Origin of the sequence: Streptomyces sp. NPDC020807 (assembly GCF_040641575.1) — a bacterium.
In the GTDB taxonomy this organism is placed as follows: Bacteria; Actinomycetota; Actinomycetes; order Streptomycetales; family Streptomycetaceae; genus Streptomyces.
This window is the reverse complement of record NZ_JBFADU010000023.1, coordinates 55,156-99,659: the sequence shown is the minus strand read 5'-3', so window position 1 is coordinate 99,659 and position 44,504 is coordinate 55,156. Positions and strand designations below refer to the sequence as shown.

Here is a 44,504-nt window from a genome sequence, read left to right as displayed (position 1 = left end):
GGGGGCACGCCCCCGGTTTCGGGAAGGGGCGGGGTGGGGTGAACGCCCGCCGCAGGCGCCCCGCCCCCCACCCCCGTCAGACGTCCGACGCGCGGAACGTCACCCGGCCGCCCACCACCGTCAGACGGACCGGAACGTCCGGGAGCTCCGTCGGCGCGGTGGTCAGCGGATCGGCACCCAGGACCGTCAGGTCCGCGCGGTAACCGACCGCGAGCCGCCCCGCCTCCCCCTCCTCGCCCGCCGCGTACGCCGCCCCCGTCGTCATCCCCCGCAGCGCCTCGAGCGCCGTCAGCGCCTGTTCCGGCCCGTGCGGCGCCTGCGCCAGGTCGCGGCTCGGGCGCCGGTGCCGCGCCCCGGCCATCACCCCGAGCGGCGGGAACGGCGCGATCGGCCAGTCCGAGCCGAGCACCACCGTCGCCCCGGAGTCCACCAGGTCCCGGCAGCGCCACGCCCGCGACGCCCGCTCCTCGCCGAGCCGGCGCGACCAGTTGTCCGTGTGGTCCGCCCGCGTGAAGTCGCAGCAGTGCGTCGGCTGCATGGACGCCACCACGCCGAGCTCCGCGAACCGCCGCAGCGTGTCGTCCGGCACCGTCTCGATGTGCTCCACCCGATGGCGTACCCCCGCCGCACCCGCCGCCTGCGCCTTCTCGACGGAGTCGAGCACGTGCCGTACCGCCGCGTCCCCGATCGCGTGCGTCGCCGTCGGCACCCCGGCCCGGTGCAGCTCCCCGATGATGTGCGTGTACGCGGCGGGATCCGGCCAGAACGCGTGCGTCGACTCCCCGTGGCAGTCCGGCCGTTCGAGCCACGCCGTCCCGTTGTCGATCGTCCCGTCCATGAACAGCTTCACGCCCGCGACCCCCCACAGCGCGCCGCCCCTGCCCTGCTGCTCGATCAGCGCCCGTACGCCGTCCTCGTCCGTGCCCGGCTGGCACCACGGAGCGACCCGCAGTCGCAGGGGCAGCTCACCGGCCGCGTCCAGCTCCTCGTACAGCGCGAGGCTCTCGCCGTTCGCGTCCATCGCGTGCCCGCCGGTGAGCCCGGCCGCCGCCATCCCGCGCAGCGCCGCCGCGAGACCCTCCCGACGCTCCTCGGGCGTCGGCTTCGGCGCGACCCGCTCGACGAGCTCGCAGGCCGCGTCCTCCAGGAGGAGGCCCGTGGGGCGTCCGTCGGCGTCGCAGACGACCTCCGCCGACGCCTGAGCGAACGTGCGCGGTCCGTCGACCCCGGCCAGTTCGAGCGCCCGGCGGCTGGCCAGCGCCGAGTGCGCGTCGAAGAGCAGCAGGAACGCCGGCACCCGGTCGAGTACGGAGTCGAACGGCGCCGTCCCCACCGGCCGGTCCCCGAACACGTTCGGGTCCAGGCCCCACGCGAACAGCCACTCCCCGCGCCGGAGCCGGCGCACCTCGCGGGCCAGCGCCTTCCGTACGTCGTCGACGTCCGCGCAGCCCGACAGGTCGAGACCGGCGCTCAGTTCGGCCCCGGAGACGGGGTGGATGTGACCGTCGACGAGGCCGGGGGTCACGACGGCGCCCTTGAGGTCGACGACCGTCGTGCCGGGACCGGCGAGCGCGCGGATCCCGGCGTCGTCACCGAGGGCGGCGATCCGGCCCTCCTCGGACACGGCCAGGGCGGTGTGCGGCAGGAACGCCCCCGTGCCGGGGTCGAGCAGGCGGGCGGAGAGCAGGACGAGTTCGGTGCGCACGAGGGCTCCAGGGGTGGTGAGCAGGCAGGAAGCAGGAGAGAGCGGGCAGAGAGGGTGGACCGGGGTGCTAGGACGGGTCGGCCGAAGGGGCGGGGGCCGGCCCCGGTGTCTCCGTCGACCCCGGTACCGCCGGCGGTTCCACCCCCGTCAGCGCCCCGTCCGCCAGCCCCAGCACCCGTTCCGCCATGGTCACCGCCATCCGTTTGACCGACTCCGGCCGGTTGCTGTGGTCCGTGTTCGCGTGGGCGCCGAGGCCGTCCAGGACCACGAGGATGTGGATGCCGGCCGCGCGCGGGTCGTCCGTGCGGAACTCGCCCCGTGCGACGCCCTCGCGGATGAGGTCCTCCAGGCGGTCGTCGTTGGTCCGTTCCTGTTCGGCGACGCGGTCGCGGAGGACGGGACGGTAGCGGCTGAGGTGCCGGGCGTTGATCCAGAGGCGGCTGATGTCGTCGTACGCGTCCCCCTCCGACAGCGCGAAGTAGCGCGCGAGGTACTGCGTCGGGGTGCCGTACGGGCGTTCCGCCGGGAGGAGGGCGTCGAGCTCGCCGGTCGCGGCGACGCCGAACGCCTCGGCGACGAGTTCCTCCGCCGAGGGGAAGTAGTGGCTGATCAGACCGGGCCTGACGGCGAGCTCGTCGGCGATCCGCCGGAGGGTCACACATTCGAGGCCCTCGGTGAGCGCGACCCGGGCCGCGGCCTCCACGATCTCGGCCCGCCGGGCCTCGGGGGATTTGCGAACTCGCTTGCGCTCAACGCTTGACGACATGTGGCGGATGCTATTGAGTGTGCGACCAATAAGCAACCAGGTGGGCACGGCGGCCGGCGACCGGACACCTGAGGGGCATCACCCGCACCCGGATCCCGCACCGGAACCCGCACCCGGAGGGCCGTATGGCTTCCACGATTCCCGACCCCCTGCCGCATTCCAGAGGACCCGAGCCCGCAGAGGGCCCGCACACCACCCCGTCGGCCTCCGACAAGGCCCCCGCCGACCGCGCCACCCGCGTCGAGGCCCACGGCATCGACCACATCCCCGACAGCGAACGCCACGGCCGTCCCCGCGAGCTCTTCTCCGTCTGGGCCGCCGCCAACGTCAACTACCTCAGCCTCGTCATCGGCGGAGCCCTCGTGCTCATGGGCCTCACCCTCTGGCAGGCCGTCGCCGTGATCGTCATCGGCAACCTGTTCTGGCTGTTCACCGGCCTGCTCGCCACCTCGGGCCCGGCCGCCGGCGCCCCCAGCGAGGTGATCACCCGGGCCCTCTACGGCGTCCTCGGCAACCGCGTGAACAACGCGATCGGCGGCTGGCTCGTCTCCGTCTGCTACTTCGCGCTCAACCTCGCCGCCGCCGCGACCGCCGCCTTCGCGCTCGTCGAGAAGACCGGCGTCACCGCCACCACCCCGGTCAAGATCGCCGTGATCGTCGTCATCGCCGCGCTCACCCTCGTCATCAGCGTCTACGGGCACGGCCTGATCATGAGGCTGTACCTGCCGATCACCCTCGCCCTCGGGGCCGTGTTCACCGTCGTCGGGTTCTTCGTCGTGAAGCACGCCGACTTCTCGTACGTCCCCGCCGAACCGCTCACCGGCATCGACCTCTGGGCCGTCCTCGTCGCGGGCACCACGATGATCGCCTCGGGCCCGCTCTCGTACACGACGAGCGCCGACTTCTCCCGCTACCTTCCCCGCACCGCCTCGAAGAGGGCCATCACCGGATGGACCGCCCTCGGCGCCTTCCTGCCCAGCGTCGTCGTCTGCTCCCTCGGCGCCGTCGCCGCGACCGCCGTCGACATGACCGACCCGCAGAGCGCCCTGCAGACCGTCCTGCCCGGCTGGTTCACCCCGTTCTTCCTGCTCGCGCTCGTCCTCGGCACGATCTCCCTCAACGCCCTGACCGCGTACAGCGCCGGTCTGGCTCTCCAGGCCGTCGGCCTGCGCATCCGCCGTACCGTCAGCGTCCTCTTCGACGGGGCCGTGGCCGTGGCCCTCACCCTCTACGGCCTCTTCGTCTCGAACTTCCTCGACACCGTCAGCAACGCGCTCCAGGTGATCGTGGTCCTGATCGGCCCGCTCATGGCCGTCTACGTCACCGACATCGTCCTGCGCCGCTGCCGCTACGACGGCCGCGCGCTCTCCGACGAGACCCCCGGCGGCCCCTTCTGGTACACCGGCGGCGTCAACCTCGCCGGCGCCCTCGCCCTCCTCACGGGCGTCGCCTCGGCCGCCCTGTGCGTCAACACCCTCTACACGGGTCCGATCGCCACCGCCCTCGGCGGCGTCGACCTCTCCCTCCCCGTCGGCATGACGGTCGCCGCGGCCCTCTACGCCCTCCTCATGCGCCGCGACCCCGTCGTCCGCGCCGCCAGGACCGAGGCGTGAGCGCCCCGCGCGCGGTCCTCCGGATCGCCGGGGACTCGCCGGGGAAGCGCGGCGAGGACCGCGGACGGCAGGCCCGCGAGGGGATCCGGCGCGCCTGGAGCGTGTACGAGGAGCTCTTCGCGACCGTGGCCGCCGCGCACGGCCGGACCCCCGACGTCCACCGCCTCACCCTCCGCACCGTCGAGGCCACCCGCGCCTGGGCGCCCGCTCTCGTCGAGGAGATGGAAGGGGTCGCCGAGGGCGCCGGGGTGCCGTTCGCCACGGTCGCCGCGCTCAACGCCCGTACCGAGATCCTCGCCGAGGCCGGCGCGCCCCGGGCGGGGGAGTGCTCCACGCTCGTCGACACCGCCGGACCGGGGCCCGCCCTCGGCGGGCAGTGCTGGGACTGGCACGAGGAACTCGCCGGTGCCTGGCACCCGCAGACCGTCACCGGCGACCTCCGGTCCTTCGCCGGCATCACGGAACACGGCATCCTCGCGAAGATCGGCGTGAACGACGCCGGCGTGGGCGTCCTCTTCAACATCCTCGGCCACGCCGACGACGCCGCCACCGGCGTCCCCGTGCACCTGGTGGCCCGTCAGGTCCTCGGCACGGCCGGGTCGTTCGCGGAGGCCGTCGGCATCCTCACGGGCGCGCCCGTCTCGGCGTCCACCGTCATCACCGTGGTCACGGCGGACCGTGCCGCCTCCGTCGAACTCGCGCCCGGCGGCTCGGCGGTCGTCGCCCCCGACGAGCGGGGGCGGCTGGTCCGCACGAACCACTTCCTGGACCCCGCCCTGGCCGCCGGCGAACTGCGCGGCCGCCGGGAGCCGGAGACGTACGACCGGCACCGCCTCCTGACGGCCCGGGTCGCCGACCGCCCGGGACCCTTCGACCGGGAGGCGCTCGCCGGCCTGCTCGCCGCCCACCGCGAGGACGGGGCCGAGGTGTGCTGTCACGCCCCGGCCGACGGGAGGCTCGGCAGCCGGTGGGCGACGCTCGCCACCGTCGCCGTCGACCCGGCGGCGCGCAGCCTCGCGGTCCACGCCGGCGGCCCGTGCTCGGCGGGGCCGACGACCTGGACGCGCCTCACGCCGGTGTCGTAGCGTCCCGTCGCGCCCGCCACCGGCACAGCCGTTCGGGAAGCGTCGTGCGCTCTTGGCGGAGCCGTCCCGGAGGTGCCGTGCGTTCCTGGCGGAGCCGTCCCGGAGGCGCCGGGCGCTCCTGGCGGTGCCGTCCCGCCGTCACGCCCCCGCCAGAAGCAGACCCGCCGCCGCTCCGACGAGACCCCGCATCACGCGCGGGTCCTCGCCCATCTCCGGGTGCCACTGCACCCCGAGGACCCAGGCCGGGGCGGCCAGTTCGACCGCCTCCACCGTGCCGTCCTCCGCGTGCGCCGAGGCGGTGAGCCCCGCGCCGAGCCGGTCCACGGCCTGGTGGTGGTAGGTCGGCACCTCGGCGGGCCCGGGGACGAGGTCGGCGTACAGACTCCCCGGCACCGGCTTCACCGCGTGCCGCCCGAAGACGCCGGCGGCGCCCCCCGTGTGCCCGTCGAGGTGCTGGACCAGCGTGCCGCCGAGGGCCACGTTCAGGAGCTGCATCCCCCGGCAGATCCCCAGCAGCGGGATGCCGGCGGCGATCGCCGCGTCGATCAGGGCCAGCTCCCAGGAGTCCCGCGCCCTGGCCGGCGGGCCGGTACGGGGGTCGGGCTCGGCCCCGTACCGTACGGGTTCCACGTCCGCGCCGCCCGCGACGACGAGCCCGTCGAGCCGAGCCACCACCTCCGCCGCGGCCGACGGCTCGTCCGGCGGCAGCATCACGGCGACCCCTCCGGCCTCCCGGACGAGCCGCGGGTACTGGGCGGGGAGCAGCGCGGCCTCCGTGTCCCACACGCCCCATCGCGCCCGGTCCAGATAGGTCGTCACGCCGATCAGCGGCTTGGACACGCGATGCCTCCCGGAGGATCGATCCAATGGATTAAAAACATACCTTTAAGGCCCTACCTTTACGTCGGGAGGTGAAGCGAGCGCAAGTGCCGGCCCGCACCCGGGTGACGCCCGGCGGCGCGCCGCGCCGGCCCTCGCCTCACGCCAGGAACCCCCGCAGCAGCGCCGCCGTCCCCGCGCAGTGCTCCCGCATCACCTCGCGCGCCGCGTCCGCGTCCCCGTCGAGCACGGCCTCCACGAGGGCGGTGTGCTGGTGCTGGGAGTGCTCCAGGTTCCGTACGAGCAGCGGGATGCAGTCCAGGAGTTCGTTCACCGTCGCGCGGACGGCGGCGTACTGCGCGGTCAGCGTGGGCGAGCCCGAGAGCTCGGCCAGCGTGAGGTGGAGCAGGGTGTCCTGGCGGCGGTAATCGGCCAGAGGCGCGTCGTGCGTCGCCGCCACCGCCGCCCGCAGCCGCTCCGTCCCGGCGGCGTCGAGCCCGTGCGCCGCGCACAGCCCGGCCGCCCCGACCTCCAGGACCTCCCGGAAGCGCAGGGTGTCCTCCACGTCGACCGAGGCGATGCGGCGCCGCAGTTCGCCCTCGTCGGCCCGCTGTGCGCGGGCCAGCACGAACGTCCCGCCGTACCGCCCGCGCCTGCTCTCCACCAGCCCCTGGTCCTGCAGGACCTTCAGCACCTCGCGCAGCGTCACCCGGCTGACGCCGAGCCGCTCGGCGAGCTCCCGCTCGGCCGGCAGCCGCTCGCCGCCCGGCACGAGCCCGAGCCGTATCACCCGGAGGATCTGCTCCAGGGCCTCCTCGAAGCCGTTGCCCGCCCGCACCGGCCGCAGCACGGGCGTCAGCCGGTCCGCCGGTTCAGCCGATTCACTCGTACTGGCCACGTTCCCGCTTTCCTCTCCCTGATCGCTTCCCAAGCAATGGTCCTCCGCAATACCTTAGGGCTTCCGGCAGGCCGAAAGAGGAGCAATCCCGTGGCAGACCGCACACCCCCGCTCACCGTCGAGGAGCTGCGCGCCCTCGTCACGAGCGGAGAGATCGACACCGTCGTCCTGGCCTTCCCCGACATGCAGGGCCGGCTCCAGGGCAAGCGGTTCGCGGCCCCCTTCTTCGTGGACGAGGTCCTCGCCCACGGCACCGAGGGCTGCAACTACCTCCTCGCCGTCGACACCGAGATGAACACGGTCGACGGGTACGAGATGTCCTCCTGGGAGCGGGGATACGGCGACTTCGCCATGCACCCCGACCTCACCACCCTCCGCCGCGTCCCCTGGAACGAGGCCACCGCCATGGTGACCGCCGACCTCGCCTGGGGCGACGGCACCCCCGTCGTCGCCGCCCCCCGCCAGATCCTCCGCCGCCAGCTGGACCGCCTCGCCGAGCTCGGCCTCACCGCCCACGTCGGCACCGAGCTCGAGTTCATCGTCTTCAAGGACAGCTACGAGCAGGCCTGGGACGCCGGATACCACGGCCTCACCCCCGCCAACCAGTACAACGTCGACTACTCCGTCCTCGGCTCCGCACGCGTCGAACCCCTCCTGCGCCGCATCCGCAACGAGATGACCGGCGCCGGACTCACCGTCGAGTCCGCGAAGGGCGAGTGCAACCCCGGCCAGCACGAGATCGCCTTCAAGTACGACGAGGCCCTCGTCACCTGCGACCAGCACGCCGTCTACAAGACCGGCGCCAAGGAGATCGCCGCCCAGGAGGGCTGCTCGCTCACCTTCATGGCGAAGTACAACGAGCGCGAGGGCAACTCCTGCCACATCCACCTCTCCCTCCAGGACGCGGACGGGCGGAACGTGATGGCGGGCGACGACCCGCACGGGATGTCCGCGACCATGCGCCACTTCCTCGCCGGACAGCTCGCCGCCCTCCGCGACTTCTCCCTCCTCTACGCGCCCAACATCAACTCGTACAAGCGGTTCCAGCCCGGCTCCTTCGCCCCCACCGCCGTCGCCTGGGGCCACGACAACCGCACCTGCGCGCTCCGGATCGTCGGCCACGGCCGCTCCACCCGCTTCGAGAACCGCCTCCCCGGCGGCGACGTCAACCCGTACCTCGCCGTCGCCGGCCTGATCGCCGCCGGTCTGCACGGCATCGAGCAGCGCCTCGAACTCCCCGAGCCCTGCACCGGGAACGCGTACACCGGCGACTACGCCCACGTCCCCACGACCCTCCGCGAGGCCGCCGAGCTCTGGGACACCAGCGAGATCGCCAAGGCCGCCTTCGGCGCGGAGGTCGTCGCCCACTACCGGAACATGGCCCGCGTCGAGCTCGCCGCCTTCGACGCCGCGGTCACCGACTGGGAACTCCGCCGCTCCTTCGAACGCCACTGACACCCACTGCGATTGGACCGTGTTGCTCCAGGTACTCAACCCGGCGACCGAGGAACTCGTCGCCACCGTCCCCGCCGCCACCCCCGCCGACGTCGACGCCGCCGTGGCGCGGGCCGCGGCCGCCCAGCGCGGCTGGGCCACCGCCGCCCCCGCCGACCGGGCCCGGATCCTCCGCCGCTTCGCCTCCGTCGTCGACGCGCACGTCGAGGAGCTCGCCCTCCTGGAGGTCCGCGAGGCCGGCCACACCCTCGGCAACGCCCGCTGGGAGGCCGGCAACGTCCGCGACCTGCTCGACTTCGCCGCCGGGGGAGTCGAGCGCCTCAACGGCCGCCAGATCCCGGTCGCCGGCGGCCTCGACGTCACGATCCTCGAACCCCTCGGCGTCGTCGGCGTCATCGCCCCCTGGAACTTCCCGCTGCCGATCGCCGCCTGGGCCACCGCACCCGCCCTCGCCGCCGGCAACGCCGTCGTGCTCAAGCCCGCCGAGACCACCCCGCTCACCGCCCTGCGCCTCGCCGAACTGGCCCTCGAAGCCGGGCTCCCCGAAGGCCTCTTCCAGGTCCTCCCCGGCACCGGGCCCGTCGCGGGCAACGCCCTCGTCGAACACCCCGGCGTCGCGAAGATCGTCTTCACCGGCTCCACCCGCGTCGGCAAGGCGATCATGGCCAAGTGCGCCGACCAGGTGAAGCGGCTCACCCTGGAACTCGGCGGCAAGAGCCCCAACATCGTCTTCGCCGACGCCGACCTCGAAGCCGCCGCCGCCGCGGCGCCGATGTCCTTCCTCGACAACAGCGGCCAGGACTGCTGCGCCCGTACGCGCATCCTCGTCCAGCGGAGCGCGTACGACCGGTTCCTGGAGCTCCTCACCCCGGCGATCGAGGAGATCGTCGTCGGCGACCCGCTCGACGAGCGCACCCAGATGGGCCCGCTCATCTCCCGCGCGCAGCTCGACCGCGTCCGCTCCCACGTCCCCGAGGACCTCCCCGCCATCCGCGGCAAGGCCCCCGAAGGCCCCGGCTTCTGGTTCCCGCCGACCGTCCTCACCGACGTCCCCGAGGACGCCCCCTGCGCCGTCGAGGAGATCTTCGGCCCCGTCGCCGTCGTCCTCCCCTTCGAGGACGAGGCCGACGCGATCCGCCTCGCCAACGCCACCGAGTACGGCCTCTCCGGCTCGATCTGGACCCGGGACGTCGGCCGCGCCCTGCGCGCCGCCCGCTCCGTCCGCGCCGGCAACCTCTCCGTCAACTCCCACTCCAGCGTCCGCTACTGGACCCCGTTCGGCGGCTTCCGCCAGTCCGGCCTCGGCCGCGAACTCGGCCCCGACGCCCTCACCGCTTTCACCGAGACCAAGAACGTCTTCATCAGCACGGAGGCCTGAACACCCATGACCAGCACCGAAGAGAACATCTGCCGCCGCCTCGTCGGCCGCACCGCCGTCATCACCGGCGCCGGCAGCGGCATCGGCCTCGCCACCGCCCGACGACTCGCCTCCGAGGGGGCGAACGTCGTCTGCGGCGACATCGACGAGCGGGCCGGAAAGGCCGCGGCGGAGGAGGTCGGCGGCACCTACGTCCGCGTCGACGTCACCGACCCCGAAGAGGTGGAGGCACTCTTCCGCACCGCCTTCGAGACGTACGGCTCCGTCGACATCGCCTTCAACAACGCGGGCATCTCGCCGCCGGACGACGACTCCATCCTGGAGACCGGTCTGGAGGCCTGGAAGCGCGTCCAGGACGTCAACCTGACCTCGGTCTACCTCTGCTGCAAGGCCGCGCTGCCCTACATGCGGGCCCAGGGCAAGGGCTCGATCATCAACACCGCCTCGTTCGTCGCGCTCATGGGCGCGGCCACGAGCCAGATCTCGTACACCGCGTCCAAGGGCGGCGTCCTCGCCATGTCCCGCGAGCTGGGCGTCCAGTTCGCCCGCGAGGGCATCCGCGTCAACGCGCTCTGCCCGGGACCGGTCAACACGCCGCTGCTCCAGGAGCTCTTCGCGAAGGACCCGGAACGGGCCGCGCGCCGCCTCGTCCACATCCCGGTCGGCCGCTTCGCCGAGGCCGAGGAGATCGCCGCCGCCGTCGCCTTCCTGGCGAGCGACGACTCCTCGTTCGTGAACGCGGCGGACTTCGTCGTGGACGGCGGGATCTCCGGCGCGTACGTGACCCCGCTGTAGGCCCGGAGGCGGACCTTCCTCCAGAGGACCTGCTCCAGAGGGCCCCCTCTAGAGGAAGGTCCGCCCCTCACCCCGGTACGTGGGCACGGTCGCCGTGACGCGGTCGCCCTCGACGAGGTGCAGGTTCTCGAACCGCTCGCACAGCTCACCGGCCTTGGCGTGCCGGAACCACACCTTGTCGCCGATCCGCAGGTCGTCGGCGGGGGAGCCGAGCAGCGGGGTCTGCACCTCGCCGGGCCCCTCCTGGGGGTCGTACCGCAGCCCCTCCGGCAGGTACGGGACGGGCAGCCGGTCGACGCCGGCGGCACCGGAGGCGGGGTACCCGCCGCCGAGGACCGTCACGACGCCCACCCCGGGACGGCGGACCACCGGCTGCGCGAACAGCGCGGCCGGACGGCCGGTGAACGACGTGTAGTTGTCGAAGAGCCGCGGCACGAAGAGGCCCGAACCGGCCGCGATCTCGGTCACGGAGGCCTCGGCGGCCGTGTGCTGCACGCTGCCGGTGCCCCCGCCGTTCACGAACTCGAGGTCCGGGGCGACCGCCCGTACGGCCCTGACCACGGCCGCGCGGCGCTCGGCCAGCTCACGGCGGGCGGCGGCCTGCATCAGCCGGATCGCGCGCGAACGCAGCGGACGGCCGGCGACCGCGTCGCCGACGCCGGCGACGTGACCCTCGTACGCCATGATCCCGACCAGCCGGAAACCCGGCCGCCGCGCCACGGAACGCGCCAGTTCGGCGAGCTGGGCGGGCTCGCGCAGCGGGGAGCGGCGCGCGCCGACCCGTATCCGCCCGCCGAGGAGCTGCAGCGAGGTGTCGAGCTCCAGACAGACCCGCACCTCCTCGGCCCCGCCGGCACGGGCGGCGTCGATCAGGTCCAGCTGCGCCACGTCGTCGACCATCACGGTCACGGCGGCGGCGAGCTTCGGGTCCCGCGCGAGCTCGGCGAAGCCGGAACGGTCGGCCGACGGATAGGCGAGGAGCACGTCCTCGAACCCGGCCCGCGCCAGCCACAGCGACTCGTCGAGCGTGAACGACATGATCCCGGCGAACCCCTCCCGCGCGAGCACGCGCTCAAGGAGGGCACGGCACCGCACGGACTTGCTCGCGACCCGGATCGGCTTGCCCCCGGCCCGGCGTACGAGATCCGCGGCGTTGTCGTCGAACGCCTGCAGATCGACGATCGCCACGGGGGCGTCGAGGTGGGCGGTGGCACGGTCGTAACGGGCCCGGTCAGCGGCGCGGGGAGTCATGGCCCGAGCTTGCCAGACAGGTATACGCGTGGGTAGCCCCCGAGCCATCTCCGCCCGGGTCCCGCGACGCGGGGAACAGCCCGTAGAGTGACGGGCATTGTCGACATGAGCGGGGGAACGGGGATGACCGCGGAACACCCACACCCCCCGTCCCGCATCACCGACGCCCTCCTCCCGCCCACCGCGCGGCCCGCCGCACCGGGCCCCACCACGCGCGCACCGCAGCCGCCCGCGACGGCACCCCGACCGCCCGCCACGACGCCGCAGCCGCCCGCGCCCCGGCCCGGGCCGGTGGCACCGCGGCCGACCCCGCCCGCCCCGGCGTCCTGGCCCGTCCCACCGACGGCGACCGCCGCCCCGACGCCCGCGCCGCCGGGACCGCAGCCCGGGGCCTCGCCCGAGAGGCCGGCGCCGGCCCGGCCGCAGCCCGTTCGCCCGGCGGTGCTGCCGCCGGCCGCCGACGCCCGGACGCCCGCGCCGCCGGGGCCGCCCCCGCACCGGCACGCCGCCGTGCCTCCGGCTCCGTCCGGGGGACCGGCGCTTCCCCCGCACGCGCGTGACGGCGGACGTTCCGCCTCCGCCTCCGGCTTCGAGTCCGCCGCCGAGCCCGGTGCCGTCGAGACCACCACCCGGCTCCGCGTGGTCCCGGGCCCCCCGGGCGCGCCCGGGACCTTCCTCCCCCGCGAGGGGTTCACGGCGGACCCGCCCGTACGCGCGCGCCGTGCCGGACTGACGTTCGCCGTCACCGCCTGCGTCGTGCTCGGCGTCGGGCTCGTCGGCGGGGCGCTCACCGGGATGTGGCTGGCGTCCGCCGAGCCCGAGAAGCCCGCCGAGCCGCGGGGGTACTCCGAGGCGAAGGACCTCTGGCACAACGCGCCGGTGGACACCCTCTTCCCCCGTACGCTCGCGGGCCCCGACGCCGGCCCCGGCGCCTCCGGCCGTACCTGGACGCGGATCGTCGTCGCCCCCGACGCCCCCTGCGCGCCCGCCGCGCTGGCCCCGGGGCTGCGTGCCGCCGTCACGCCGCTCGGCTGCGAGCGCGTCCTGCGGGCCACGTACACCGACGCCACCGCAAGCAGCGTGATCACCGTCGGGATCGTGTTCACCCGCGCCGACGCCGCCACGCAGGCCACCCTCGGAACGGGCCTGGCCGGCCGCCTCGGCGCGGACGTCCCCCCGGCCCTCCCCGGCCCCGGCACCGTCGCCGCCCGGTTCGGGGCCGACCAGCGCGCGAGCTGGTGGGTGCACGCCCCCGCCGACCTCCCCGTCGTCGTCACCGCGGTCTCCGGATTCGCCGACGGCCGGGCCGTCGACCGCCCGCAGCCCGCCGACCGGGCCATGGCCGCCGGCCGTACCGACGCCGTCGCCCAGTCCGGCCTGGGCCACGAGGCCAAGGGCATCACCGAGCGCCTGACGTCGCTGCTCCGCAAGACAGCCACCGCCACGGCGGCGGAGAAGGAGGCCGCCCGGTGACCCGCCCCGCCAGCCCGGCCCGCACCACCAGCCCCTCCGGCTCCACCGGCCCCTCCGGCTCCACCGGCCCCTCCGGCTCCGCCAGCCCCTCCGGCTCCGCCCGCCCGCGCCGCGCCCTCCGCGCGCCCGCCGCCGTCCTCCTCGCCACCGCCTTCTCCGTCCTGCCCGCCACCACCGCCCCCGCCCACGCCGACACCATCCGCGAACGCCAGTGGGGCCTCGAGGCCCTGCACACGGCGGAGGCCTGGCGCACGACGAAGGGCGAGGGCGTCACGGTCGCCGTCCTCGACACCGGCGTCGACGCCGACCACCCGGATCTCGCCGGCTCCGTCCTCCCCGGCAAGGACCTCATCGGCTTCGGCGCCGAGGCGGGCGACCGCTCCTGGGCCCGGCACGGCACCGCCATGGCGGGGATCATCGCCGGGCACGGCCACGGCCCGGGCGACGGGAGCGGCGTCCTCGGGATCGCCCCCGGCGCCCGCGTCCTCCCCGTGCGCGTCATCCTCGAAGGCACCGACAAGGCGCGCGACAAGGCCCGCAAGACCCGCGGCACCGCGCTCGCGCAGGGCATCCGCTGGGCCACCGACCACGGCGCCGACGTCATCAACCTCTCCCTCGGTGACGACTCCAAGTCCGCCCACCCGGACGAGGGCGAGGACGCCGCCGTCCAGTACGCCCTCGCGAAGGGCGTCTCCGTCGTCGCCTCCGCCGGCAACGGCGGCGAGAAGGGCGACCGCATCTCCTACCCGGCCGCCTACCCCGGCGTCATCGCCGTCACCGCCGTCGACCGCTACGGCACCCACGCCTCCTTCTCCACCCGCCGCTGGTACGCCACCGTGAGCGCCCCCGGCGTCGACATCGCCATCGCCGACCCCGACCGGCGCTACTACGAGGGCTGGGGCACCAGCGCCGCCGCCGCGTTCGTCTCCGGCGCCGTCGCCCTCGTCCGCTCCGCCCACCCCGACCTCACCCCGGCGCAGGTCAAGCGGCTCCTCGTCGACACCGCGCGCAACCGCCCGAAGGGCGGCCGCAGCGACGCCAAGGGGTACGGGACGGTCGACCCGGCCGCCGCGATCGAGGCCGGGACGGCCCTGAAGGGCGGCGACCCGAAGAACGCCACCTCCGGCTATCGGGGCCAGTACTTCGGCCCCGGCCCCACCGTGCCCGTCGAGGAGAGCCGCCCCCTCGGCCTGCTCGCCCCCGCCGCGGGCGCCCTCGGCGCGCTCCTCCTCCTGACCGCCCTCGTCCTCCACCGCACCCGGCGCGCCCGCTGACGACCCGACGGGCGGGGCACTCCTTGCCGCCCGTTAGGCTCGACGCGTGGCGCTCAAGAACATTCCGGACCCCGGTTTCTCCGACGACGACGGCACCGCCGACCCCCGGCTCACCGCGGCCCTCGCGGCCTGGGCGGAGGACAGGACCGCGCACGGCCCGGTCCTCGAAGCCCTGGCGGACGCCCGGCTGCTCGTCCCCGTCGTCGCCGTCCTCGGCGAGGTCGAGATCGACCCGGTGACCGGGCTCAAGCAGGAGAAGACCAGCGACATGGCGGTCCCCACCCTGACCGCGGGCGACCGGCGCGCCCTGCCCGCCTTCACCTCGATCGCCTCGCTCGCGCTCTGGGACCCGTCGGCCCGCCCCGTGGCCGTCCCGCTCCACCAGGCGCTCGCGGCGCTCGTCCACGAGAAGGCCGACACCCTCGTCCTCGACATGGCGGGACCCGTCCCGTACCAGGTGACCGGCTCCGCCCTGCTCGCCCTCGCCGAGGGCCGGACCGGCACCGACCCGCTCGACGACCCGGCGGTCCGGGAGGCGGTACGGGCGGCCGTCGCCGCCGAGCCCGCCGTCCTCCGCGCCCACCTGGGCCCCGGCACCGCCGACGGCACCCTCGCCCTGGTCCTGACCGAGGACGCCGCCCCGGCCGGGGCCGCCCAGCGCGTGGCCCGCGCCCTGGCCGCCGACGAAACACTGAGGGCCCGCCTGGTGCGGGGCCTCGACCTGGCACTGCTGCCGGCCTCGGCCACCCCTCCGGGCGAGCCCTTCTACGTCAAGCCGTGAATTCGGGGGGCGACTAGCCGTACACCGGTCCGGTGTACTTCTCGCCCGGGCCCTGTCCCGGCTCGTCCGGGATCAGGGACGCCTCGCGGAAGGCGAGCTGGAGGGACTTCAGGCCGTCCCGCAGGGGAGCGGCGTGGAAGGAGGAGACCTCCGTCGCGCCGGCGTCGAGGAGACCGGCGAGCGCGTGCACGAGCTTGCGGGCCTCGTCGAGGTCCTTGTGCTTGTCGCCGTCCTCCGTGAGCCCGAGCTTCACCGCGGCGGCGCTCATCAGGTTCACGGCGACCGTCACGATCACCTCGACGGCCGGGACCTCCGCGATGTCACGGGTCATGGCGTCGAAGTCGGGGTTCTCGGGGGAGTCCGCGGACTCGTTCTGGGGCGTCTCGCTCATGCCTCACACGATAAGCCGATCGGCGCGTCTCCCTGTCGCCGCCGTCCCCATTCGCGTATGGGGGGCGAATCCTGTTAACCTGTGACCAACGACCGGCCGGACATCTGTGTGCCCGGCCCACAAGTGGAGGCTCCGTACTCCCACCTGACCACCCTCGCGGGTGGCGGGTCACCGGTCAGGTGGCGACCATCGTTCCGTACGGACGATGGTGCCGCCCGATGTGCGCCCCGCGGTTGACCGCGGCGGTGCTCCGGTATTTCCGTGGAGCCCCGCCTGTGTCCCGTCCGGGGCTTTTCTGCTTTCCGGCGCGGTTGGTCTCAGTGAACAAACGTTGCGCGTCCGTCCGCCAGGCGGTCGCGTGGTGCTACCGAGGAGGATCCATCAGCGCCGAGCCCCGCATCAACGACAGGATTCGCGTTCCCGAGGTGCGACTTGTCGGACCCAGCGGCGAGCAGGTCGGGATTGTTCCGCTTGCCAAGGCCCTGGAGCTCGCACAGGAGTACGACCTCGACCTGGTCGAGGTCGCGGCGAACGCCCGTCCGCCCGTGTGCAAGCTCATGGACTACGGGAAGTTCAAGTACGAGTCGGCCATGAAGGCCCGTGAGGCGCGCAAGAACCAGGCGCACACGGTCATCAAGGAGATGAAGCTCCGGCCGAAGATCGACCCGCACGACTATGACACCAAGAAGGGTCACGTCGTCCGGTTCCTCAAGCAGGGCGACAAGGTCAAGATCACGATCATGTTCCGTGGTCGTGAGCAGTCCCGCCCCGAGCTTGGCTTCCGGCTGCTCCAGCGGCTGGCGTCGGACGTCGAGGAGCTTGGCTTCATCGAGTCCAACCCGAAGCAGGACGGCCGGAACATGATCATGGTTCTCGGCCCGCACAAGAAGAAGACCGAGGCCATGGCCGAGGCCCGCGAGGCGCAGGCCGCCCGCAAGGCCGAGCGCCAGGGTGCCACCTCCGACGAGGCCCCCGAGGCCGAGGCGGCGGAGGCTCCGGCCCCCGAGGCCGAGGCTCCGGCCGAGACCCCCGAGGCGTGACCCGAGGGGCTGCCATCCAGGCAGCCCCGGGCCCCGCCCGGAACCACCAAACGAAGAACTGACGCTCCCGGAAGTCCGGTGCCCGCACCGGCGGGGAGCGCCACTGACGAGGAGATACGGCGCGATGCCGAAGAACAAGACGCACTCCGGTGCCAAGAAGCGCTTCAAGGTCACCGGCTCCGGCAAGATCCTGCGCGAGCGCGCCGGCAAGCGCCACCTGCTCGAGCACAAGTCGTCCAAGCTGACGCGTCGCCTCACCGGCAACGCCGAGATGGCCCCCGGCGACAGCGCCAAGATCAAGAAGATGCTGGGCATCTGAGTTGGTCTCGCGCCCTCGGCTGACTGAGGGCATCCGGCTGAGAACCGGGATCCATTCGTTTTTCGGGTCGTGTGAGGACCACCACGACCCCGCTACAAGGAGTTAAAAGTGGCACGCGTCAAGCGGGCAGTCAACGCCCACAAGAAGCGTCGGGCGATCCTCGAGCAGGCCTCCGGCTACCGCGGTCAGCGTTCGCGCCTGTACCGCAAGGCCAAGGAGCAGGTCACCCACTCGCTGGTCTACAACTACAACGACCGCAAGAAGCGCAAGGGCGACTTCCGTCAGCTGTGGATCCAGCGCATCAACGCCGCTGCCCGCCAGAACGGCATGACGTACAACCGCCTCATCCAGGGTCTGAAGGCCGCCAACATCGAGGTGGACCGCAAGATCCTCGCCGAGCTGGCCGTCAACGACATCAACGCGTTCGCCGCGCTGGTCGAGGTCGCGCAGAAGGCCCTCCCGGCCGACGTCAACGCCCCGAAGGCCGCCGCCTGATCTCCCAGGCCGCAAGTCTTCTGCCCGGACCCGCAGGCGCGTGCGCCTGCGGGTCCGGGTGCGTCCGCCCCCGACGCCGCCGTCCCCCTCGATAGAGAGAACCGCCGCACCTCATGGTCACCCCCGAGCTGATCTCCCCGCGTTCGCCGCGTGTCGTCGCCGCCCGGCGACTCGCCAAGCGCAACTTCCGGGGCAAGGACCGCCTCTTCATCGCCGAGGGCCCCCAGGCCGTGCGCGAGGCCGTCGAGCACCGCGGGGCCGGCGGAGAGCCCACCCTCGTCGAGCTCTTCACCACCGTCGAGGCCGCCGAGCGCTACGCGCCCATCATCGAGGCCGCCCTCGCTTCCGGGGCGCGCGTCCACCACGCCTCCGACGCCGTCCTCGCCGAGGTCTCGCAGACCGTCACGCCGCAGGGGATCGTCGGCGTCTGCCGCTTCCTGGACTCGCCGTTCGAGGAGATCGTCGCGGCCAGGCCGAAGCTGGTCGCCGTCCTCGCCCACGTCCGGGACCCCGGGAACGCCGGCACCGTGCTGCGCTGCGCCGACGCCGCCGGAGCCGACGCCGTCGTCCTCACCGACGCCTCCGTCGACCTCTACAACCCCAAGTCGGTCCGCGCCTCCGTCGGCTCCCTCTTCCACCTGCCGGTCGCCGTCGGCGTCCCCGTGGAGCAGGCCGTCGCCGGGCTCAAGGCCGCGGGCGTACGGATCCTCGCCGCCGACGGGGCGGGCGAGGACGACCTGGACGACGAGCTCGACGCCGGCACCATGGGCGGACCCACCGCCTGGGTCTTCGGCAACGAGGCGTGGGGACTGCCCGAGGAGACCAGGGCGCTCGCCGACGCCGTCGTCCGCGTGCCCATCCACGGCAAGGCCGAGAGCCTCAACCTCGCCACCGCCGCCGCCGTCTGCCTGTACGCCTCCGCCCGCGCCCAGCGCCCCCGGACCTCCCGCTGAACGGTCCATTCCGGCCCCGCCGCCCAGTAGAGTGACCCACTCGGGGGCCCACTGCGCTACACGGAGGGGTGGGGTACGGGGATGACGCTCGGCACGGACAGTCCCGCACAGGCACGGAGCACCGCCCCGGACCGGCCCGACGACTTCGCCGGCGTCCACCCCGACGACCTGCCCGACGGTCTCGTCATCGCAGACGAGACCGGCACGGTCGTCTGCTTCAACGCCGCCGCCAGCCGCATCACCGCCGTCCCCGGCGACCGCGCCCTCGGCCTCCCGCTCGACCGGGCACTGCCCCTGGAGGACCTCAAGGGCAGCCGCTGGTGGCCGCTGACCGACCCGTACGGCGGACTCTCCACCCGGCGCGGACAGCCCGAGCGCAACCTGCTGCTCCCCGGCGGCCGCGAGGTCCTCGTCTCCGCCCGGTACGTCCGCGAGCGCCCCGGCGGACCCGTCCGGCGGGTCGTGGTCTCCCTGCGCGGCACCGAGGCCCGCCGCCGCACCGAGCGCAGCCACGCCGAGCTCATCGCCACCGTCGCCCACGAACTGCGCTCCCCGCTGACCTCCGTCAAGGGCTTCACCAAGACGCTCCTCGACAAGTGGGAACGGTTCAACGACGAGCAGAAGCGGCTCATGCTGGAGACCGTCGACGCCGACGCGGGCCGCATCAAGCGGCTCATCGCCGAGCTCCTCGACATCTCCCGCATCGACTCGGGCCGGCTCGAAGTGCGCCGCCAGCCCGTCGACCTCGCCGCCGCCGTCGGCCGCCACATCCAGGTCCACACGACCGCCGGACAGTCCCCCGACCGGTTCTTCGTCCGGATCAGGCCGCAGCTGCCCGCGCTCTGGGCCGACCCCGACAAGATCGACCAGATCCTCGGCAACCTCCTGGAAAACGCCGTGCGCCACGGCGAGGGAACCGTCACCATTGAGGTGGCACCCACCACGGCGTGCGGCGACGGCGAAGAGGGGACGGAGGTCACCGTGAGCGACGAGGGCCCCGGCATCCCCGAGGAGTCGATGAGCCGCGTCTTCACCCGCTTCTGGCGGGGCAGCAAGCGCGGCGGTACCGGCCTCGGGCTCTACATCGTCAAGGGCATCGTCGAGGCCCACGGCGGCACCATCACCGTCGGGCGCGGCCCCCGGGGCGGCGCCGAGTTCCGATTTATCCTGCCCGTCGGCACCCCGGCCCATCTCATCTGACGAGATCCACGACGGATCCGGAAGAGATCGGAGCCGTCAGGCCGGCCCACGGGCTCATCACCGTCCGAGCGCCCCGTTAGACTCGACCTTTGGCACGTTTGCGCCCTTGTCGTCGAGCGGGGCCGCGCCCAGCCAGCCCAACGGAAGCACGGGAAGAGATGTCGGCACCGAATAAGTCGTACGACCCGGTCGAGGTCGAGGCCTTGAAACCGGAAGAGATCGAGCGCATGCGGGACGAGGCGATCGCCGCCTTCGCCGCCGCGGGCGACCTCGACGCGCTCGCGCACGCGAAGACCGCGCACACCGGCGGAACCTCGCCGCTGGCGCTCGCCAACCGCGAGATCGGCGCCCTGCCCCCGCAGGCCAAGGCCGCCGCCGGAAAGGTCGTGGGCCAGGCCCGCGGCGCGGTCTCGAAGGCGCTCGCCGCCCGCCAGGCCGAGCTGGAGGCCGAGCGGGACGCCCGCGTGCTCGTCGAGGAGGCCGTCGACGTCACGCTGCCGTACGACCGCGTCCCGGCCGGCGCCCGGCACCCGCTGACCACGCTCATGGAGCGCGTCGCCGACGTCTTCGTCTCCATGGGGTACGAGATCGCCGAGGGCCCCGAGGTCGAGGCGGAGTGGTTCAACTTCGACGCCCTCAACTTCGTCCCCGACCACCCGGCGCGCCAGACCCAGGACACCTTCTTCGTCCAGGGCACCACCGCCGACGGCAAGGTCACCTCGGGCGACGAGTCCGGTGTCGTGCTCCGCACGCACACCTCGCCGGTCCAGGCCCGCACCCTCATCGACCGGGAGCCCCCGGTCTACGTGGTGTGCCCCGGCCGCGTCTACCGGACCGACGAGCTCGACGCCACGCACACCCCGGTCTTCCACCAGATCGAGCTGCTCGCCGTCGACGAGGGCCTCACCATGGCCGACCTCAAGGGCACCCTGGACCACATGGTCCAGGCGCTCTTCGGCCCGGACATGAAGACCCGGCTCCGCCCGAACTTCTTCCCGTTCACCGAGCCGTCCGCCGAGATGGACATGCTCTGCTACGTCTGCCGCGGCGAGTCCGTCGGCAACCCCGACCGCCCCTGCCGCACCTGCGGCAGCGAGGGCTGGATCGAGCTCGGCGGCTGCGGCATGGTCAACCCGAAGGTGCTCGTCGCCTGCGGTGTGGACCCCGAGAAGTACAGCGGATTCGCCTTCGGGTTCGGCATCGAGCGGATGCTGATGTTCCGCCACAACGTGGAAGACATGCGAGACATGGTCGAGGGTGACGTCCGGTTCACCCGGCCGTTCGGGATGGAGATCTGATGCGGGTCCCGCTTTCTTGGCTGCGGGAGTACGTCGACCTGCCGGCGACGGAGACCGGCCGAGACGTCCAGGCCAAGCTCATTTCGGCCGGCCTCGAGGTCGAGGCCGTCGAGCAGCTCGGCGCCGGCCTGACCGGCCCGCTGGTGGTCGGCAAGGTCCTCACCATCGAGGAGCTGACGGAGTTCAAGAAGCCCATCCGCTTCTGCACCGTCGACGTCGGCCAGGCCAACGGCACCGGCGAGCCCCAGGAGATCATCTGCGGCGCCCGGAACTTCGCCGTCGGCGACAAGGTCGTCGTGGCCCTGCCCGGCGCCGTCCTCCCCGGTGACTTCCGGATCGCCGAGCGCAAGACGTACGGCCGGGTCTCCCGCGGCATGATCTGCTCCGGCGACGAGCTGGGCATGGGCGACGACGGCACGCACGGCATCATCGTGCTCCCGCCGGAGCACGAGATCGGCATCGACGCCACCGTCCTCCTGGAGCTGTACGACGAGGTCCTCGACATCGCCGTCACCCCGGACCGCGGCTACTGCCTCTCGATGCGCGGTGTCGCCCGCGAGACCGCCACCGCGTACGGGCTGCCGCTGCGCGACCCGGCGCTCCTCGACGTGCCCGTGCCGAACTCGTACGGCTACCCGGTCCAGATCGCCGACCCGATCGGCTGCGACCGCTTCACCGCGCGGACCGTCGTCGGCCTGGCACCCGAGGCGCACTCCCCGATCTGGCTCAAGCGCCGCCTCCAGAAGGCCGGCATGCGCCCGATCTCGCTCGCCGTCGACGTCACCAACTACGTGATGCTCGAACTCGGCCAGCCGCTGCACGCCTACGACCGCACCCGGCTCGACGGCCCCATCGGGGTCCGCCGCGCCGAGGCCGGCGAGAAGATCACGACGCTCGACGGCGCCGTGCGCGTCCTGGACGCCGCGGACCTCGTCATCACCGACAGCCGCGGCCCCATCGGGCTCGCCGGTGTCATGGGCGGCGCCAACACGGAGATCGCCGACCCGGTGACCGACCCCGAGACCGGTTTCGTCACCGGCACCTCCGAGGTCGTCATCGAGGCCGCGCACTTCGACGCGATCTCGATCGCGCGCACCGCCCGCCGTCACAAGCTGTCCTCCGAGGCGTCCAAGCGCTTCGAGCGCGGTGTCGACCCGCAGGCCGCCGCCGCTGCCGCGCAGCGCACGGTCGACCTGCTCGTGCTGCTCGCGGGCGGCACGGCCGAGGCCGGCGTCACCGAGGTCGCGGCCCCGTCCGCCCCGCGGACGATCACCATGCCGGCGAACCACCCCGACAAGGTCGCGGGTGTGGCGTACGGCCGCGAGACCGTCGTCCGCCGCCTCCAGGAGGTCGGCTGCGACGTCTACGGCCAGGACGAGCTCGTCGTCACGGTGCCCTCATGGCGCCCCGACCTCGCCGCGCCGAACGACCTGGTCGAAGAGGTCATCCGCCTGGAGGGCTACGAGAACCTGCCCTCCACGCTGCCGAAGCCCCCGGCCGGCCGCGGTCTCACCGAGCGCCAGCGCACCCACCGCCGCGTGGGCCGCGCCCTCGCCGGCGCCGGCTACGTCGAGGCGCTGAACTACCCGTTCATCGGCGCCCAGGCGCTCGACCAGCTCGGCCTCGACGCGGACGACGACCGCCGCCGGGTCGTGACCCTGGTCAACCCGCTCTCCGACGAGGAGCCCGCGCTCCGTACGACGCTGCTCCCGGGCCTGTTCGGCGCGCTCCGTCGCAACGACAGCCGCGGCGGCCACGACCTGGCGCTCTTCGAGACCGGTCTGGTCTTCCGTCCGGAGGGCGAGCCGGGCGTCGCCACGCGCCTGCCCGCCGACGGCCGTCCGACCGACGAGCAGATCGCCGGGCTCAACGCGGTGCTGCCCCGGCAGCCGCGCCACGCGGCCGTCGTCCTGGCCGGCGCGCGCGAGCAGGCCGGCTGGTGGGGCAAGGGCCGTCCGTCCGACTGGGCGGACGCGATCGAGGCCGGCCGGACCGTGGCCGCGGAGGCGGGCGTCGAGCTGATCATCAGCGCCGACCAGCACGCCCCCTGGCACCCGGGCCGCTGTGCCGCGTTCCACGTCGAGATCGACGGCGAGAAGGTCCTCGTCGGCCACGCCGGCGAGCTCCACCCGCGCGTCGTCAAGGCGTACGGCCTCCCGGCCCGCTCCTGCGCGATGGAGCTGGACCTCGACCTCCTGGAGCAGGCGAACCAGGGCCCCGTGAAGGCGCCCCGGATCTCCTCCTTCCCGGTCGCGACCCAGGACGTCGCCCTCGTCGTCGCGGGGGACGTCCCGTCCGCCGACGTCGAGGCCGCGCTGCACGAGGGCGCGGGTGAACTCCTCGAGTCCATCCGTCTCTTCGACGTCTACACGGGCGACCAGCTCGGCGAGGGCCGCAAGTCCCTGGCGTACGCGCTGAAGTTCCGCGCCACGGACCGCACCCTGACGGTCGACGAGGCCACCGCGGCCCGCGACGCGGCCGTCGCCCTGGCGGCCGAGCGCACGGGCGCGACCCTGCGCGGCGCCTGAGAAGGCGCCGACGCCGGCACAGCACCACAGGAGGGCCGCCCCGGGTTCAACCCCGGGGCGGCCCTCGGCCGTTCCCGGGCCGACGCCCTCGTTCCGGCGGCCTCCCGTGGGTACATCCGGGCGGCAGTCGGGTTCCTGTGCGCCTGGCGGAGGGCTGGCGAACGGCGGCGCGCCAGGGGCGCTCACTCCTTCGGGTGAGATGCCCGGGGGGTGTTCCCCCGTGACCCGTACGGTCGGCAGAATCGACGCGGCCGCAGGGGCGGACCTGTGGGCCGCAGGGCCCTCGGGCGCTGTCGGTGGCTCGGGAAGGGCCGTGCATGATCCGTACCAGGTCGTTGGTCCCCGCTGGCTCCCGGCTCCGCCGGCTGGCCCCGCTCGCTCTTCCCACCGCGTGGGGCGCGGTGGCCGTGGCGTGGAAGTTCGGCTGTCCGCTGGCCCGGCAGCCGGGGCTGCCCATGCGGATCGCCACCAGCGTCGTCTTCCTGACCGTGGGCACCGGCCTCGTCCTCGGGGTGCGGCGCGGGCTCGCCCGCGAGCTGGCCCGGGTGCGGGCGGTCGCGGACGCCGCCCAGCAGGTCCTGCTCCGGCCGCCGCCGGCCCGCCTCGACGGCCTCGCGCTCGCCGCCGGGCAGCTGTCGGCCTCCCGCGACGCGTCCGTGGGCGGCGACCTGTACGAGGCGGTGGCCACCCCGTACGGGGTGCGGATCGTCGTCGGCGACGTCCGGGGCCACGGGCTCGCCGCGCTCGGTGCCGTCGTCGCCGTCCTCGGCAGCTTCCGCGAGGCCGCCCACGACGAACCCGAACTCGGCGGTGTCCTGCGCCGTCTGGAGCGCGCGCTCGAACGGCATCTGCGCGAGCGGGCGCGGGACGAGCACCCGGCGCTCGGCGGAACCGCGCCGGACCATCCGGTGGCGGAGGAGTTCGTCACCCTGCTGCTCGTCGAGGTCGCGGCCGACGGCCGGCTCGCCGTCCTCAACTGCGGCCACCCGAACCCGTACCGCGTCGGCCGCCGCGTCGAACGGCTGTCGCTCGGGGACCCGCTCCCGCCGCTCGGTGTCCTGCCCCTGCCGGCGGCGCTCGTGCCGTACGCCGGCTCACGGCTGTTCCCCGGCGAGACCCTCGTCCTGTACACCGACGGCGCCGAGGAGGCCCGGGACCGCCGCGGCCGGTTCCTCGCGCTCGACGCGGTCCTCGCCGGAGCCGTCGGCGAGCCCCCGGCGGAGCTGGTCCGCCGGATCCAGGCGGCGGTCCTCGACCACGCGCGCGGCCGCCTCGCGGACGACGTCGCCGTCCTCGCCGTACGCAACGACCGCGTCCGGGTGCCGGCGCAGCCCGCCGAACCCGGGCTGCGCCGCCCCCGGCCCGCCCCCTCGTCCCACTGGTGAACGAGGGGTCGGGGGCCGGCGCCGCCCGCCCCGCCACGGAGTGTCGGGCAGATCAGCGGGGCGGGCGACGCGGGCCGGGCGGCCGCACTGTACGAGGGGGAGCCGGCGGCCCGGCCGTCGCCTTGCGGCGAGAGGCACAGTCAACCGGGGCCGGGCCGGGCCCGGCAGCGTACGCGCACCGGAAGAACGGGTACTTCGTTCACACCCCGTGCGAAATCAACCGCTCGGATTCGGCCACGCGCGCCTTCCGGTATCCCTAGGCTGAACCACCAGGAGGGAGCATGCAGCCCAACACCCTGCTCGACGCCCTGCTCGACGAGGCCGGCGTCTCGCACGCCGGGCTCGCCGTGCGCGTGAACCGGGCCGGCCGGGCCCGCGGGCTCGCCCTGCGGTACGAACACACCGCTGTGGCCCGCTGGTTGAAGGGGCAGCGGCCGCGCGGCCAGGTGCCCGACCTGATCTGCGAGGTGCTCGCCGCCCGGCTGCACCGCCAGGTCACCCTGGACGACATCGGCCTCGGCGTACCCGGCGGGCCGTCGCCCGCCTTCGGCGCGCCGCTGGCCGGATTCGTCGAGCGGGCCGCCGCCCTGTGGCGCTCGGACCAGCAGCAACGGCCGCACCTCGTCGGCGCGCAGGCCGTGACGGGCACACCGGCGGTGATGCCGGTCTGGGAGTGGGAGAACCCTCCGGAGGACGTGGACGTCTCCCGCGAGGGCCGGGGAGCGACGGTCTCGGCCGCCGACATCGCCGTCCTCGGCGCCGCCAGGACCCACTACGAGCAGATGTACCGCAAGGCCGGGGGCATCGCGACGCGCGCCCGGATCGTCGGTTTCCTGACCGCGGAGACCGCGCCGCTGCTCCGCGGCGTCTACAGCGACGCGCTCGGCCGAAGCCTGCACCGGGCCACCGGCGGTCTCGTGGCGGTGGCCGGAATCTGCGCCTACGACGCCGACGCGCACGGGCTCGCCCAGCGCTACTTCCACCAGGCTCTGCGGCTCGCCAAGGCCAGCGGTGACCGGGGGCTCGGCGCCTACGTGATCGCGCTGCTCGTCAACCAGTCGGTGTTCCTGGGGGAGTACCGGCAGGCGGTCGCGTTCGCGGAGGCAGCGCTGCGGGCGGCCGGGCAGCGGATCACCCCGGCGCTCGCCGCCGACCTGACGGCGATGCAGGCGAAGGCGTACGCCCATCTGGGCGACGGCGCCGCCGCGTTGGCCTGCATCCGGCGGGCGGAGGCCGAGGCGGAACGGATCACGCCGGGCGCGGAGCCCGCCGAGACGGGGTACGTGCAGCCGGGACTCGTCAACGTACAGGTCGCGGAGGCCCTGCTCAGACTGGGTGATCTTCCGGCGGCACACGAGCACGCGTCGGCGGCGGTGGGGACGCCCTCGCACGACCGGGGCCGTGTGCACCGGCTCGCCATGCTGTGCCAGGTCGAGCTGCGGCGGGGCGAGGCCGACGGGGCGGCGCGCACGGCGGTGGAGATGACCGAGCGGGCCCGGGGGATGGAGTCGCGGCGGCTGAGGGACCGGCTGCGTCAGGTGCGGGAGGATCTTCTCGCGAGCGGATCGGCCGACGCCCGGGAGGCGGCGGCGCTCATCGACGGGGCTCTGCGCGTTCCCCTGTGAGTCGTCAACTGCTGCGATATTGCCACCAAACAAGCACCGACCAGCCGGAAGGTGGCAAGAACGTGCAGTGGACGAAAGTAAGCGAACACCCGGTCTATGAGAACCGCTGGTTCCAGGTGAACCTCGCGGACGTCGAACTCCCGGACGGCCGCCACCTCGACCACTATCTGATCCGGCTCCGCCCGGTCGCCGTCGCGACGGCCGTGAACGAGGCCGACGAGGTCCTGATGCTCTGGCGCCACCGCTTCATCACCGACAGCTGGGGCTGGGAGCTGGCCGCCGGCGTCGTCGAGGACGGGGAGGACGTCGAGACCGCCGCCGCGCGCGAGATGGAGGAGGAGACCGGCTGGCGGCCGGGGCCGCTGCGCCACCTCCTCACCGTCGAGCCCTCGAACGGCCTCACCGACGCCCGCCACCACCTCTACTGGGCCGATCGGGCCACGTACACCGGACCGCCGCAGGACGGCTTCGAGTCCTCGCGGCGGGCCTGGGTCCCCCTCAAGGAGATCCCCGAGATGATCGCCAGGGGCGAGGTCCCCGCCGCGAACATGGCCGCGGGGCTGCTGATGCTCCACCACCTGCGCCTCGGCTGAGCCGGGCACGGCCCCGGGCGTCGAGCCGGGCGCGGAAAGGCCGGACGGCCCGTACCTGTGCGGGGGTGCGGGCCGTCCGGTGGCCGTGAGGCCAGAGGGGGAGGGATCAGGGATCCGGCAGGGACCAGGCGGAGGTCAGGAGTACGGGTAGAAGCCCGAACCCGTCTTCCGGCCGAGGCGGCCGGCGTCCACCATGCGCTGGAGCAGCGGGGGAGCGGCGTACAGGGGCTCCTTGAACTCCGTGTACATCGAGTCGGCGATCGAGGCGATCGTGTCCAGACCGATGAGGTCGGAGAGCTTCAGCGGGCCCATCGGGTGGGCGCAGCCGAACTCCATGCCGTTGTCGATGTCCTCGCGGCTCGCGATGCCCGACTCGAACATCCGGATCGCGGAGAGCAGGTACGGCACGAGCAGCGCGTTGACGACGAAGCCCGAGCGGTCCTGCGCGCGGATCGCGTGCTTGCCGAGCGCCTTCTCGGCGAAGGCCTGGGCGCGGCTGATCGTGCCCTCGGAGGTGGTGAGGGCCGGGATCAGCTCGACGAGCTTCTGCACCGGGGCCGGGTTGAAGAAGTGGATGCCGATGACCTGGTCGGGGCGGGAGGTCGCCACTGCCAGCTTCACCAGCGGGATGGAGGAGGTGTTCGAGGCCAGGATGGCGTCCGGCCGCGTGATCACCTGGTCGAGGACCTGGAAGATCTCGGTCTTGACCTGCTCGTTCTCCACGACGGCCTCGATGACGAGGTCGCGGTCGGCGAACTCGCCCAGGTCGGTCGTGAAGCTGAGGCGGGAGAGCGTCGCGTCCCGCTCCTCCTCGCTGATCTTGCCGCGTTCGGCGGCCTTCGTCAGCGAGTTGTAGAGCCTGGTGCGACCGAGCTCGAGGGCCTCGCCGGTGGTCTCGGCGACCTTCACCTGGAGGCCGCTCCGGGCACACACCTCTGCGATGCCCGCGCCCATCTGGCCGCAGCCCACCACTCCGACGCGCTCAATGTCGGCCATGGAGTCCGTCACCTCGTGCCTTTCGCTCTTCTCTGGCGGCGGGCCCCGTGTGATTCCGGTGCGCCCACCTCGACGCCACGACGTTACCGCTCATTAACCGATGATCGATCGTCCGGAGCGTGCATGCTGTCCGGGTGCGTGTGACGTATCCGACAGGGAAGGGCGCGAAGTGGGTCATATCGGGAGAAGAGGATTCGTTGTGGGGGCCACGGGTGTGGCCCTCGCCGCTACGGCGATGGCCGCGGAGGCCCCTGCCGTCGAGTCCGTGGCCCGGACGCTGAACGGCGCCCACCGCGTCCGGCCGAGGAAGGGTCCGTACCCGCACGGCGACTTCCGGGGCGTCTGGGTGGCCACGATCGCCAACCGCGACTGGCCCTCCGCCCCCGGCCTGACCGCCGCCGCGCAGCGCACCGAGCTCCTCGCCCACCTCGACACGGCCGTCAAGCGGCGCCTGAACGCGGTGATCCTCCAGGTCAGGCCGAGCGCCGACGCGCTGTGGCCCTCCACGTACGAGCCCTGGGCGCAGTGTCTGACCGGCACGCAGGGCCGCGATCCGGGCTGGGACCCGCTGGGCACGGCCGTCACGGAGGCCCATGCGCGCGGGCTCGAACTGCACGCCTGGTTCAACCCGTACCGGGTGGCGAACCACACCGACCCGACCCGGCTCGTCGCGAACCACCCGGCCCGGCTCCACCCGGAGTGGGTCGTGCCCTACGGCGGGAAGCTGTACTACGACCCCGGCGTCCCCGCGGTCCGCCGCTTCGTCCAGGACGCGATGCTGGACGCGGTACGGCGCTACGCGATCGACGCCGTGCACTGGGACGACTACTTCTACCCGTACCCGGTCGCCGGCCAGGTCTTCGACGACGACGCCACGTACGCGGCGTACGGCGCGGGCTTCCCCGACAGGGCGTCCTGGCGGCGGAACAACATCGACCTGCTGGTCTCCGAGACGGCGGCCCGGATCAAGGCGACCCGGAAGGGCGTGTCCTTCGGGATCAGCCCCTTCGGCGTCTGGCGGAACAGGGCCACCGACCCGGAGGGCTCGGACTCGAACGCGGGCGTGCAGACCTACGACGACCTGTACGCGGACACGCGCAAGTGGATCCGGCAGGGGTGGATCGACTACGTGGTGCCCCAGCTGTACTGGAACATCGGCCTGCCCGCCGCCGACTACGCGAAGCTGCTGCCCTGGTGGGACGCGGTCGTCCGGGGGACCGGCGTCAACCTGTACGTCGGCGAGGCGCTCTACAAGGCGGGCGACCCCGCGCAGCCCGCCGCCTGGCAGGACCCGAAGGAGCTGTCACGCCACCTGGCGCTGGCCCACCGCTACCAGTCGGTCGGCGGGCACGGCTTCTTCGCGGCGCGCGAGGTCGCGGCGGACGCGACCGGGGCGATGGCCGCCGTGGTGGCCGACCACTACCCGACCCGGGTCCGTCCGCCGCTGACCAGGGCCCAGCGGGCCTGAACCGGAATCAGCGGTTCTCCGCCTCCGGCTGATGACGGACGACGGTGTCGGGGCCCGGGGACATCAGGGCCTCGTGGCCGTCGTCGTCGAACTTCACACGGTACGGGGGAGCGCCGTCGTCCCCCAGTACCTGGAGGACCTTGGCCGTACGGTCGTGGTGACCGACGGTCCGGCCGTGCACCAGCAGCTTGTCGCCCACGCTCGCCTGCATCGGGATGACCTCCTCGCGAACGTGCCGTGTCCTGATCGGAGCCCCTTTCGCCATTGTGGCCCTCGCGACGGCCCTTCGCCCGGCGGATCAGCTCTTGGCCCGCTGGGTGACCGCGATGCAGACCAGGACGCCGACGGCGGCGAGCGGGGCGGCGAGGGGCAGGGTCTCGCCGAGCAGGAAGACCGACCAGAACAGGGTCAGCAGCGGCTGGGCGAGCTGGAGCTGGCTCGCCTTGGGGATGCCGATCTCGGCCATCCCCCGGTACCAGACGTACAGGCCGAAGAAGGTGGATCCGGCGGCCACCCAGATCAGGCCGATGACGCCGTGGACGCCCAGGCGGACCGGCTCGACCGACAGCGCGACCGCCGAGGCGGCGACCATCAGCGGCAGACAGAACACCAGGGCCCAGCCGATGACCTGCCAGCCCGGCATGAGGGCGGCGAGCCGCCCGCCCTCGGTGTAGCCGGCGGCGCAGACGAGCAGCGCGCCGAAGAGGTAGAGGTCGCCCGTGGACAGCGCGCCACCGCTCTGCTGGACCGTGAAGGCGATGACCACCGCGGCTCCGGCGACGGCGGCGCCCCAGAAGGTACGGGACGGGCGGCGGCCGGTCCTGACCGCGGCGAGGGTCGCCGTGGTGAGCGGCAGCAGGCCCACGACGACGGCGGCGTGGGAGGTGGTGGAGGTCTGGAGCGCCAGGGTCGTCAGGAGCGGGAACCCTACGACCACGCCTCCGGCGACGACGGCGAGTCCGGCCCAGTGGCGGCGCTCCGGCAGAGGCACCCGGCCGGCGAGGAGGAAGGCGCCCGCGACGAGCCCGGCGAGGGTGGAGCGCACGGCGACCAGGGACCAGGGGCCGAAGCTCTCCAGGCCCCAGACGGTGGACGGGAAGGTCAGCGAGAAGGCGACCACGCCGAGGAGGGCGAGCAGGGTGCCGCGCGTCCGGGTGGCGGTGCCGGTTCCGGTCGTGGTGCCGGCGCCCGTCCCGCTCGCGGTGCCGGTGCCGGTGCCGGTGCCGGTGCCGGTCATGGTGCCGGTGTCGCTCGTGACCGCTATCGCGCGAGGAGTAGTAGCGCTATCGTGTGCTCTCATGCATGAGCGTAGCAGTGTGGCCGAACTGGCGGAATCCCTGAGGGCGGAGCTCGACCGCTACTCTCCCGGTGGAAAGCTGCCGTCGAGTCGGGCGCTCGTCGAGCGCTTCCGCGTCTCGCCGGTGACGGTCAGCCGGGCCCTCGCCCAGCTCTCCGCCGAGGGCCTCGTCGTCACCCGCCCCGGAGCCGGCGCCTTCCGCGCCGAACCCCGCACGGCCACCCCCGTCACCGGGGACACCTCCTGGCAGGAGCTCGCGCTCAGCGCCGACACGGCCACCGAGATCGTCCCGCGCTCCGTCGACGCCTCCGGCGTCCTCGTCACCCTCGCCCCGCCGCCGCCCGGGGTGATCGAGTTCAACGGCGGCTACCTGCACCCCTCCCTCATGCCCGAGCAGGCACTCGCCGCCGCCCTCGCCCGCGCCGGGCGCCGCCCCGGCGCCTGGACCCGGCCGCCCGCCGACGGCCTGCCCGAACTGCGCGCCTGGTTCGCCCGCGAGATCGGCGGCAGCGTCACCGCCGCCGAGGTGCTCATCACCGCGGGCGGGCAGTCCGCCCTCACCACCGCCCTGCGCGCGCTCGCGCCGCCCGGCACCCCCGTCCTCGTCGAGTCGCCGACCTACCCCGGCATGCTCGCCGTCGCCCGCGCCTCCGGCTGCCGCCCCGTCCCCGTACCGGCCGACGCCGACGGCGTCCGCCCCGACCTCCTCGAAGCCGCCTTCCGGGCCACCGGCGCCAGGGTCCTCGTCTGCCAGCCGCTCTTCCAGAACCCGACGGGCACCGCGCTCCCGCCCGAGCGCCGCCGCGAGGTCGTCCGCATCGCCCGCGCCGCCGGGGCCTTCGTCGTCGAGGACGACTTCGCCCGCCGCATGGCCCACGAGGACGCCGGACCGCTGCCCCCGACGCTCGCCGCCGAGGACCCCGACGGCGTCGTCGTCCACGTCTGCTCGCTCACCAAGCCCACCTCGCCCAGCCTGCGCGTCGGCGCCCTCGCCGCCCGGGGCCCCGTCCTGGAGCGGCTGCGCGCCATCCAGGTCGTCGACAGCTTCTTCGTGCCCCGGCCCCTCCAGGAGGCCGCGCTCGAACTCGTCGGCTCCCCGGCCTGGCCCCGCCACCTGCGGGCCGTCTCCCAGGAGCTGAGGAGCCGCCGCGAGGTCATGACCGCCGCCGTCGCCCGCCACCTCCCCGAGTTCGCCCTTCCCTACGTCCCCTCCGGCGGGTACCACCTCTGGCTGCGCCTCCCCGACGCCCTGCCCGAGGCCGCGCTCCTCGCCACCGCCCTGCGCGCAGGCGTCTCGGTGGCCCCCGGCCGCCCGTACTTCTGCGCCGAACCCCCCGCCGGGCACATCCGGCTGAGTTTCGCGGGTGTCGCGGGCCCCGTCGAGATCGCGGAGGGCGTGCGCCGGCTGCGCGCGGCCACCGACGAGCTCACCGCCTGAGCCCCGCCCCGCCCGGGGGGCGGGAGCCGGCCGCTCCACCGGCCGGCCCCTGCCCCCGGCAAAACCGCGTGACACGGTCCCCGCCGTCCTGCGACCCTCCCGCCATGAACGACACCGCGACCCCCGCCGACCCCACCGCCCCCGTCATGCACGGGGCGTACGAGATCTCAGCCGATCCCGCGCGGATCGACGCGGACCGCGTCCACCACTGGCTCTCCACCGACTCCTACTGGGCCCACGGCCGACCTCGCGCGAAGCACGAGGCGGCCATGGCCGGCTCGCTGAACTTCGGCGCCTACCGCGCCGACACCGGCGAGATCGCCGCCTACGCCCGCGTCGTCACCGACTACGCCACCTTCGCCTGGCTCTGCGACGTCTACGTCGACCGCCCGGCACGCGGCACCGGCCTGGGCACCGCCCTCGTCGCCGCCGTCCGCGACCACCTCGCGGTGTACGGGCTCCGCCGGATCATGCTGGCCACCGCCGACGCCCACGGCGTGTACGAGAAGGTCGGTTTCACGCCACTCCAGAACCCGGACAAGTGGATGGCTCTCGGGCAGCAGTGACCCGGCGCCCCTCCGGTCCCGGGAATCGACCTCTTGACCGAAGGGGCCACCGGCCTCACGATCGCGGCCATGGGTCTTCGAGTGACGCTCGTCACAGCGGCGCGCAGCTCCTCCCTGCTCGCCGAACGCTTCGACGACGACCGGCCGCTCGACGAGGCCGGCTGGTACGAGGTGCAGGTCGCCGCGCCCGCGCTGATCCCGCTGGGCGCGGCCGAACTCCGCTACTGCTCCCCGACTCCGCGCGCCCGCGCCACCGGCACCGCCCTCGGCTACGCCCCCCTCGTCCAGCCCGCGCTGCGCGAGTGCGACATGGGCCGCTGGCGCGGCCTCACCCTCGCCGAGGTCGCCGCCCTCGAACCGGCCGCCGTCGACGCCTGGCTCACCGACGCCCGCAGCGCCCCGCACGGCGGCGAACCCCTCCTCGCCTTCATCACCCGGATAGGGAACTGGCTCGACACCCGCCCCGCCGACGACGGGGCCATCGTCGCCGTCGCCGAACCCTCCGTGGTCCGCGCCGCCCTCGTCTACGCCCTCAAGGCCCCGCCGGCCACCTACTGGAACGTCGACGTCCGGCCGCTCTCCACCGTCACCCTCGCCGGCCGCCCCGGCCTCTGGCACCTCCAGCTCGACGCGGCCCTGCGCTGAGCCGCCCCCCCCAGGCACCGGGGGGCCGCCCCCGCGGGCCCCGGGGAGCCGCGCGCGGCGGTGGATCCGACCGCGACCGGCTAGCCTGAGACCACGATGAACCGTTTGACCACGTCATGGGGCGCCTTCACGCTGACCCGCTATCCCGAGGACCCGCGCGACCAGCTGCGCGCCTGGGACGCGGCCGACGAATACCTCCTGGGCCACCTGGCCGAGAGCGGTACCGACCTCTCCGGCACCGTCGCCGTCGTCGGCGACCGCTGGGGGGCCCTCGCCACCGCCGTGCAGGCCGCGGGCCCGGCCGAGGTCGTCCAGATCACCGACTCGTACCTCGGCCAGCAGGCCACCCGCGCCAACCTCGCGCGCGCCGGAGCCGCCCCCGGGGCCGTACGCCTGCTGACCACCCAGGACCCGCCGCCCGAGCGGATCGACGTCCTCCTCGTACGCGTCCCCAAGAGCCTCGCGCTCCTGGAGGACCAGCTGCACCGGCTCGCCCCCGCCGTGCACGAGGGCACCGTCGTCATCGGCACCGGCATGGTCAAGGAGATCCACACCTCCACGCTCCGCCTCTTCGAGCGGATCGTCGGCCCGACCCGCACCTCCCTCGCGGTGAAGAAGGCCCGGCTGATCCACGCCACCCCGGACCCGGCCGTCGCCCCGGGCCCGAACCCGTGGCCGTACCGGTACGACCTGCCGGCGGACACCCCCGCGCCCGGCCTTCCCGGTCTGACCGTCACCAACCACGCCGGTGTCTTCTGCGCCGACCGCCTCGACATCGGCACCCGGTTCTTCCTCAAGAACCTCCCCGGCGACCTCGGCCGGGCCCGCGTCGCCGACCTCGGCTGCGGCAACGGCGTAGTCGGCCTCGCCATCGCCCTCTCCGAGCCCGACGCGGAGCTCGTCCTCGCCGACGAGTCCTACCCCGCGGTGGCCTCCGCCCGCGAGAACTTCCGCGCCCACGTCGGAGACGACCACCGCGTCGAGTTCGTCGTCGGCGACGGGCTCACCGACCTGCCCGCGGGCTCCTTCGACCTGGTGCTGAACAACCCGCCGTTCCACAGCCACCAGGCCACCACCGACCGCACCGCCCGCCGGATGTTCAGCGACGCCCGGCGCGCCCTGCGGCCCGGCGGCGAGCTCTGGGTCATCGGCAACCGCCACCTCGGCTACCACGTGACCCTGCGCCGGATCTTCGGCAACAGCGAGCTGGTCGCGAGCGACGCGAAGTTCGTGGTCCTGCGGGCCGTGCGCCGGCCCGACCGCGACGACCGGCGCTGAGCCCTCACCCCCAGGTGCGCGAGCAGAGCACGAGCTGATAGCCGTCGGGGTCGACCACGGTGACGCCGAACTCGTCCCAGTACGGATTGTGCGCGGCCACCCGCGTCCCCCCGGCGGCTATCAGGCGCTCGACCTGCTCCTCCTCGACGGGCGCCCCGAGATGCACGACGAACAGGTCCTCGACGGTCGGGGCGGGCTCGACGGGATTCTCCGGATCCCGCGCCGGCTCGAAGTGCCAGCCGCCGCCGGCCGGCCCGACCATGAGCAGGTCGTTCCGCGCGTTGATGATCATGTCTCGAGAGTAGGCGGGCCCGCCCGTCCCGCGCCTCGGGGATTCCCCTCCCTTCTCCCCGAAGCGACCCGGACACACCCTCCGGGCCGCGCCCCCGTCACGCCGGGTTGACGAGCCCCGGCCCTTCGCGCCACACACGCCATCCGGCCATCCGGTCATTCCCGAGGGCACGTCGGCGACTCGTTGCATAAACCTGCGGGCGCACGTATAGTCATGCCATCCATGAGGAGGGTTTCGATGGCAGCGGAGACGAGAGCGATGAAGGTGCGAGTGGCGGTCGCTGGTGCGAGCGGGTACGCGGGCGGGGAACTCCTGCGTCTGCTCCTCGCCCACCCCCACGTCGAGATCGGCACCCTGACCGGCCACTCCAACGCCGGCCAGAAGCTGGGCGCCCTCCAGCCGCACCTGCTGCCGCTCGCCGACCGTGTCCTCGCGCCGACGGAGGCCGGGGAACTCGCCGGGCACGATGTCGTCTTCCTGGCGCTCCCGCACGGCCAGTCGGCCGCCGTCGCCGAGCAGCTCGGCGACGACGTGCTCGTCGTCGACATGGGCGCCGACTTCCGCCTCAAGGACCCGGCCGACTGGGAGACGTACTACGGCTCCCCGCACGCCGGCACCTGGCCCTACGGCCTCCCCGAACTGCCCGGCGCCCGCACGGCCCTGGAGGGCTCCAAGCGCGTCGCCGTCCCCGGCTGCTACCCGACCGCCGTCTCGCTCGCGCTCTTCCCGGCGTACGGGAGCGGTCTCGCCCAGCCCGAGGCGGTCATCGTCGCCGCCTCCGGCACCTCCGGCGCCGGCAAGGCCGCCAAGCCGCACCTCCTCGGCAGCGAGGTGATGGGCAACATGTCCCCGTACGGCGTCGGCGGCGGCCACCGCCACACCCCCGAGATGATCCAGAACCTCAGCGGTCCGGCGGGGGAGCGGGTCACCGTCTCCTTCACGCCGACCCTGGCCCCGATGCCCCGCGGCATCCTCGCCACCTGCACCGCCTCCGCGAAGCCCGGCGTCACCGCCGAGGCCGTACGGGCGGCGTACGAGAAGGCGTACGCGGACGAGCCCTTCGTCCACCTCCTGCCCGAGGGCCAGTGGCCCGCGACGGCGTCCGTCTACGGTTCGAACGCCGTTCAGGTGCAGGTCACGTACGACGCCGCCGCGAACCGGATCATCGCCATCAGCGCCATCGACAACCTCACCAAGGGCACCGCCGGCGGTGCGGTGCAGAGCATGAACATCGCCCTGGGCCTCCCCGAGGACACCGGACTTTCCACGATTGGAGTTGCGCCGTGAGCGTGACCGCAGCGAAGGGATTCACGGCGGCGGGCATCGCCGCCGGGATCAAGCAGAACGGCAACCCGGACCTGGCCCTCGTGGTCAACACCGGGCCCCGCCGCGCCGCCGCGGGAGTCTTCACCTCCAACCGCGTCAAGGCCGCCCCCGTCGTCTGGTCCCAGCAGGTCCTCGCCGACGGCGAGCTGACCGCCGTCGTCCTCAACTCCGGCGGGGCCAACGCCTGCACCGGCCCGCAGGGCTTCCAGGACACCCACGCCACCGCCGAGAAGGTCGCCGAGGTCCTCAGCGGCCGGGGCACCGAGGTCGGCGCCGGCGAGGTCGCCGTCGCCTCCACCGGCCTCATCGGCGTCCTCCTCCCCATGGACAAGCTCCTCCCCGGCGTCGAGACGGCCGCGGCCGAGCTCTCCGAGCACGGCGGCGACAAGGCCGCCATCGCCATCAAGACCACCGACACCGTCCACAAGACGGCCGTGGCCTCCCGGGACGGCTGGACCGTCGGCGGGATGGCCAAGGGCGCGGGCATGCTCGCCCCCGGCCTCGCCACCATGCTCGTCGTCCTCACCACGGACGCCGACGTCGACGCCAAGGGCCTCGACGACGCGCTCCGGGGAGCCACCCGCGTCACCTTCGACCGGGTCGACTCCGACGGCTGCATGTCCACCAACGACACCGTCCTGCTCCTCGCCTCCGGCGCCTCCGGCGTCACGCCCGCGCAGGACGCCTTCACCGAGGCCGTACGGGCCGTCTGCGACGACCTCGCCCGCCAGCTCATCGGCGACGCCGAGGGCGCCAGCAAGGACATCCGCATCGAGGTCGTGAACGCGGCGACCGAGGACGACGCCGTCGAGGTGGGCCGCTCCATCGCCCGCAACAACCTCCTCAAGTGCGCCATCCACGGCGAGGACCCCAACTGGGGCCGTGTCCTCTCCGCCATCGGCACCACCCGGGCCGCCTTCGAGCCCGACCGGCTCAACGTCGCCATCAACGGCGTCTGGGTCTGCAAGAACGGCTCGGTCGGCGAGGACCGCGACCTCGTCGACATGCGCTACCGGGAGGTCACCATCACCGCCGACCTCGCCGCCGGCACCGAGTCCGCCGTCATCTGGGCGAACGACCTCACCGCCGACTACGTCCACGAGAACAGCGCGTACTCGTCATGACGCAGACCGCGCGGAAGCACACCGCCCTCCCGAAGGCCCAGATCCTCATCGAGGCGCTGCCCTGGCTCACCCGCCACCACGGCAAGACCGTCGTGGTCAAGTTCGGCGGCAACGCGATGATCGACGACGACCTCAAGTCCGCGTTCGCCCAGGACATCGTCTTCCTGCACCACGCCGGCCTGAAGCCGGTCGTCGTGCACGGCGGCGGCCCCCAGATCAACGCCGCCCTGGACCAGGCCGGCCTGGTCAGCGAGTTCAAGGCGGGCCTGCGGGTCACCACCCCCGAGGCGATGGACGTCGTCCGGATGGTGCTCGCGGGCCAGGTCCAGCGCGAGCTCGTCGGGCTGCTCAACCAGCACGGCCCGCTCGCCGTCGGTCTCACCGGCGAGGACGCGCACACCATCACCGCCACCAAGCACCGGCCGGTCATCGACGGCGAGACGGTCGACATCGGCCGGGTCGGCGAGATCACCGCCATCGACACCGGCGCCATAGAGGCGCTCCTGGAGGACGGCCGGATCCCGGTGATCTCCTCCATCGCCCGCTCCCAGGACGACGGACATGTCTACAACGTCAATGCTGATACGGCGGCTGCGGCACTCGCTGCGGCGCTGGGCGCCGAAACGCTGATGGTCCTGACCGACGTCGAGGGCCTCTACGAGGACTGGCCGAACAGCGACGAGGTCATCAGCCGGCTCACGGCGAGCCAGCTGGAGAAGCTCCTGCCCGAGCTCTCCAGCGGCATGGCCCCCAAGATGGAGGGCTGCCTGCACGCCGTACGGAACGGGGTCACCACGGCCCGCGTGATCGACGGCCGGGTCCAGCACTCGATCCTGCTGGAGATCTTCACCGACGAGGGCATCGGCACGATGGTCGTGCCGGACGACCAGGGGGCGAAATGAGCGGCAACGGCGGCAACACGGAGCTGACCCAGCGGTGGCAGGGCTCCCTCATGGACAACTACGGCACGCCCAGGCTGCCGCTCGTCCGCGGTGAGGGCGCCAAGGTCTGGGACGCCGACGGCAAGGAGTACGCGGACTTCGTCGGCGGCATCGCCGTCAACGCCCTCGGCCACGCCCACCCGGCGGTCGTCGAGGCCGTCAGCCGCCAGGTCCGCAGCCTCGGCCACGTCTCCAACCTCTTCGTCGCCGAGCCGCCCGTCGCCCTCGCCGAGCGGCTGCTCTCCCTCTTCGGCCGCCCCGGCAGGGTCTTCTTCTGCAACTCGGGCGCCGAGGCCAACGAGGCCGCGTTCAAGATCGGCCGGCTCACCGGTCGGACCCACATGGTCGCCACCGAGGGCGGCTTCCACGGCCGGACCATGGGCGCCCTCGCGCTCACCGGCCAGCCCGGCAAGCAGGCCCCCTTCCTGCCGCTGCCCGGCGACGTCACCCACGTCCCGTACGGGGACGCGGAGGCCCTGCGCGCCGCCGTCACCGAGGAGACCGCGCTCGTCGTCATCGAGCCGATCCAGGGCGAGAACGGCGTCGTCGTCCCGCCCGCCGGCTACCTGAGGGCGGCCCGCGAGATCACCCGCGCCACCGGCACGCTCCTCGTCCTCGACGAGGTCCAGACCGGCATCGGCCGCTGCGGTCACTGGTTCGAGTACCAGGCCCACGAGGGCGTCGAGCCCGACGTCGTCACCCTCGCCAAGGGCCTCGGGGGCGGTCTGCCGCTCGGCGCGACCGTCGCCTTCGGCGAGGCCGCGGAGCTCTTCGCCCCCGGCCACCACGGCACGACCTTCGGCGGCAACCCGATCGCCTGCGCCGCCGGACTCGCCGTCCTCGACGTCCTCGGGGCCGACGCCGCCCTCGACCACGTCAAGGCGGTGGGGGAGCGGCTGCGCCAGGGAATCGAGGATCTGGGCCACCCGCTGGTCTCCCACGTCCGTGGTGCGGGCCTCTTGCTGGGTATCGTGCTTACCGAGCCCCTCGCACCCCAGGTGCAGCAGGCGGCTCAGGACGCCGGCTTCCTGGTCAACGCGCCCGCCCCCGACGTCGTGCGGATCATGCCTCCGCTGGTCCTCACCGACGCCGAGGCGGACGCCTTCGTCGAGGCGCTGCCCGGTGTCCTCGACGTGGCGAACGGGCAAGGACGAAGCGGAGAATGAGACGACGATGACCGACGCGCAGGAGAACGAGCACGGCGGGCCGTCCGTTCCGCAGACCCGCACCGCACGCCACCGCAGGATCGTCGACATCCTCAACCGGCAGCCGGTGCGCTCGCAGAGCCAGCTCGCCAAGCTCCTCGCGGACGACGGACTGAGCGTCACCCAGGCGACGCTCAGCCGTGACCTCGACGAGCTCGGCGCGGTGAAGATCCGCAACACCGGCGGCGAACTCATCTACGCGGTCCCCAGCGAGGGCGGCTTCCGCACCCCGCAGGCGCCGCTCGGCGAGTCCGCCAAGGAGGAGCGCATGCGGCGCCTCTCCGGTGAACTGCTGATCTCCGCCGAGGCGTCCGCGAACCTCGTGGTCCTGCGGACCCCGCCGGGCGCGGCCCAGTTCCTCGCGTCGGCCATCGACCAGGCCGAACTGAACGCCATCCTCGGTTCGATCGCCGGCGACGACACCCTGCTCCTGATCAGCCGCGACCCGACGGGCGGTCAGGCCCTCGCCGACCACCTGCTGAAGCTGGCGCAGAAGTAGCCGCGGACGTTCCTCACAGCGCGTGATCGCCGTCGGACCGTTCCCGGTCCCGACGGCGATGTGCGGTGAACGAGCCGGGTCCGCCCAGGCGGGCACCGCTCGCATGGACCCAGCGGCACCGAGACGCAACCGGCGGTCGCACCGCGCCCGTTGAGGTGCAGGAAGATCCCGGCCCCGCGCCCGCACCGGCCGGCCGCAGGTGAACCCGACGGCGAGCGCGTGCGCGTACCGAGGGTCGTACGTGACGAGGTGCTCGGCGTCGGCGGGCCGGCAGTCCTTCGGCAGCCCCTCCACGCAGCGGTTGTACGCGCGCGAGTCGCGTCCTGCCACCACCGGGACCGCCGTGTCACGCGCGCGTAGCGGGACGAGTTCCCCGTCGGCGCGGGCGCGACCCCGAAGGCGTACGGCAGCCGGAAGAGTCCGGTCGGCGTCGTGGACGTCCCCCGGCGCCGCGTCGCCCCTTCGGCGAGCCCGTTGGCCCCGAAGCGCGGGCGCGGACCCGGCGCGTCAGCGGCAGAGCACGGCGCGGGCGTGCGCCGCCAGCTTCGGCTCGGCGTCGTCGAGCAGCGGCCAGGAGATCTCGCGCAGCTCGGCCTCGGCGCACGTGGCGGTCAGCAGCCGGTACGCCCCCACGCGCACGTGCCTCGCGTTCTCCGCTCCGAGCCGTGCCCGCAGCTCGTCCACGGGCAGCCGCTCCGACCACGGTACGAGGGCGGTCACCGTCTCCCGTACGACCCTGGGGGAGGGGTCGTCGAGCAGCGGCAGCAGGCGCAGGGCGCCCGGCGTCTCCAGGACGCGCAGTCCCGCCACCGCGTGGGCGCGGACGCCGGAGACAGGGTGTTCCGTGAGCGGCCACAACAGGGCGACGTCCTCGCGCGTGCCGCACTCGGCGAGGCCGAGGGGCGCCGGTGCGGGCACCGCGTCGCCCGAGCAGAGCGCCCGGTAGAGCGGGGCCGTCTCGACGCCCGACTGCCGGAGCACGTACCGGGCGCAGGCCCGCACCAGGGCCGAACGGTCGACGAGGTGGGCCTCGGCGTCCTGCGGGAGCCCGGCCCGGCGCAGTGCCGTCACGCCGGCCGCGCGGACGCGGCCGTGCGCGGAGCGCAGCAGGGGCGCGAGGAGCTCGCGCGCGTTCGAAGGGGTCGCCTGGGCCACCGCGCCGGTCGCGCAGAGGTCCTGGATCACCACGTCGGGGTCGGTGGCCGCCGTCAGGGCGCACAGCTCGGGGGAGAGGCGCCCTCGCTCGACGGCGATGCGGTGCGCCAGGCGGCGGGTCGCCCGGTCCCTGCTCGCGAGGACGGCGTCGAGGACGGGCACGGGGCTCTCCCGGAGCGTGTCCTCCAGATGCGTGCGGGCGGCCCCGCCGTAGCGGCGCGCGGAGGTCCGCAGGATGACCGCCGCCAGGACGCCGATCGCCTCGGGCCCGACGGAGGGCAGGGTGGAGCGCAGCAGGTCGCGGGCGACCTCGCGGACCGGCTCGGCCCAGTCCGCGCAGCGGATCGCCACGAGGGGGAGGAGCGGGCGCAGGGTCGGTGCGGGAAGGCGGGCCGCGTGCCGGAGGGCCGCCTCGCGGATCCGGCCGTCGGCGTGGCAGAGCGCGACGGCGACGGCGGACTCGTCGGGCTCGCGGGGCCGCAGGTCCACGGCGGGCAGGGGAGCGTCCCAGGCCCAGCCGAAGCGGCGGCGGGGCGCCCAGGTCGTGCGCGGCAGCGCGGACGGGCTGGTTCGGGCGCGCTCGCGCACGGCGAGGTCGAGCCCCGTCCAGGCGGCGGCGTCCGAGGTGTCGATCACCGCGTGCGGCGGGAGGCCGCCCGCCAGGCGGTCGGCCGCGGCGGTGTCCGTGTCGTCCATGGCCGGAGCCTAGAGAAGAGGCCCGCGCGCGTGCTCCCGGTTTTCGTCGGGGCACACGGACCGCAATTGACAAAACATACGGCGGTCCGCATAGTTATGCCTATCAAGCTCGACCTCGTGTCATCCGCCCACGTCCGAACGGGAGCAGCAGTGAGCAGCAACAACGGTGACGTCCGGCTCTGGGGCGGGCGCTTCGCCGACGGTCCCGCCGAGGCCCTCGCGAAGCTGTCCGCGTCGGTTCACTTCGACTGGCGCCTCGCGCCGTACGACATCGCCGGTTCCCGTGCCCACGCGCGCGTGCTGCACAAGGCGGGCCTGCTCACCGAGGACGAGCTGACCCGCATGCTCGCCGGACTCGACCAGCTGGAGGCGGACGTCGCCGACGGCTCCTTCGTCGGCACCATCGCCGACGAGGACGTCCACACCGCCCTGGAGCGCGGCCTCCTGGAGCGCCTCGGCGCCGACCTCGGCGGCAAGCTGCGCGCCGGCCGCTCGCGGAACGACCAGGTCGCGACGCTCTTCCGGATGTACCTGCGGGACCACGCCCGGATCATCGGCGGCCTGGTCGCCGAGCTCCAGGACGCGCTCGTCGGCCTCGCCGAGGCCCACGCGGACGTCGCCATGCCGGGCCGTACGCACCTCCAGCACGCCCAGCCGGTGCTCTTCGCCCACCACGTCCTGGCCCACGTCCAGTCCCTCTCCCGGGACGCCGAGCGGCTGCGCCAGTGGGACACCCGGACGGCCGTCTCCCCGTACGGCTCCGGCGCCCTCGCGGGCTCCTCGCTCGGTCTCGACCCGGAGGCGGTCGCCAAGGACCTCGGCTTCGAGCGCGGCTCGGCCGGCAACTCGATCGACGGCACGGCCTCCCGCGACTTCGTCGCCGAGTTCGCCTTCATCACGGCGATGATCGGCGTGAACCTCTCGCGTATCGCGGAGGAGATCATCATCTGGAACACGAAGGAGTTCTCCTTCGTGACCCTCCACGACGCCTTCTCCACCGGCTCGTCGATCATGCCGCAGAAGAAGAACCCGGACATCGCCGAACTGGCGCGGGGCAAGTCGGGCCGCCTCATCGGCAACCTGACGGGCCTCCTCGCCACCCTGAAGGCGCTCCCGCTCGCGTACAACCGCGACCTCCAGGAGGACAAGGAGCCGGTCTTCGACTCCTGCGACCAACTGGAGGTCCTGCTTCCGGCCTTCACCGGCATGATGGCCACCCTCACGGTGAACCGCGAGCGCATGGAGGAGCTGGCCCCGGCCGGATTCTCCCTCGCGACGGACATCGCCGAGTGGCTGGTGAAGCAGGGCGTGCCGTTCCGGGTGGCGCACGAGGTGGCCGGCGAGTGCGTGAAGGTCGCCGAGTCGGAGGGCAAGGAGCTCGACGAGCTCTCGGACGAGCAGTTCGCCAAGATCTCCGAGCACCTCACCCCCGAGGTCCGCACGGTCCTCAACGTCCCCGGCGCCCTCGCCTCCCGCGACGGCCGCGGGGGCACGGCCCCCTCGGCCGTCGCCGTCCAGCTCGTCGAGGTCAAGGCCGACCTGGTCATCCAGCACGCCTGGGCCGACGCCAAGAAGTAGTCCCCCCGCTCGGCCGACAGCGCCGCCGCTCTCCCCCGGGAGGGCGGCGGCGCTGTCTTTTTTGGTCAACCACGTCTCGGGTGAGACATTAGTGTCTCATTCGGTGTATGGTCGTCTCATGTCCGATGACCGTCGCACCCAGGTGCTCCGCAGCGCCGCCGCCCTGCTCTCCCGCAAGTCGACCGCCACCATGGACGAGGTCGCACGGGCCGCCGGGATCGGCCGGGCCACGCTGCACCGGTACTTCGCCGGGCGCGACGCCCTCGTGCGGGCGCTCGAAGAGCTCGGGATCCAGGAGCTGGAGGCGGCCCACGACCGGGCCCGCACCGCCGAGGGCCCGGCCGACGAGGCCGTGCGCCGGCTCGTCGCCGAGGTGGAGTCCGTCGCTCCGCTGCTCTCGTTCCTCGTGACCGAGAACCAGCTCTTCGAGGGCGACCAGATGAACGACGGCTGGGAACGCCTCGACACCCGGGTCTCCGACCTCTTCCGGCGCGGCCAGGAACAGGGCGTCTTCCGGATCGACCTGACCCCCGCCTGGCTCACCGAGGCCCTCTACGGGCTCATCGGTTCCGGCGCCTGGGCCGTGCAGGACGGCCGGGTCGCCGCCAAGGACTTCCAGTACATGATCGTCGAGCTGCTGCTCGGCGGAGCGCGCAGGAGCGTGGAGAAGTGACCACCAGCACCCTCACGACCAAGAGCCATATCGAGGGCGGACCCCGCCCCGGCCGGTGGCTCGCCCTTTCCGTCCTCGTCCTGGCCGTCCTGCTCGTGGCCGTCGACGCCACGGTCCTGGGCCTCGCGACCCCGTTCCTCTCCGAGGACCTCAAGCCCACCGGCACCCAGCTCCTCTGGATCGGCGACGTCTACTCCTTCGTCATCG

At 73.7% G+C, this 44,504-nt stretch carries 42 protein-coding genes and 1 pseudogene (1 of these 43 running past the window's edge); 31 read left to right on the top strand and 12 right to left on the bottom strand.

From position 1 onward, the window contains the following. Positions 1-76: 76 nt before the first annotated feature. Together AB0G79_RS26965 and AB0G79_RS26960 are read right to left on the bottom strand one after the other, a co-directional pair. Entirely contained in the window at positions 77-1,705 is a 1,629-nt protein-coding gene (locus AB0G79_RS26965) for an amidohydrolase (protein WP_360810761.1), read from the bottom strand. A gap of 67 nt (positions 1,706-1,772) precedes the next feature. Further along, positions 1,773-2,471 (bottom strand): TetR family transcriptional regulator, encoded by a 699-nt coding sequence (locus AB0G79_RS26960; protein WP_360810760.1) that lies wholly within the window; start codon positions 2,469-2,471, stop codon positions 1,773-1,775. A 125-nt stretch (positions 2,472-2,596) separates the two neighbouring features. Between AB0G79_RS26960 and AB0G79_RS26955 the strand changes: the two genes are divergently transcribed. Further along, the gene (locus tag AB0G79_RS26955; RefSeq protein ID WP_360810759.1) at positions 2,597-4,084 is read left to right on the top strand and encodes a cytosine permease; all 1,488 of its coding nucleotides are present in this window, start codon (positions 2,597-2,599) and stop codon (positions 4,082-4,084) included. After that, positions 4,081-5,169 (top strand): C45 family peptidase, encoded by a 1,089-nt coding sequence (locus tag AB0G79_RS26950; RefSeq protein ID WP_360810757.1) that lies wholly within the window; start codon positions 4,081-4,083, stop codon positions 5,167-5,169. The genes AB0G79_RS26955 and AB0G79_RS26950 overlap by 4 nt, the downstream gene beginning before the upstream one ends. 138 nt (positions 5,170-5,307) lie before the next feature. On the opposite strand, the gene AB0G79_RS26945 is transcribed toward AB0G79_RS26950, so the two are convergent. Beyond that, positions 5,308-6,009, bottom strand: coding sequence for a gamma-glutamyl-gamma-aminobutyrate hydrolase family protein (locus AB0G79_RS26945; protein ID WP_360810755.1), 702 nt, complete (start codon positions 6,007-6,009; stop codon positions 5,308-5,310). 139 nt (positions 6,010-6,148) lie between these two features. Next, positions 6,149-6,886, bottom strand: a complete 738-nt coding sequence (locus AB0G79_RS26940) for an FCD domain-containing protein (protein ID WP_360810753.1) — start codon at positions 6,884-6,886, stop codon at positions 6,149-6,151. A 90-nt stretch (positions 6,887-6,976) separates the two neighbouring features. Here AB0G79_RS26940 and AB0G79_RS26935 point away from each other — a divergent pair, with 90 nt between their 5' ends. The 3 genes from AB0G79_RS26935 to AB0G79_RS26925 are packed head-to-tail and all read left to right on the top strand — an operon-like array spanning position 6,977 to position 10,514. Further along, positions 6,977-8,341, top strand: a complete 1,365-nt coding sequence (locus AB0G79_RS26935) for a glutamine synthetase family protein (protein ID WP_360810751.1) — start codon at positions 6,977-6,979, stop codon at positions 8,339-8,341. A 22-nt stretch (positions 8,342-8,363) separates the two neighbouring features. Then, positions 8,364-9,719 carry an aldehyde dehydrogenase family protein gene (locus AB0G79_RS26930; RefSeq protein ID WP_360810765.1) on the top strand — a complete coding sequence of 452 codons (1,356 nt, stop codon included), beginning with the start codon at positions 8,364-8,366 and terminating at the stop codon, positions 9,717-9,719. 6 nt (positions 9,720-9,725) lie between these two features. After that, complete coding sequence (locus AB0G79_RS26925) at positions 9,726-10,514, top strand: 3-oxoacyl-ACP reductase (RefSeq protein ID WP_360810749.1); 789 nt, start codon at positions 9,726-9,728, stop codon at positions 10,512-10,514. Between the two features lie 48 nt (positions 10,515-10,562). Here AB0G79_RS26925 and AB0G79_RS26920 read toward each other — a convergent pair whose 3' ends face one another. Beyond that, positions 10,563-11,765 (bottom strand): amino acid deaminase/aldolase, encoded by a 1,203-nt coding sequence (locus tag AB0G79_RS26920; RefSeq protein ID WP_360810747.1) that lies wholly within the window; start codon positions 11,763-11,765, stop codon positions 10,563-10,565. Between the two features lie 441 nt (positions 11,766-12,206). On the opposite strand from AB0G79_RS26920, the gene AB0G79_RS26915 reads away from it, so the two are divergent. The 3 genes from AB0G79_RS26915 (at position 12,207) to AB0G79_RS26905 (ending at position 15,293) form a co-directional block, all read left to right on the top strand. Further along, positions 12,207-13,238 (top strand): hypothetical protein, encoded by a 1,032-nt coding sequence (locus tag AB0G79_RS26915; protein ID WP_360810745.1) that lies wholly within the window; start codon positions 12,207-12,209, stop codon positions 13,236-13,238. Positions 13,239-13,399: 161 nt separating this feature from the next. Beyond that, complete coding sequence (mycP, locus tag AB0G79_RS26910) at positions 13,400-14,512, top strand: type VII secretion-associated serine protease mycosin (RefSeq protein ID WP_360810763.1); 1,113 nt, start codon at positions 13,400-13,402, stop codon at positions 14,510-14,512. Between the two features lie 46 nt (positions 14,513-14,558). Then, positions 14,559-15,293, top strand: a complete 735-nt coding sequence (locus AB0G79_RS26905; RefSeq protein ID WP_360810743.1) for an SseB family protein — start codon at positions 14,559-14,561, stop codon at positions 15,291-15,293. Positions 15,294-15,306: 13 nt separating this feature from the next. Here AB0G79_RS26905 and AB0G79_RS26900 read toward each other — a convergent pair whose 3' ends face one another. Next, a complete protein-coding gene (locus AB0G79_RS26900) occupies positions 15,307-15,684 on the bottom strand; it encodes a DUF1844 domain-containing protein (protein WP_360810741.1) in 378 nt (125 codons plus the stop codon). Between the two features lie 320 nt (positions 15,685-16,004). Here AB0G79_RS26900 and infC point away from each other — a divergent pair, with 320 nt between their 5' ends. From infC to AB0G79_RS26850, 10 genes are all read left to right on the top strand, one after another. After that, positions 16,005-16,724: a translation initiation factor IF-3 gene (gene infC, locus AB0G79_RS26895; RefSeq protein WP_360810739.1), complete on the top strand. Its 720-nt coding sequence runs from the start codon at positions 16,005-16,007 to the stop codon at positions 16,722-16,724. 124 nt (positions 16,725-16,848) lie between these two features. Next, positions 16,849-17,043: a 50S ribosomal protein L35 gene (rpmI, locus tag AB0G79_RS26890; protein WP_041128339.1), complete on the top strand. Its 195-nt coding sequence runs from the start codon at positions 16,849-16,851 to the stop codon at positions 17,041-17,043. Between the two features lie 108 nt (positions 17,044-17,151). Further along, positions 17,152-17,538, top strand: coding sequence for a 50S ribosomal protein L20 (rplT, locus tag AB0G79_RS26885; protein ID WP_030493496.1), 387 nt, complete (start codon positions 17,152-17,154; stop codon positions 17,536-17,538). Between the two features lie 113 nt (positions 17,539-17,651). Continuing rightward, the gene (locus AB0G79_RS26880; RefSeq protein WP_360810736.1) at positions 17,652-18,491 is read left to right on the top strand and encodes an RNA methyltransferase; all 840 of its coding nucleotides are present in this window, start codon (positions 17,652-17,654) and stop codon (positions 18,489-18,491) included. An 81-nt stretch (positions 18,492-18,572) separates the two neighbouring features. After that, on the top strand, positions 18,573-19,691 hold the full coding sequence (locus tag AB0G79_RS26875) for an ATP-binding protein (protein ID WP_360810734.1): 1,119 nt from the start codon (positions 18,573-18,575) through the stop codon (positions 19,689-19,691). Between the two features lie 158 nt (positions 19,692-19,849). Next, complete coding sequence (gene pheS, locus AB0G79_RS26870) at positions 19,850-20,989, top strand: phenylalanine--tRNA ligase subunit alpha (RefSeq protein ID WP_360810732.1); 1,140 nt, start codon at positions 19,850-19,852, stop codon at positions 20,987-20,989. Then, positions 20,989-23,517 (top strand): phenylalanine--tRNA ligase subunit beta, encoded by a 2,529-nt coding sequence (gene pheT, locus AB0G79_RS26865; protein ID WP_360810730.1) that lies wholly within the window; start codon positions 20,989-20,991, stop codon positions 23,515-23,517. The genes pheS and pheT overlap by 1 nt, the downstream gene beginning before the upstream one ends. Positions 23,518-23,834: 317 nt before the next feature. Further along, on the top strand, positions 23,835-24,902 hold the full coding sequence (locus AB0G79_RS26860) for a PP2C family protein-serine/threonine phosphatase (RefSeq protein ID WP_360810728.1): 1,068 nt from the start codon (positions 23,835-23,837) through the stop codon (positions 24,900-24,902). Between the two features lie 281 nt (positions 24,903-25,183). Beyond that, positions 25,184-26,527 (top strand): transcriptional regulator, encoded by a 1,344-nt coding sequence (locus tag AB0G79_RS26855; RefSeq protein ID WP_360810726.1) that lies wholly within the window; start codon positions 25,184-25,186, stop codon positions 26,525-26,527. Positions 26,528-26,589: 62 nt separating this feature from the next. Beyond that, entirely contained in the window at positions 26,590-27,120 is a 531-nt protein-coding gene (locus tag AB0G79_RS26850; RefSeq protein WP_360810724.1) for an NUDIX hydrolase, read from the top strand. Between the two features lie 135 nt (positions 27,121-27,255). Here the strand turns inward: AB0G79_RS26850 and AB0G79_RS26845 are convergent, their stop codons facing one another. After that, positions 27,256-28,116 carry a 3-hydroxybutyryl-CoA dehydrogenase gene (locus tag AB0G79_RS26845; RefSeq protein ID WP_360810722.1) on the bottom strand — a complete coding sequence of 287 codons (861 nt, stop codon included), beginning with the start codon at positions 28,114-28,116 and terminating at the stop codon, positions 27,256-27,258. Between the two features lie 169 nt (positions 28,117-28,285). On the opposite strand from AB0G79_RS26845, the gene AB0G79_RS26840 reads away from it, so the two are divergent. After that, positions 28,286-29,584 (top strand): family 10 glycosylhydrolase, encoded by a 1,299-nt coding sequence (locus tag AB0G79_RS26840; RefSeq protein ID WP_360810720.1) that lies wholly within the window; start codon positions 28,286-28,288, stop codon positions 29,582-29,584. Between the two features lie 7 nt (positions 29,585-29,591). Here AB0G79_RS26840 and AB0G79_RS26835 read toward each other — a convergent pair whose 3' ends face one another. Together AB0G79_RS26835 and AB0G79_RS26830 are read right to left on the bottom strand one after the other, a co-directional pair. Then, the gene (locus AB0G79_RS26835) at positions 29,592-29,795 is read right to left on the bottom strand and encodes a DUF1918 domain-containing protein (RefSeq protein WP_360810718.1); all 204 of its coding nucleotides are present in this window, start codon (positions 29,793-29,795) and stop codon (positions 29,592-29,594) included. Positions 29,796-29,882: 87 nt separating this feature from the next. Next, positions 29,883-30,884, bottom strand: a complete 1,002-nt coding sequence (locus AB0G79_RS26830) for a DMT family transporter (protein ID WP_360810716.1) — start codon at positions 30,882-30,884, stop codon at positions 29,883-29,885. On the opposite strand from AB0G79_RS26830, the gene AB0G79_RS26825 reads away from it, so the two are divergent. The 4 genes from AB0G79_RS26825 to AB0G79_RS26810 all read left to right on the top strand — a co-directional run bounded on the left by AB0G79_RS26825 (position 30,883) and on the right by AB0G79_RS26810 (position 34,808). After that, positions 30,883-32,319, top strand: a complete 1,437-nt coding sequence (locus tag AB0G79_RS26825; RefSeq protein WP_360810714.1) for a PLP-dependent aminotransferase family protein — start codon at positions 30,883-30,885, stop codon at positions 32,317-32,319. The two genes, AB0G79_RS26830 and AB0G79_RS26825, sit on opposite strands and share 2 nt — an antisense overlap. Before the next feature lie 104 nt (positions 32,320-32,423). Further along, entirely contained in the window at positions 32,424-32,885 is a 462-nt protein-coding gene (locus AB0G79_RS26820) for a GNAT family N-acetyltransferase (protein WP_360810712.1), read from the top strand. Between the two features lie 69 nt (positions 32,886-32,954). Continuing rightward, positions 32,955-33,530, top strand: coding sequence for a histidine phosphatase family protein (locus AB0G79_RS26815; RefSeq protein WP_360810710.1), 576 nt, complete (start codon positions 32,955-32,957; stop codon positions 33,528-33,530). Positions 33,531-33,626: 96 nt separating this feature from the next. Continuing rightward, entirely contained in the window at positions 33,627-34,808 is a 1,182-nt protein-coding gene (locus tag AB0G79_RS26810; RefSeq protein ID WP_360810708.1) for a methyltransferase, read from the top strand. A gap of 4 nt (positions 34,809-34,812) precedes the next feature. On the opposite strand, the gene AB0G79_RS26805 is transcribed toward AB0G79_RS26810, so the two are convergent. Next, positions 34,813-35,100 carry a VOC family protein gene (locus AB0G79_RS26805; protein WP_360810706.1) on the bottom strand — a complete coding sequence of 96 codons (288 nt, stop codon included), beginning with the start codon at positions 35,098-35,100 and terminating at the stop codon, positions 34,813-34,815. Between the two features lie 258 nt (positions 35,101-35,358). On the opposite strand from AB0G79_RS26805, the gene argC reads away from it, so the two are divergent. From argC to AB0G79_RS26780, 5 genes are read left to right on the top strand one after another with little or no spacing between them, the layout of a single operon-like run. After that, complete coding sequence (gene argC / locus AB0G79_RS26800; RefSeq protein ID WP_360810762.1) at positions 35,359-36,387, top strand: N-acetyl-gamma-glutamyl-phosphate reductase; 1,029 nt, start codon at positions 35,359-35,361, stop codon at positions 36,385-36,387. Next, entirely contained in the window at positions 36,384-37,550 is a 1,167-nt protein-coding gene (argJ, locus tag AB0G79_RS26795; RefSeq protein WP_360810704.1) for a bifunctional glutamate N-acetyltransferase/amino-acid acetyltransferase ArgJ, read from the top strand. Before argC ends, argJ begins: the two co-directional genes overlap by 4 nt. Then, positions 37,547-38,452 carry an acetylglutamate kinase gene (gene argB, locus AB0G79_RS26790; RefSeq protein ID WP_360810702.1) on the top strand — a complete coding sequence of 302 codons (906 nt, stop codon included), beginning with the start codon at positions 37,547-37,549 and terminating at the stop codon, positions 38,450-38,452. Before argJ ends, argB begins: the two co-directional genes overlap by 4 nt. After that, complete coding sequence (locus AB0G79_RS26785) at positions 38,449-39,657, top strand: acetylornithine transaminase (protein ID WP_360810700.1); 1,209 nt, start codon at positions 38,449-38,451, stop codon at positions 39,655-39,657. Before argB ends, AB0G79_RS26785 begins: the two co-directional genes overlap by 4 nt. A gap of 7 nt (positions 39,658-39,664) precedes the next feature. Beyond that, positions 39,665-40,195: an arginine repressor gene (locus AB0G79_RS26780; protein ID WP_360810698.1), complete on the top strand. Its 531-nt coding sequence runs from the start codon at positions 39,665-39,667 to the stop codon at positions 40,193-40,195. Between the two features lie 18 nt (positions 40,196-40,213). Here AB0G79_RS26780 and AB0G79_RS26775 read toward each other — a convergent pair. Continuing rightward, positions 40,214-40,683, bottom strand: a pseudogene (locus AB0G79_RS26775) (hypothetical protein); the annotation flags it as partial. Positions 40,684-40,702: 19 nt separating this feature from the next. Then, positions 40,703-42,046 (bottom strand): hypothetical protein, encoded by a 1,344-nt coding sequence (locus AB0G79_RS26770; RefSeq protein ID WP_360810696.1) that lies wholly within the window; start codon positions 42,044-42,046, stop codon positions 40,703-40,705. Positions 42,047-42,196: 150 nt separating this feature from the next. Here AB0G79_RS26770 and argH point away from each other — a divergent pair, with 150 nt between their 5' ends. The 3 genes from argH to AB0G79_RS26755 all read left to right on the top strand — a co-directional run. After that, on the top strand, positions 42,197-43,624 hold the full coding sequence (argH, locus tag AB0G79_RS26765) for an argininosuccinate lyase (RefSeq protein ID WP_360810694.1): 1,428 nt from the start codon (positions 42,197-42,199) through the stop codon (positions 43,622-43,624). 118 nt (positions 43,625-43,742) lie between these two features. After that, positions 43,743-44,297: a helix-turn-helix domain-containing protein gene (locus AB0G79_RS26760; RefSeq protein WP_360810692.1), complete on the top strand. Its 555-nt coding sequence runs from the start codon at positions 43,743-43,745 to the stop codon at positions 44,295-44,297. Beyond that, positions 44,294-44,504, top strand: partial view of an MFS transporter gene (locus tag AB0G79_RS26755; protein ID WP_360810690.1) — the 5' portion only. 1,334 nt of this gene lie beyond the right edge of the window; the window shows 211 of its 1,545 coding nt (coding positions 1-211); it begins with the start codon at positions 44,294-44,296; its stop codon lies beyond the right edge, outside the window. Before AB0G79_RS26760 ends, AB0G79_RS26755 begins: the two co-directional genes overlap by 4 nt.

Excerpts from the sequence above, each read along its gene's own strand:
- AB0G79_RS26960 (WP_360810760.1), bottom strand. The coding sequence starts at position 2,471 with ATGTCGTCAAGCGTTGAGCGCAAGCGAGTTCGCAAATCCCCCGAGGCC.
- AB0G79_RS26955 (WP_360810759.1), top strand. The coding sequence starts at position 2,597 with ATGGCTTCCACGATTCCCGACCCCCTGCCGCATTCCAGAGGACCCGAG.
- AB0G79_RS26925 (WP_360810749.1), top strand. The coding sequence starts at position 9,726 with ATGACCAGCACCGAAGAGAACATCTGCCGCCGCCTCGTCGGCCGCACC.
- AB0G79_RS26920 (WP_360810747.1), bottom strand. The coding sequence starts at position 11,765 with ATGACTCCCCGCGCCGCTGACCGGGCCCGTTACGACCGTGCCACCGCC.
- AB0G79_RS26900 (WP_360810741.1), bottom strand. The coding sequence starts at position 15,684 with ATGAGCGAGACGCCCCAGAACGAGTCCGCGGACTCCCCCGAGAACCCC.
- rpmI (WP_041128339.1), top strand. The coding sequence starts at position 16,849 with ATGCCGAAGAACAAGACGCACTCCGGTGCCAAGAAGCGCTTCAAGGTC.
- AB0G79_RS26880 (WP_360810736.1), top strand. The coding sequence starts at position 17,652 with ATGGTCACCCCCGAGCTGATCTCCCCGCGTTCGCCGCGTGTCGTCGCC.
- AB0G79_RS26875 (WP_360810734.1), top strand. The coding sequence starts at position 18,573 with ATGACGCTCGGCACGGACAGTCCCGCACAGGCACGGAGCACCGCCCCG.
- pheS (WP_360810732.1), top strand. The coding sequence starts at position 19,850 with ATGTCGGCACCGAATAAGTCGTACGACCCGGTCGAGGTCGAGGCCTTG.
- pheT (WP_360810730.1), top strand. The coding sequence starts at position 20,989 with ATGCGGGTCCCGCTTTCTTGGCTGCGGGAGTACGTCGACCTGCCGGCG.
- AB0G79_RS26860 (WP_360810728.1), top strand. The coding sequence starts at position 23,835 with ATGATCCGTACCAGGTCGTTGGTCCCCGCTGGCTCCCGGCTCCGCCGG.
- AB0G79_RS26855 (WP_360810726.1), top strand. The coding sequence starts at position 25,184 with ATGCAGCCCAACACCCTGCTCGACGCCCTGCTCGACGAGGCCGGCGTC.
- AB0G79_RS26845 (WP_360810722.1), bottom strand. The coding sequence starts at position 28,116 with ATGGCCGACATTGAGCGCGTCGGAGTGGTGGGCTGCGGCCAGATGGGC.
- AB0G79_RS26835 (WP_360810718.1), bottom strand. The coding sequence starts at position 29,795 with ATGCAGGCGAGCGTGGGCGACAAGCTGCTGGTGCACGGCCGGACCGTC.
- AB0G79_RS26825 (WP_360810714.1), top strand. The coding sequence starts at position 30,883 with ATGCATGAGCGTAGCAGTGTGGCCGAACTGGCGGAATCCCTGAGGGCG.
- AB0G79_RS26830 (WP_360810716.1), bottom strand. The coding sequence starts at position 30,884 with ATGAGAGCACACGATAGCGCTACTACTCCTCGCGCGATAGCGGTCACG.
- AB0G79_RS26820 (WP_360810712.1), top strand. The coding sequence starts at position 32,424 with ATGAACGACACCGCGACCCCCGCCGACCCCACCGCCCCCGTCATGCAC.
- AB0G79_RS26815 (WP_360810710.1), top strand. The coding sequence starts at position 32,955 with ATGGGTCTTCGAGTGACGCTCGTCACAGCGGCGCGCAGCTCCTCCCTG.
- AB0G79_RS26810 (WP_360810708.1), top strand. The coding sequence starts at position 33,627 with ATGAACCGTTTGACCACGTCATGGGGCGCCTTCACGCTGACCCGCTAT.
- AB0G79_RS26805 (WP_360810706.1), bottom strand. The coding sequence starts at position 35,100 with ATGATCATCAACGCGCGGAACGACCTGCTCATGGTCGGGCCGGCCGGC.
- argC (WP_360810762.1), top strand. The coding sequence starts at position 35,359 with ATGAAGGTGCGAGTGGCGGTCGCTGGTGCGAGCGGGTACGCGGGCGGG.
- argB (WP_360810702.1), top strand. The coding sequence starts at position 37,547 with ATGACGCAGACCGCGCGGAAGCACACCGCCCTCCCGAAGGCCCAGATC.
- AB0G79_RS26785 (WP_360810700.1), top strand. The coding sequence starts at position 38,449 with ATGAGCGGCAACGGCGGCAACACGGAGCTGACCCAGCGGTGGCAGGGC.
- AB0G79_RS26780 (WP_360810698.1), top strand. The coding sequence starts at position 39,665 with ATGACCGACGCGCAGGAGAACGAGCACGGCGGGCCGTCCGTTCCGCAG.
- AB0G79_RS26770 (WP_360810696.1), bottom strand. The coding sequence starts at position 42,046 with ATGGACGACACGGACACCGCCGCGGCCGACCGCCTGGCGGGCGGCCTC.
- AB0G79_RS26760 (WP_360810692.1), top strand. The coding sequence starts at position 43,743 with ATGTCCGATGACCGTCGCACCCAGGTGCTCCGCAGCGCCGCCGCCCTG.